At 43.6% G+C, this 55,516-nt stretch carries 54 protein-coding genes and 2 tRNA genes; 40 read left to right on the top strand and 16 right to left on the bottom strand.

Annotated elements, in window-relative coordinates; translation table 11 throughout:
• Positions 1-339: 339 nt before the first annotated feature.
• The 3 genes from PseudUWO310_RS13070 to PseudUWO310_RS13060 all read right to left on the bottom strand — a co-directional run bounded on the left by PseudUWO310_RS13070 (position 340) and on the right by PseudUWO310_RS13060 (position 3,712).
• Positions 340-672, bottom strand: coding sequence for a tetratricopeptide repeat protein (locus PseudUWO310_RS13070; RefSeq protein ID WP_142601923.1), 333 nt, complete (start codon positions 670-672; stop codon positions 340-342).
• A gap of 174 nt (positions 673-846) precedes the next feature.
• Complete coding sequence (locus PseudUWO310_RS13065; RefSeq protein ID WP_190316012.1) at positions 847-1,905, bottom strand: S-layer homology domain-containing protein; 1,059 nt, start codon at positions 1,903-1,905, stop codon at positions 847-849.
• Positions 1,906-1,918: 13 nt separating this feature from the next.
• Positions 1,919-3,712, bottom strand: coding sequence for a cation:proton antiporter (locus tag PseudUWO310_RS13060; protein WP_142601918.1), 1,794 nt, complete (start codon positions 3,710-3,712; stop codon positions 1,919-1,921).
• Between the two features lie 208 nt (positions 3,713-3,920).
• Here PseudUWO310_RS13060 and PseudUWO310_RS13055 point away from each other — a divergent pair.
• Positions 3,921-3,994 (top strand) — tRNA-Arg (locus tag PseudUWO310_RS13055).
• A gap of 286 nt (positions 3,995-4,280) precedes the next feature.
• Here PseudUWO310_RS13055 and PseudUWO310_RS13050 read toward each other — a convergent pair.
• Positions 4,281-5,366, bottom strand: a complete 1,086-nt coding sequence (locus PseudUWO310_RS13050; protein WP_223805650.1) for an LCP family protein — start codon at positions 5,364-5,366, stop codon at positions 4,281-4,283.
• Positions 5,367-5,426: 60 nt separating this feature from the next.
• Here PseudUWO310_RS13050 and PseudUWO310_RS13045 point away from each other — a divergent pair, with 60 nt between their 5' ends.
• A complete protein-coding gene (locus tag PseudUWO310_RS13045; RefSeq protein ID WP_142601914.1) occupies positions 5,427-6,383 on the top strand; it encodes a sugar phosphate nucleotidyltransferase in 957 nt (318 codons plus the stop codon).
• A gap of 282 nt (positions 6,384-6,665) precedes the next feature.
• Here PseudUWO310_RS13045 and PseudUWO310_RS13040 read toward each other — a convergent pair whose 3' ends face one another.
• Both PseudUWO310_RS13040 and PseudUWO310_RS13035 read right to left on the bottom strand, forming a co-directional pair.
• Complete coding sequence (locus PseudUWO310_RS13040) at positions 6,666-8,255, bottom strand: mechanosensitive ion channel (protein ID WP_142601912.1); 1,590 nt, start codon at positions 8,253-8,255, stop codon at positions 6,666-6,668.
• 346 nt (positions 8,256-8,601) lie between these two features.
• Positions 8,602-9,801, bottom strand: a complete 1,200-nt coding sequence (locus PseudUWO310_RS13035; protein WP_142601909.1) for a class I SAM-dependent rRNA methyltransferase — start codon at positions 9,799-9,801, stop codon at positions 8,602-8,604.
• Positions 9,802-9,929: 128 nt separating this feature from the next.
• Here PseudUWO310_RS13035 and PseudUWO310_RS13030 point away from each other — a divergent pair, with 128 nt between their 5' ends.
• Positions 9,930-10,391: a Fur family transcriptional regulator gene (locus tag PseudUWO310_RS13030; protein WP_009628386.1), complete on the top strand. Its 462-nt coding sequence runs from the start codon at positions 9,930-9,932 to the stop codon at positions 10,389-10,391.
• A gap of 345 nt (positions 10,392-10,736) precedes the next feature.
• Here the strand turns inward: PseudUWO310_RS13030 and PseudUWO310_RS13025 are convergent, their stop codons facing one another.
• Positions 10,737-11,189 carry an SRPBCC family protein gene (locus tag PseudUWO310_RS13025; protein WP_142601907.1) on the bottom strand — a complete coding sequence of 151 codons (453 nt, stop codon included), beginning with the start codon at positions 11,187-11,189 and terminating at the stop codon, positions 10,737-10,739.
• A 396-nt stretch (positions 11,190-11,585) separates the two neighbouring features.
• On the opposite strand from PseudUWO310_RS13025, the gene PseudUWO310_RS13020 reads away from it, so the two are divergent.
• From PseudUWO310_RS13020 to rpe, 5 genes are all read left to right on the top strand, one after another.
• Positions 11,586-12,611 carry a rod shape-determining protein gene (locus tag PseudUWO310_RS13020; RefSeq protein WP_072143637.1) on the top strand — a complete coding sequence of 342 codons (1,026 nt, stop codon included), beginning with the start codon at positions 11,586-11,588 and terminating at the stop codon, positions 12,609-12,611.
• A gap of 12 nt (positions 12,612-12,623) precedes the next feature.
• Complete coding sequence (gene mreC / locus PseudUWO310_RS13015; protein ID WP_142601905.1) at positions 12,624-13,370, top strand: rod shape-determining protein MreC; 747 nt, start codon at positions 12,624-12,626, stop codon at positions 13,368-13,370.
• Positions 13,371-13,435: 65 nt separating this feature from the next.
• The gene (gene mreD, locus PseudUWO310_RS13010; protein ID WP_142601903.1) at positions 13,436-13,984 is read left to right on the top strand and encodes a rod shape-determining protein MreD; all 549 of its coding nucleotides are present in this window, start codon (positions 13,436-13,438) and stop codon (positions 13,982-13,984) included.
• 48 nt (positions 13,985-14,032) lie between these two features.
• On the top strand, positions 14,033-15,502 hold the full coding sequence (locus PseudUWO310_RS13005) for an inorganic phosphate transporter (RefSeq protein ID WP_142601901.1): 1,470 nt from the start codon (positions 14,033-14,035) through the stop codon (positions 15,500-15,502).
• Between the two features lie 538 nt (positions 15,503-16,040).
• Complete coding sequence (gene rpe / locus PseudUWO310_RS13000) at positions 16,041-16,730, top strand: ribulose-phosphate 3-epimerase (protein WP_009628392.1); 690 nt, start codon at positions 16,041-16,043, stop codon at positions 16,728-16,730.
• Positions 16,731-17,008: 278 nt separating this feature from the next.
• On the opposite strand, the gene PseudUWO310_RS12995 is transcribed toward rpe, so the two are convergent.
• The gene (locus PseudUWO310_RS12995) at positions 17,009-17,824 is read right to left on the bottom strand and encodes a mechanosensitive ion channel family protein (protein WP_142601898.1); all 816 of its coding nucleotides are present in this window, start codon (positions 17,822-17,824) and stop codon (positions 17,009-17,011) included.
• Positions 17,825-18,273: 449 nt separating this feature from the next.
• Here PseudUWO310_RS12995 and PseudUWO310_RS12990 point away from each other — a divergent pair, with 449 nt between their 5' ends.
• The 7 genes from PseudUWO310_RS12990 (at position 18,274) to PseudUWO310_RS12960 (ending at position 26,426) form a co-directional block, all read left to right on the top strand.
• Positions 18,274-18,666 carry a hypothetical protein gene (locus PseudUWO310_RS12990; RefSeq protein WP_142601896.1) on the top strand — a complete coding sequence of 131 codons (393 nt, stop codon included), beginning with the start codon at positions 18,274-18,276 and terminating at the stop codon, positions 18,664-18,666.
• Positions 18,667-19,044: 378 nt separating this feature from the next.
• The gene (gene mscL / locus PseudUWO310_RS12985; RefSeq protein WP_142601894.1) at positions 19,045-19,467 is read left to right on the top strand and encodes a large conductance mechanosensitive channel protein MscL; all 423 of its coding nucleotides are present in this window, start codon (positions 19,045-19,047) and stop codon (positions 19,465-19,467) included.
• A gap of 283 nt (positions 19,468-19,750) precedes the next feature.
• On the top strand, positions 19,751-20,767 hold the full coding sequence (locus PseudUWO310_RS12980) for a hypothetical protein (RefSeq protein WP_142601892.1): 1,017 nt from the start codon (positions 19,751-19,753) through the stop codon (positions 20,765-20,767).
• Between the two features lie 66 nt (positions 20,768-20,833).
• The gene (locus PseudUWO310_RS12975) at positions 20,834-22,081 is read left to right on the top strand and encodes a dihydroorotase (RefSeq protein ID WP_142601889.1); all 1,248 of its coding nucleotides are present in this window, start codon (positions 20,834-20,836) and stop codon (positions 22,079-22,081) included.
• 19 nt (positions 22,082-22,100) lie between these two features.
• A complete protein-coding gene (locus PseudUWO310_RS12970; RefSeq protein WP_142601887.1) occupies positions 22,101-23,603 on the top strand; it encodes an FAD-dependent oxidoreductase in 1,503 nt (500 codons plus the stop codon).
• Positions 23,604-23,659: 56 nt separating this feature from the next.
• The gene (locus tag PseudUWO310_RS12965; protein ID WP_142601885.1) at positions 23,660-24,388 is read left to right on the top strand and encodes a winged helix-turn-helix domain-containing protein; all 729 of its coding nucleotides are present in this window, start codon (positions 23,660-23,662) and stop codon (positions 24,386-24,388) included.
• A gap of 949 nt (positions 24,389-25,337) precedes the next feature.
• Positions 25,338-26,426 carry a late competence development ComFB family protein gene (locus PseudUWO310_RS12960; RefSeq protein WP_142601883.1) on the top strand — a complete coding sequence of 363 codons (1,089 nt, stop codon included), beginning with the start codon at positions 25,338-25,340 and terminating at the stop codon, positions 26,424-26,426.
• Between the two features lie 74 nt (positions 26,427-26,500).
• On the opposite strand, the gene yidD is transcribed toward PseudUWO310_RS12960, so the two are convergent.
• A complete protein-coding gene (gene yidD, locus PseudUWO310_RS12955; protein ID WP_142601880.1) occupies positions 26,501-26,740 on the bottom strand; it encodes a membrane protein insertion efficiency factor YidD in 240 nt (79 codons plus the stop codon).
• A 74-nt stretch (positions 26,741-26,814) separates the two neighbouring features.
• On the opposite strand from yidD, the gene aguB reads away from it, so the two are divergent.
• Complete coding sequence (gene aguB / locus PseudUWO310_RS12950) at positions 26,815-27,669, top strand: N-carbamoylputrescine amidase (protein WP_142601878.1); 855 nt, start codon at positions 26,815-26,817, stop codon at positions 27,667-27,669.
• Between the two features lie 60 nt (positions 27,670-27,729).
• On the opposite strand, the gene PseudUWO310_RS12945 is transcribed toward aguB, so the two are convergent.
• A complete protein-coding gene (locus PseudUWO310_RS12945; protein WP_142601876.1) occupies positions 27,730-28,503 on the bottom strand; it encodes a metallophosphoesterase family protein in 774 nt (257 codons plus the stop codon).
• A gap of 409 nt (positions 28,504-28,912) precedes the next feature.
• On the opposite strand from PseudUWO310_RS12945, the gene truB reads away from it, so the two are divergent.
• The gene (gene truB, locus PseudUWO310_RS12940) at positions 28,913-29,818 is read left to right on the top strand and encodes a tRNA pseudouridine(55) synthase TruB (protein ID WP_223805649.1); all 906 of its coding nucleotides are present in this window, start codon (positions 28,913-28,915) and stop codon (positions 29,816-29,818) included.
• A gap of 131 nt (positions 29,819-29,949) precedes the next feature.
• On the opposite strand, the gene htpG is transcribed toward truB, so the two are convergent.
• A complete protein-coding gene (htpG, locus tag PseudUWO310_RS12935; RefSeq protein WP_142601871.1) occupies positions 29,950-31,845 on the bottom strand; it encodes a molecular chaperone HtpG in 1,896 nt (631 codons plus the stop codon).
• A 624-nt stretch (positions 31,846-32,469) separates the two neighbouring features.
• On the opposite strand from htpG, the gene PseudUWO310_RS12930 reads away from it, so the two are divergent.
• From PseudUWO310_RS12930 to secG, 6 genes are all read left to right on the top strand, one after another.
• Positions 32,470-32,718, top strand: coding sequence for a hypothetical protein (locus tag PseudUWO310_RS12930; protein WP_142601869.1), 249 nt, complete (start codon positions 32,470-32,472; stop codon positions 32,716-32,718).
• A 24-nt stretch (positions 32,719-32,742) separates the two neighbouring features.
• Positions 32,743-33,555: a cell division protein FtsQ/DivIB gene (locus PseudUWO310_RS12925; RefSeq protein ID WP_142601867.1), complete on the top strand. Its 813-nt coding sequence runs from the start codon at positions 32,743-32,745 to the stop codon at positions 33,553-33,555.
• A 139-nt stretch (positions 33,556-33,694) separates the two neighbouring features.
• On the top strand, positions 33,695-34,975 hold the full coding sequence (ftsZ, locus tag PseudUWO310_RS12920; RefSeq protein ID WP_142601865.1) for a cell division protein FtsZ: 1,281 nt from the start codon (positions 33,695-33,697) through the stop codon (positions 34,973-34,975).
• 154 nt (positions 34,976-35,129) lie between these two features.
• Entirely contained in the window at positions 35,130-36,128 is a 999-nt protein-coding gene (locus tag PseudUWO310_RS12915) for a ribose-phosphate pyrophosphokinase (protein WP_142601862.1), read from the top strand.
• Positions 36,129-36,675: 547 nt separating this feature from the next.
• Entirely contained in the window at positions 36,676-37,302 is a 627-nt protein-coding gene (gene ntcA / locus PseudUWO310_RS12910) for a global nitrogen regulator NtcA (protein ID WP_052017741.1), read from the top strand.
• 261 nt (positions 37,303-37,563) lie between these two features.
• The gene (secG, locus tag PseudUWO310_RS12905) at positions 37,564-37,896 is read left to right on the top strand and encodes a preprotein translocase subunit SecG (protein WP_055077671.1); all 333 of its coding nucleotides are present in this window, start codon (positions 37,564-37,566) and stop codon (positions 37,894-37,896) included.
• Between the two features lie 190 nt (positions 37,897-38,086).
• Here the strand turns inward: secG and coaE are convergent, their stop codons facing one another.
• Complete coding sequence (coaE, locus tag PseudUWO310_RS12900; RefSeq protein ID WP_142601859.1) at positions 38,087-38,698, bottom strand: dephospho-CoA kinase; 612 nt, start codon at positions 38,696-38,698, stop codon at positions 38,087-38,089.
• A 70-nt stretch (positions 38,699-38,768) separates the two neighbouring features.
• Between coaE and PseudUWO310_RS12895 the strand changes: the two genes are divergently transcribed.
• Together PseudUWO310_RS12895 and PseudUWO310_RS12890 are read left to right on the top strand one after the other, a co-directional pair.
• On the top strand, positions 38,769-39,023 hold the full coding sequence (locus PseudUWO310_RS12895; protein WP_055077237.1) for a SemiSWEET transporter: 255 nt from the start codon (positions 38,769-38,771) through the stop codon (positions 39,021-39,023).
• A gap of 59 nt (positions 39,024-39,082) precedes the next feature.
• The gene (locus PseudUWO310_RS12890; RefSeq protein WP_263363434.1) at positions 39,083-39,832 is read left to right on the top strand and encodes an NnrU family protein; all 750 of its coding nucleotides are present in this window, start codon (positions 39,083-39,085) and stop codon (positions 39,830-39,832) included.
• A gap of 306 nt (positions 39,833-40,138) precedes the next feature.
• Here the strand turns inward: PseudUWO310_RS12890 and PseudUWO310_RS12885 are convergent, their stop codons facing one another.
• A complete protein-coding gene (locus tag PseudUWO310_RS12885; protein WP_142601857.1) occupies positions 40,139-41,251 on the bottom strand; it encodes a histidine kinase in 1,113 nt (370 codons plus the stop codon).
• Between the two features lie 59 nt (positions 41,252-41,310).
• Here PseudUWO310_RS12885 and PseudUWO310_RS12880 point away from each other — a divergent pair, with 59 nt between their 5' ends.
• A complete protein-coding gene (locus tag PseudUWO310_RS12880; RefSeq protein ID WP_142601854.1) occupies positions 41,311-43,719 on the top strand; it encodes a single-stranded-DNA-specific exonuclease RecJ in 2,409 nt (802 codons plus the stop codon).
• Between the two features lie 324 nt (positions 43,720-44,043).
• Positions 44,044-44,679, top strand: a complete 636-nt coding sequence (locus tag PseudUWO310_RS12875; RefSeq protein ID WP_142601851.1) for a hypothetical protein — start codon at positions 44,044-44,046, stop codon at positions 44,677-44,679.
• Positions 44,680-44,863: 184 nt separating this feature from the next.
• Here the strand turns inward: PseudUWO310_RS12875 and dnaK are convergent, their stop codons facing one another.
• Both dnaK and PseudUWO310_RS12865 read right to left on the bottom strand, forming a co-directional pair.
• Positions 44,864-46,765, bottom strand: a complete 1,902-nt coding sequence (gene dnaK / locus PseudUWO310_RS12870) for a molecular chaperone DnaK (protein WP_055075671.1) — start codon at positions 46,763-46,765, stop codon at positions 44,864-44,866.
• A gap of 154 nt (positions 46,766-46,919) precedes the next feature.
• Positions 46,920-47,627 (bottom strand): J domain-containing protein, encoded by a 708-nt coding sequence (locus PseudUWO310_RS12865; RefSeq protein ID WP_142601849.1) that lies wholly within the window; start codon positions 47,625-47,627, stop codon positions 46,920-46,922.
• A gap of 393 nt (positions 47,628-48,020) precedes the next feature.
• Between PseudUWO310_RS12865 and PseudUWO310_RS12860 the strand changes: the two genes are divergently transcribed.
• The 11 genes from PseudUWO310_RS12860 to PseudUWO310_RS23940 all read left to right on the top strand — a co-directional run bounded on the left by PseudUWO310_RS12860 (position 48,021) and on the right by PseudUWO310_RS23940 (position 54,311).
• Positions 48,021-48,093: transfer RNA gene (locus PseudUWO310_RS12860), tRNA-Thr, on the top strand.
• A 551-nt stretch (positions 48,094-48,644) separates the two neighbouring features.
• Complete coding sequence (locus tag PseudUWO310_RS12855) at positions 48,645-49,070, top strand: DUF29 family protein (RefSeq protein WP_142601847.1); 426 nt, start codon at positions 48,645-48,647, stop codon at positions 49,068-49,070.
• A 37-nt stretch (positions 49,071-49,107) separates the two neighbouring features.
• On the top strand, positions 49,108-49,602 hold the full coding sequence (locus PseudUWO310_RS12850) for a hypothetical protein (protein WP_142601845.1): 495 nt from the start codon (positions 49,108-49,110) through the stop codon (positions 49,600-49,602).
• 9 nt (positions 49,603-49,611) lie between these two features.
• A complete protein-coding gene (locus PseudUWO310_RS12845; RefSeq protein WP_190316011.1) occupies positions 49,612-49,803 on the top strand; it encodes a hypothetical protein in 192 nt (63 codons plus the stop codon).
• Between the two features lie 2 nt (positions 49,804-49,805).
• The gene (locus PseudUWO310_RS12840) at positions 49,806-50,072 is read left to right on the top strand and encodes a type II toxin-antitoxin system RelE family toxin (RefSeq protein WP_142601842.1); all 267 of its coding nucleotides are present in this window, start codon (positions 49,806-49,808) and stop codon (positions 50,070-50,072) included.
• 17 nt (positions 50,073-50,089) lie between these two features.
• The gene (locus PseudUWO310_RS12835; RefSeq protein ID WP_223805648.1) at positions 50,090-52,420 is read left to right on the top strand and encodes a tetratricopeptide repeat protein; all 2,331 of its coding nucleotides are present in this window, start codon (positions 50,090-50,092) and stop codon (positions 52,418-52,420) included.
• Positions 52,421-52,443: 23 nt separating this feature from the next.
• Positions 52,444-52,914 carry a GNAT family N-acetyltransferase gene (locus PseudUWO310_RS12830; RefSeq protein WP_190316010.1) on the top strand — a complete coding sequence of 157 codons (471 nt, stop codon included), beginning with the start codon at positions 52,444-52,446 and terminating at the stop codon, positions 52,912-52,914.
• Between the two features lie 12 nt (positions 52,915-52,926).
• Positions 52,927-53,340 (top strand): element excision factor XisH family protein, encoded by a 414-nt coding sequence (locus PseudUWO310_RS12825; protein WP_142601838.1) that lies wholly within the window; start codon positions 52,927-52,929, stop codon positions 53,338-53,340.
• Complete coding sequence (locus PseudUWO310_RS12820; RefSeq protein ID WP_142601836.1) at positions 53,328-53,672, top strand: XisI protein; 345 nt, start codon at positions 53,328-53,330, stop codon at positions 53,670-53,672. Before PseudUWO310_RS12825 ends, PseudUWO310_RS12820 begins: the two co-directional genes overlap by 13 nt.
• A 133-nt stretch (positions 53,673-53,805) precedes the next feature.
• A complete protein-coding gene (locus tag PseudUWO310_RS12815; RefSeq protein ID WP_142601834.1) occupies positions 53,806-54,057 on the top strand; it encodes a type II toxin-antitoxin system Phd/YefM family antitoxin in 252 nt (83 codons plus the stop codon).
• A 41-nt stretch (positions 54,058-54,098) separates the two neighbouring features.
• Complete coding sequence (locus PseudUWO310_RS23940; protein WP_223805651.1) at positions 54,099-54,311, top strand: type II toxin-antitoxin system mRNA interferase toxin, RelE/StbE family; 213 nt, start codon at positions 54,099-54,101, stop codon at positions 54,309-54,311.
• 64 nt (positions 54,312-54,375) lie between these two features.
• On the opposite strand, the gene PseudUWO310_RS12805 is transcribed toward PseudUWO310_RS23940, so the two are convergent.
• A complete protein-coding gene (locus tag PseudUWO310_RS12805; protein ID WP_223805647.1) occupies positions 54,376-54,615 on the bottom strand; it encodes a DUF433 domain-containing protein in 240 nt (79 codons plus the stop codon).
• Between the two features lie 175 nt (positions 54,616-54,790).
• Between PseudUWO310_RS12805 and PseudUWO310_RS12800 the strand changes: the two genes are divergently transcribed.
• Both PseudUWO310_RS12800 and PseudUWO310_RS12795 read left to right on the top strand, forming a co-directional pair.
• The gene (locus PseudUWO310_RS12800) at positions 54,791-55,000 is read left to right on the top strand and encodes a DUF2281 domain-containing protein (protein WP_142601832.1); all 210 of its coding nucleotides are present in this window, start codon (positions 54,791-54,793) and stop codon (positions 54,998-55,000) included.
• A complete protein-coding gene (locus PseudUWO310_RS12795; RefSeq protein WP_142601830.1) occupies positions 54,997-55,251 on the top strand; it encodes a type II toxin-antitoxin system RelE family toxin in 255 nt (84 codons plus the stop codon). The genes PseudUWO310_RS12800 and PseudUWO310_RS12795 overlap by 4 nt, the downstream gene beginning before the upstream one ends.
• Positions 55,252-55,516: the final 265 nt, after the last annotated feature.

The raw sequence follows: 55,516 nt of genomic DNA, 5'->3' as shown, positions 1-55,516 counted from the left end.
GGTAAGGATGGGCGACGCTTCGCGTCGCCCATCCTTACCTATTTAAATCTTTTCCTTTTTAGCATTACCAAATGGCGTTGCCATTTTGGGAATTGGTATTACTATTAGTGAGCCATATGCTTAAAGTTGTAAGGAAAATTAAAGGGGTTGTAATGTAAACTCTCTAATACCAATTCACGAAAGAGTGACAACACTTTTGTGAATTAAAAACCAAACCCAGTAAGGGTTTTTAAAGCTAAAAATGGCGTAGCCATTTTTAGCTTTGGTATAATTTGAAAATTCCCAAAAAATCAACTCCGAAAAATCAACCCCGAAAAATCAACCCCGAAAAATCAACACTTATTTTCCAGCCAAGCGTTTCTCGGTATTTTGAATTGCTTTAACTGCATAGACATTGTTGGGGCGCAGCTCTAAAGCACTTTTAAAATTGCTCAAGGCTGTTTTGTAATCTTTTTTGTTATAGGCTGCATAGCCAGCTTTCATAAATGCATCGTATTTAATAGTGTTTGGACTCTTAGTGGCAGTTCCTTTAGTCTTATCAACAATCAGATCCTTGTTAGTGACTGAGACTTCGTTCGAGGGATAGGATGCGTTCTGGGGCTGAGCCGCATGAGACAGATCAGAAATCAAAAATGAACTGCTGGCAAGGGCAAATATTAGTAGTTTTTTCATAGGGAGTTTTTCCTTTATTTCCAGAAATTTCGATACTTCAAAGACTTTGATAACGACTTTAATTATGTAGCAGCAGTTCCCATTATGAAACTAAATTGTTTTTTGCTGCTGCGATCGCGATCGCCCAAATAACCAGAGCTATAAATACAATAAATTGGTTAATTAAATCAAGATCTATCGTTCCGATTCTAAAGATTTCGCAACGGAGATACCATCGGTAGCTGTGCCAAAATACCAGAGTGAGGCAGCAGCTTCCGCACGGGTTACGGGCTTTTGAGGTTGCAATAATGTGGTAAAGCCGAAACTACGCCGAATATTAGAAATATCTCGCAGTTGCGCATCGGCGAAAATTGCACTCAAGGCATTTTCACTAATACGATCGCTATCCTTAAATCCCCAAGCTTGGCTGACATTCTCTAATGTGGCATTAGGGAGAGGTTGCCTGAGATCGAGGGGAATTTTCCATTGTACTAGTTCTTCCCGTAATAGGGGATCGTTGGGGCGAAAGCGATCGCCAGTACCGCCAATCAGCCCCGCATTAGCTAGCCCTTGGATGATCGTAAAGTCTGGATGACTGCTGGGAATATCGGGAAAACTCGCCAGATCCGATGGTTGCGCAAACCGAATTTGGCGACTGGGCTGATTTTTATAGAGGCGATTATTGGTTTGTATTAGCCATCGGGCATATTCTCTACGGGAAATTAATGTATTGGGGCGAAATTCCCGATCGACTTTAGGAGTAATCGTTCCTAGTTTATTTAAATCCTTAATCCAATCCCTCAGGGAGGAGGGCAAGGTTTCAAGATCACTAAATTCTCCACTTTTAGGGGAAGGATTGCCAAAACCTATATAAAATATCGACTTGAGAGAATTTTGTTCGTTTTTTGGTGTGATTAATCCTGACAAGGCAATCTGGGACATTCGCATTGCCGAAGCAGCCGTCAGAGGAACAGAGCCGCGATCAGGCTTGTTTGTGATGTCTTGGGAAGGTGGCTCGGTAATAGCATCTGAATTGCCCGCAGTCTTGACAGGACTGGGCTTGGGTTCGGGCGTTGGACTTGTAGTCGGCTCTAGCGCCTTCTGCTCGGAGCCCACATCCGATGAGGGCGAACTAGCAGGAGCGATCGCATTTTCTAAGGAATTCCCAAGATTCGATCCTTGGCAAGCAACCAAGGAAACCGCTAGCGCTCCGACTAGTGAAAAATGAAAGATTTGACGAAATTTGACGATCATAACCACGTTCTTACTAAGCCTTGCCATCAATCTCAACCAGATCGCTGCTAGGCGGCAATAGAGGTGGGATCACTGGCAATACACAGGCAATCTCAGGACGGAAATTCGCATAGCGGCTGCGTCGTACAGCATTAATTTCTGATTGAATATCCTGTGACTTTTCACCTAGACAGATCAACAGGTGCGTTGACAACTCTAAACTAGCCTCAAAGGTCGGATGGACTACCTCCTTTGCCCCAAGTTGATAGAGCGTATCGATATCAGCATCTTTATCTGCTCTTGCCACGATATCTATCGCGGGTGACATCCCCACAGCTCGCTGCACCGCCAGTCTAGTGGCGATCGGGTCGGAAATAGCAATGAGCATCGATCGCGCATGGTCGATTTCCGCTTTTTCTAGTACCAAAGGGCTAGCGCAGTTACCATACAGGTAAGGGATATTTTGCGCTCTTAAAATCTGTACCTTAGATTCCGCTTCCTCAATCACCAATACGGAATAGCCCTTCGATTGCAGTAAGGTCACAATGCCCTGTCCGATCCTTCCGTAGCCACAGACCACCACATGATCCTTGAGTACGGCATTCACAGAAATTTCCTGTGGCATATCCAACTTGTTCATCCAAGTTTTGAGAAATGGGACTTTTTCTAATAGCAATAGGATCTGCGGTGTCGCCTTGAGCAAGAAAGGGGTAACCATCAGCGTTACAGCCGTTGTTCCTAAAATCAGCAAATAGACCCGCCGCGAAACTAAACCTAACTTCTGCCCCTCACTGGCTAACACAAAGGAAAATTCACCAATCTGGGCTAGCCCCAGTCCCGCAAAGATGGCAACTCGCAGGGGATAGCGAAAAAAGCTCACCAAGGGAACCACGATTAGAAATTTGCCGATCATCACGATCGCCACAAGGCTGAGGATTAACTCCCAGTTTTGAATTAAAAACAAGGGATCGATCAGCATCCCGATCGCCGCAAAAAACAATGTAGCAAATACATCGCGCAGCGGCTCCACGTAGGTGAGAGCCTGATCGGCATATTCCACCTCCGAGATCATCAAACCCGCCACAAAGGCTCCCATTTCAATCGACAAGCCTAAATGTTCGGTCAAAAGGGCAATCCCCAAACAAAGCACGATCACACTTAATAAAAATAATTCGCGGCTCTCGGTACTCGCAACCCAGCGTAAAAAGGGCGGGATCAACCAAATGCCTGCGGCGATCGCTCCACCAGCAAATAAAGCAGTTACGGACAAAGCCTTTACCACTTCGACACCAACCGTTTCAGGATGATCTAAGGCAGGTAGCACCGCCAACATCAAACCCAGAGCCAAATCTTGAATGATTAACATCCCCAAAGTTACCTGTCCCTGTGCAGACTCGGTTTCATTGGTTTCCATCAAACTTCTGAGCACTACCGCCGTAGACGATAGCGACAGGATCCCGCCCAGAAAAACACCTTGAACGGGGGTATCGACCCATCCCACGAATACCGATAGGACTGTAGTTAAGGCGATTGTGAGCAAAATCTGTAATGTACCGCCCCCAAGGGCGATCGCTCTCACCTTGTTTAATTGCTTCAGGGAAAACTCCACTCCGAGCGCAAATAACAAGAAGGCAACACCAAACTGGGCGAGGGTCTCCACCTGAATCAATTCTTTGATCAGCCCTAAACCCGTTGGGCCAACGATAATGCCACCAAAGATGTAACCCAATAAAACTGGTAATCGCAGGGCCGCCGCTAGTAATCCACCAAAGGAGGCTGCCGCAAGAACAGTTACTAAATCCACAATTAACCGAAAATCTTCTTGCACAGAAATCAACTTAAGAACATTGCCATCTCTACTTTAGCTTGGATTTAGAACCCCTAAAGCAAAAGAAGCGGCTTCGATATTCATTAGTCTCATCCCCCATAGCAAGGCTAAAGCATTGTTCCGTAGGGTTTTCACGGACGCAGACAAAAAAATAATTTTTTTGCTTGTCAATACTGCAAAGTATGTTATTATAAGATTCGCGAGTTAAGGGCTTGTAGCTCAGTGGACTAGAGCACGTGGCTACGGACCACGGTGTCGGGGGTTCGAATCCCTCCTGGCCCGTCCTAATAAACAAAAAAATCAGAAAGAAGCAGCACTTAATGCTGCTTCTTTCTGATTTTTTTGTGCTACTCCCTTCCCGCTATAAAATTAGACATTAAAAACCAAGAATTAGACGTTGCGGCGCTTCGCGCCGCAACGTCTAATTCTTTACTGGGAAGGGAGTAGCAACAAAAGAGTTACTTAAGCCGTAAACCCCAAGAGGAGAAGGTTAGCGCGAAGCGCTAACCTTCTCCTCTTGGGGTTTGATTTTGTCCGATCGCGAGGAGCAATAGCTATGCTAGCAATTCTATTTAGTTGTGTTGTTTTCATTAGTTTTGAATTTACCTGCGATCGCCATCTCCACATCATCAGAGTTCACAATCCAATAACTATAGCGAAACTCATTGGGTTCGCTAGGTCTACCCTTTAAACTGTTAGCTTTAATGCGATCGGGTTTAACCGTAAGACTAAAAGTGGAAATCGCCATCATCTCGTCAAAACTGAGATTAGAGTCCACATGCTTCTTCATGATGTTAATCAGGTCGGGCAGATGAATAACGATTGAAGGATGAGCGATTTTGGCTTTTAGGGCCTTCAACACGATCTGCTGCCGTTGAATCCTGCCAAGGTCTCCATCTTCATCATGACGGAATCTGGCATAACCCTCAGCCTGTTCGCCGTTGAGAGTTTGTACCCCTGGATAGAGATTGATGTTTAACTTTTGAGTTTTATCGACGTACTTCATCCGCTTAGGGACATTGACTTCAATTCCACCAAGGGCATCGACTAGAGCCGATAGCCCAGAGGTATCTAACCTGACATAGCGATCGATTTCCACGTCATTGAGCTTTTCAGAAACGATTTCTTGGGCAAGCGCTGCACCACCGTAAACATTAGCGGCATTGATTTTCGTCACACCATACCCCGGAATTGGTACCTGTGTATCGCGAGGAATTGACAGAATATCCACCGAACGGGTGTTTGGATCAAACCGAATCAGCAACATGCTATCGCTTCGACCGTTAAAGGATTCAGGCGAACCAAGCGGTGCTTCGAGAACGCGATCTACTCCCAAGACCAAAATTTGATAGGGACGTTCTAATTTGCGCCCCAAGCTCTCCATTAACACCTCTTCAGGCTTTCTTCCAGACAATAAACCGCCCCAATCTATGGCATTAATCGGAATAACCCGACCCAGTAAAGTCCCCGCACCGATGGATAGTAATAAAGACAGGGAAAACCCAATTTTAGCGAAGGGTATGCGTTTTTGCTTATTTTTGGGCACGGCTGGCTTTGAGATTTGCTTTGATTCTGAGGAAATAACTGGCAAATCAGCACGATTGGTGGGATCGGCTGACCGAATTTTGGATGCGGTAATCGGTCTATTGCTCACACACCACTCCGTACTTCTATAATGCTCAACAAACAACATATACCGCAAGTCAACAACTCTATGCAAGCTGTAATTATTGCTGGTGGGAAAGGAACGCGCCTCAGACCCTTGACCTATGGATGTCCTAAGCCGATGCTACCTCTGATCGATCGCCCTTTTTTAGAATGGATGGTTAATCGTTGTCGTGAAGCTAATGTGTGCGACATTTTGCTCAACGTGCAGTATCAATCGCGACAAGTCATCGATTATTTTGGTGATGGCGATCGCTTTGGAGTCAAAATCCGCTATATCGAAGAGTCAACTCCCCTCGATACCGCAGGGGCAATTAAGCTTGCAGAGCCATATTTCACGGGGGAATCATTGATTGTATTCAATGCGGATGTCCTCACTAATTTAGACTTAATAGCCCTAATAAAGTTTCACCAAGAAACTTCAGCCGATGCAACTCTAACCTTAACGAGAGTTCCCGATATCACTCCTTTTGGCTTAGTAGAAATTAACGCGCAAAATCAAGTCCAAGCCTTTCGCGAAAAACCCAATGCCGACCAAGCTTTACAATTTCTCGCCCAAGGCATTAATACCATTAATGCGGGAACCTACGTTTTAGAACCAAAGATTTTTGATAGTTATCCCGTAGGAGAGCCCTTAAGCTTTGAACGGAAAGTCTTCCCTAATGTCCTAGAAAATGGATTGAAGATGATGGGATTTGTTTGGGATGGATATTGGATGGATATGGGAACTCCAGAAAAGTATTACCAAGCACAAGTGGATGTTTTACAAGAGAATGTTCCCTTTGATTTTGGCGATCGCGCTGAGCAAATCCATAAAGGAATTTGGATCGCTAAAACAGCCAAGGTAGATGAGGGGGCTGTTTTAGAGGCTCCTTGTTATATTGGCGAATATGCTTCCATTGGGAAAGATGCGCATATTCCATCCCAAACCTTAATCGGGGCAAATTCCCTAGTTAATAAGGCGATCGCTTCTGGAATATACAGTGCTGGCTCTATGTTTGTTTAGATTTATACCGATTTCCAAAATGGCGTTGCCATTTTGGAAACCTCAAAACCTTACTGGGTTTGGTTTTTAATTCACAAAAGTGTTGTCACACTTTCTCACAGCCCAAAAATAAAAGCCTTGCGTAGCAAGGCTTTTATTTTTGGGCTTTTAAAATTTGCCAGATTAACCCGAACTGACGTTATCAAGATTCGTTTAGATAGGAAATCATCTTTAAGGGATTCCAAGCTATAAAAAGAGATTCGCTAAGAGAATCTCTTTATTGCCATAATTTGCATATAACTCTTAATCGTTACGCTTGAAAGAATCTAACCATTCACGTAACTGTTGTGAAGCGATATCTTTACCGCCAAGTCCAAAGGCAACCGCGATCGCTACGGCAATCGCACCAGTCAATAAACCAAAGGCGAGATCGACAATATTACTAGCTATACCCATCTGTTTTAGAGCCATCGCGGTAATCAGCGCCACTATCGAAATCCGCGCAGCATGACCGAGGATTCTTGATTGTCTGCCACCAGTACTAGAAATTAAGTTAAAGGCAAGATTGGCAAGGTATAGCCCGATCGCAAAAATAACGACCCCGCTTAGTACTTGCCCTGCCACTAGCAAGACTCCAAATACAATTCGCGTCAGTGCATTAATCTGTAAAACATCAGTAGCCGTAGCGATCGCTACTAACATGATCGCCAAGAATACAATGATGCCAACGATTTGCGAAGGAGTTTGGGAAGGGAGCGAGGTTGGCGTAGCGGTAGATTCATGATCTTCACCGATCGCTGTATCGACGGGTGAAGAGGAAGCGAGCGCAGGAAATCCCAACCATTGCAAAATATTGTTAAAACCTAAGCCTGCGAGAATTCCCGAAATAATATCTCTGGCAAATTGTCCGAGGAAATAGGCAACCGTAAGAATTACACTTGCCACAAAGACTTGAGGTAAGAAGCGCAAAACTTGATCGAGCATTGCCGTCGCTGGACGAGAAATCGCGCCAACTTCTAACGCCTCTAAGGTTGAGATTGCTGTGGGAATTAGAATTAATACATAGATAAAATTCCCAACTACTTGCGAAAGCGTATACTCCGTTTGATTGGGAGTCCAGCGTTGCAGAAAGCGATCCGCTCCACTAGTAGCTAGCAGGTTAGTAACAATTCGTTTCACAGCTTGAGCAATTAACCAACCAATCCCACCAATCATCGCTGCTTTCAGGATTTTGGGAAGAGCGCTTAAAATCTGATTAACCAGATTTTGTAAAGGCTGAAGTGCTTGTACTAAGCCTAATGTGTCAAGCACTAGGGGTAAAAACAGTAACAGAATGAACCAATATAGTGCAGAAGATAACGTCTCACTTAGAGGCATTGCCTCAGTGGTAGAGTCCCCAACGCTCTCATTGACTTTATTATCGATCTGAGCCGATCGCAAAAAGCGGGCAACGATCGCTTTACAAATAGTAGCCAAAACCCATGCAATCCCAGCCAAAATTGCGGCTCCACCAAGTTTTGGCAGAAATGCAGCAATTTGCGCCAGCAAACTATTTAGGGGAGTTGCCACAGCATCTAATCGGAGATATTGAAAAAATCCGACTAAAGTAAAAAGAATAATAATCCAAAAAACTGTAGTGCCTGCCCATTTTTCAATTGGCAAACTATTACTACGAGAACCTGTTAACCAATTCGCCAGTTTATTATCAATATCTGTACGTTTTAGTAAACCTTCGGTCATGGAGGAGAAAAATATCGCAATTACCCAACCACCAACTAAAATGGCGATCGCAAAAACCAGTTGAAATACTAATCCATCGGGCTTGAGTAGATCCTCAATGCCAGAACTTTTCGCCGTTGTTTGAGCCAACAGGAAATAAGTAAAGTCTCGCATATTGCACCTTTAACTTAACAATTAAGGAATTATCCTCTCCCGTATATTAAGTGCATTTATATACAAAAAACAGCAATTAATAGTTAAGCTTTAACTAAAGCCTCAAGAATATCGCTCTAGCTCAATACATCCCCTATTTTTAAAGTTTTGTTATGACAATTGACAGCAGACATAAGTACCACAACATAATTAAAATCCAGAGCTAAAACCTGCGGCGCACGCTGTGCGTGCGCCGCAGGTTTTAGGTTTTTATAATGAGTTGTGAGAGGCTTCACATACAAAAACAAGAATTAGCATTGCGGCGCGAAGCGCCGCAACATCTAATTCTTCACTGGGAAGGGAGTAGCTACTGAACGCTTAAAACTAAACCCTTAAGATAAGCTCCTTCAGGATGAAAAATGCTCGTCGGATGATCGGCAGGATGGGTCAGATGATGCAAAACGCGAATGGTGCGACCAGACTCGATCGCTGCGGCCGTAACTGCTCCCGTAAAATTCTCTACATTCACCACCTGCGAACAGGAAAAAGTAAATAATAAACCACCACTTTTTAGATTAGAGAGAGCCTGTGCATTCAAGCGTTTGTAGGCTTGCATCGCGGAATGCCGCGCCGATAGACTTTTGGCAAAGGCAGGCGGATCGAGCACGATCGCTTCATAATCGCGATCGCATTGTTTTAGAAAGTCAAATACATCCCCTGTAAAAGAAGTATGTCTGGACTGACGCTCAGCATCGAAATTGGCAGCAATATTGCGATCCGTCCATTCCATAGCTTTGACCGAACTATCGATCGAATGCACTTCTCGCGCCCCTGAGGCAACGGCATATACCGAGAATCCACCCGAATAACAAAAGGTATTTAAGACCTTTTTCCCCGTTGCATACTTGCCAAATAACCATCGATTTTCCCTTTGATCCAAGAAAAATCCTGTTTTCTGTCCCCTCTCCCAATCCACAATAAAGCGATGTCCGTATTCTAAGACTTCGGCATTATCAAGGGATTTTTCACCAATTAATAGCCCATCCTGCGATTGCGCCTGCGATTTGCGCGAAAGGGTCGCCGCACTTTTGTCGTAAACTGCTTTCAGGCGATCGCCATAGATCTCCATCAATATTTCGGCAATATCCTGACGATAGCGATATGTCCCCAACGAATGGCACTGTAAAACGGCTGTATCGCCGTAAATATCAATAATTAAGCCAGCCAGACTATCCCCTTCAGAACTCACCAAGCGATAACAATTAGTTTCTAAGTTATCAATTAAACCCAACTGTTGCCTGAGGGTAAATGCTTGCTTTAAGTTCTCCTTTAACAATTGTCGCATCGATTCGACTGGTTGAAACGATAGCACTTTGATCGCAATGCTCCCCATCCCCCACAGCCCGATCGCTAAAAATTTACCATCCTCGCTGTAAGCTTCTACCAAGTCACCATCACGGACTTCGCCCGACATTTTGGCGATCGCCCCCGAAAAAATCCAAGGATGAAAACGCTGCACCGCATCAACTTTTTTACGATGAATAATCGCGCGCGGCAACGTTAACATAATTAATAACTATGAAGTGACATAGGTGAGGTGACATAGGTTGCTAAACATAACACAAAAAGTCGAACAACGCTGAGACCATTTGCACTATATGCTATTCTCAAGAAGCTATCGTTATTGATAATGCCATGACTTCTGCGGAGACCACCTATTCACCTGAATCCCTAAAGGCTGAACTCAACTCAAAAGGTTGTCGCATGACACCCCAACGTGAGGTGATTTTGAGCACATTTCAGACCCTCCCTGAAGGAGAGCATCTCAGTGCTGAAGATCTCTACGAACGTCTCAAAATCCAAGGTGAAAATATTAGTCTTTCAACAATTTATCGGACAGTCAAGATGATGGCGCGGATGGGGATTTTGCGAGAATTAGAACTCACCGAAGATCATAAACATTACGAAATCAATCAACCAAAACCTCATCACCATCACCATCTAGTCTGCGTAAAAACTAATCGCGTCATTGAATTCAAAAACGATCAAATCCTCACGATTAGTAAAAAAGTTGCCGATAAATATGGATTTTCTGTTCTAGACTGCCAGCTTACTATTATTGGGGTTAGCCCTGAAGGTCAACGCTCAATATTCTAGTTAAGAATGGTCTGAGCTAAGCTCAGACCATTCTTAACTAGAATATTGAAAAGCCTGTGGCTTATACCACAGGCTTTTGGGCTTTAAGGATTAATTAATACCAATTCACGAAAGTGTGACAACACTTTTGTGAATTGAAAACTAAACCCAGTAAGGGTTTTTAAATCACAAAATGGCGTAGCCATTTTGTGATTTGGTATAACGTGAGTTCGGGATAATTTGAAACGTTTTTTGAGAAAGGGTTTGCGGAGCAAACCCTTTCTCAAAAAAGAGTAAAACCCTTGCTAAGCAAGGGTTTTACTTTGAGCTGTGAAAATTTGACAGCTTAACCCGAACTGACGTTAATTATGCAGATCTTGAATTAGTAAAGTCTTCTTGAGCGTAAATCTTGAATCTATCTAAATCTGCTTGCAAAGTAGATTCGACTACTTGTCCCAAAAATAAATTATCCATCAGTTGACCGATCGCGGGAATCGCGTAGGCAATACTCAACTTCACAATGGTTAGGTTATTAGGACGACCATAAAACCTCACAGCACCTCGATTGGGCAAACCACCAATTGACTCCCATTGAATTATTTGATTGGGAATTTGTTTCAAAATGCGAGACTTCCAAGTAAAGGTCAAACCATTTGTACCAAGCTTCCAAGCTGAAACCTCAGGATCGTCCGTAACAATCACAGAATCAATCCACTTCATCCAACGGGGCATAGCCTGTAAGTCTGACCACAACGACCAAGCGTATTCCACGGGAATAGCGACTTCGGTTTGGACGGTATGTTCTAGCCAATCACTCATTGGATAATCGTTAGTTATTACAAAGTTTTACTGAATATTCATCATAATATAGCGTTTCTTTGACTGGTGTTTGCCCCGCAAAGAGTGCGCCTCGGCTTTGGGGATTCTATATCTACTCCCTTACCGCCAAAGAAATAGACATCAAAAACCAATAATTAGCGTTGCGGTGCGAAGCGCCGCAACCTCTAATTCTGCACTGAGAAGGGAGTAATCATATTTAGCCGCTTAATTTTTTCGGCGCGAAGCGCCGCAACGTCTAATTCTTCACTGAGAAGGAAGTAATCATATTTAGCCGCTTAATTTTTTCGGAATAGTTAAGAAGACTAGACTAAGTGACAACAATCGTAATAAAATGTTAAATTAATATAGCTAGTTTGACCACTGGAAGAGTTGACTGTGGGTTTATTACGCCATTTCACGAAAGACATAGGCATTGACCTCGGTACCGCCAACACACTTATTTATGTGTCTGGGGAAGGTATTGTTTTGCAAGAGCCCTCCGTTGTCGCGATCGATCAACGAGATAAGACTGCCTACGCAGTTGGAAACGAAGCCAATAAGATGATCGGTCGCACACCAGGTGACATCATTGCGGTGCGTCCCCTTAAGGATGGTGTAATTGCGGACTTTGACTCTGCTGAGTTAATGCTGCGTTCGTTCATTCAGAAAGTTAAAAAAGGCGTTTTTAATCCTCGTATTGCGATCGGTATACCAAGTGGGGTAACGGGGGTAGAATGGCGTGCTGTAATGGATGCCGCCCGTCGTGCTGGCGCTAGTGAAGTCTACCCAATCGATGAGCCAATCGCAGCAGCGATCGGTGCAGGGCTCCCTGTAACCGAAGCAACTGGCAATATGATCATCGATATTGGTGGTGGTACAACTGAAGTCGCAGTTATGAGTTTGCAAGGTATCGTTTTGAGCGAGTCAGTGCGGGTTGCTGGCGACGAACTCAGCGAAGCCATCATGAAGTATATGAAGACCGTGCATAACCTTGTTGTTGGGGAGCGGACTTCTGAAGAAATCAAAATCAAAATTGGTTCAGCCTATCCGATCAAAGAAGAAACTTCGATGGAGGTCAGAGGGCTACACCTATTATCTGGTCTACCTCGTACCGTGACCGTCAAGTCTTCGGAAATCCGCGAAAGTATGAGCGAACCGCTCTCGGTAATCATCGAAGCAGTAAAACGCACCCTTGAGCGTACTCCTCCTGAATTAGCTGCCGATATCATCGATCGCGGTATTATGCTGGCAGGTGGTGGCGCAATGCTGAATGGAATTGATACTTTGATCAGCCACGAGACAGGAATTGTTACACATATTGCTCCCGCACCTTTAGATTGCGTGGTGATTGGTGCTGGTCGGGTACTGGAAGATTACAAAAATCTTGGTCGTGTACTTACTAGTCGCTTGAAAAGTTTATAGGTAAAATTTTTCATGGAGTCAATCCGTAGTTGGTGGCAACGCTATAGTTTTCAAACTGCTGTTGTTACCGTTGGCATAGGTGTGGCTTGGGTTATCCGCCAAACACAAGGGGTAGCAATCATGGAAACCTACCAGTTTCTCAGTCGTCCCTTTCAAGCAACGGTATCTAAGCAAGAACTCTTACAAGATGCGCAGGTTCGCGAACTGCGCTATCGCCTAACTGAGCTAGAGTCCCAAAACCAACGGATGAAAGAAATCCTAAAGGTCAAGGTCAGTCCTACGGATACTGGTATTTGGGCTACAGTCATCGGTCGTGGGGCTGATTCATGGTGGAATCAAGTTTTAATCGGTAAAGGCAGTAATGATGGCATCAAGCCTAATTCTGTAGTTGTCGCTCCTGGTGGATTGGTCGGACGGGTAACCCATGTTTCTCCCAATAGTAGCCAAATTCTCTTAGTCAGCGACCCTAATAGCCAAGTTGGGGTTGTCGTCAGCCGCAGTCGCTTTAGTGGAATGCTCAAGGGGCAGAGCCAAAATACGGCTATTTTGGAGTTTTTCGAGCGCGATCCTGATGTTAAGGTCGGCGATATTGTCACTACTTCGCAGTTCACGACATTATTTCCTGAAAGTATTCCCGTCGGTCGGATTAAATCGATCAATCTAGATAAACAACCCTCTCCCGAAGCGATCGTCGAATTTTCTACTCCATTAGGACTACTCGACTACGTAAAAGTCTACCCATTTCAAGAAAAAATATAAACTCACAAATATAGGCGTTGCTTTTCACCGTCTATATTTGTTTTAGCTTGCCTAAATCCTTACCCATGCTCGATCGCAAAACCTCTATATCCAAGAAGTTTTTAAATGGGATTGTCACCATTGGTTCTTTGCTGGCATGTATTCTCGCCATGTATACCAGAATGCCCGGCATGACCCTGATGGGAATTGCTCCCAATTGGTTGCTGATTTGGCTAGTTGCATGGAGTGTTAACCGTCCCGTGTTTTTAACGGTGATGACGGGTATAGCCTTAGGTATGGTTCAGGATGGGATGACCACGGTTACCGATCTAAATATTTCCCCAACCCATACCTTGGGACTAGCGATCGCTGGGGGATTAACATCACTGTTACAAAAGCAGCGCTATATCCAAGAAGATTTTATTTCGATCGCTTTGATCGTGTTTGGGATGGCAGTGATCGTCGAAACAATGCACGCTGTCCAACTGACCTTTATGGGCGCGGGGATCGATAATGTCTGGTCTTTGCAACAGAGAATTGCCCTTAGTTCGGCAATTTTGAGCAGCTTATGGTCTCCAGCGATTTACTTTCCGCTTAGTCGCTGGTGGCGCTCTCTCGGCACAAAAGATGATTAATGGCAAAATTTAGCCCGCTGTGGCGCTGAAGTTGGATTGATATTTTTTATGGAATATTTATTCTTAGGTTTAGCCATCGCTTTGGTTCTTGGCTTTGAGTTTGTGAATGGATTTCATGACACCGCCAATGCCGTCGCGACCGTGATTTATACCAATACCCTCAAACCAGTTTATGCCGTCGTCTGGTCGGGAATTTGGAATCTATTAGGAGTACTCACCTCTAGTGGAACCGTTGCCTTTGCGATCGTTTCCCTCCTGCCTGCGGACTTAATGGTTAACGATGCTTCTGATTCCAGTCTAGTCATGGTTCTAGCCCTATTAATTTCGGCAATTATTTGGAATTTGGGAACTTGGTATTTAGGACTGCCCGTATCAAGTACCCATAGCTTGATCGGAGCCATTACGGGGATCGCGATCGCCCATTCATTACTATCCCTAGAAAGAAATTGGTGGGATGGCATCAATGCAAGCAAAATGCTGGAAGTGTTGGTTTCGTTACTAGTTTCGCCATTGTTAGGATTTTGTGGTGCAGTAATTCTATTTCTAATTAGTAAAGCGCTCTTTCAACGGGAGGATCTCTATAGCCCGCCCAGCGAAAAGGAGCCTCCCCTATGGATTAGAGCTGTGCTCGTCTTGACCTGCACAGGAGTAAGCTTTGCCCATGGCTCTAATGATGGTCAGAAAGGAGTGGGCTTAATGATGCTGATCTTAATCGTCTTTTTGCCAAGCCTCTTCGCTTTGAACCTCGATACAAGTCCACAAGCGATCGCCAGATTAGTGGCGACATCTAACTCAGTCATCCCCATCTTCGAGTCACAAATTAGTGGGACGATCATAGAGGCATCCTCGGACGAATTGATTGCTACTAGTCGAGCCGAACTTACAAAATTTTTACAGCCTGAAGGACAATTAAATGAAAATATCTGGCGATCGCTCATCTCCGAAAGTCAGAGCGTTAATGAGTATTTGAGCCAAAGTGATAATTTACGAGACATTGCTATCGGCGATCGCCGCCAAGTTAGAAACGATCTTTATTTAATGTCAATGGCGATCGGCAAAATTGGCAAACTAGAAACACCCACAAAATTGGCAAATCTCCCAAATCAAGATGTAATCATTGACTTTAAAAATCAGTTAGATCGCATTCTCAAGTTTATCCCCTACTGGGTGAAGGTCGCGATCGCGATCGCGCTCGGACTAGGCACGATGATCGGCTGGCAAAGAGTTGTCGTCACCGTAGGCGAAAAAATTGGTACAGAACATCTTAACTATGCCCAAGGCGCAACTTCCGAAATGGTCACCATGACGGCGATCGCCACGGCAAATTACTTTGGGCTACCCGTTAGTACGACCCATATTCTTTCTTCAGGCATTGCAGGAACGATGGTAGCAAATCGGGCGGGTTTGCAGATAGATACGGTCAAAAAATTGTTACTAGCTTGGGGATTAACTTTGCCAAGTTGTATTTTTCTGGGATTTATTACCTATGCAATCGGCTTATTTGTAATTCACCACTAAGTAGCTACGCAATTAAATATAAAACCCCAAGCCCTATAGCGCACGCTGCGCGTGCGCTATAGGGCTTGGGGTTTTATACCAATTCACGAAATTGTTGCAACAATTTCGTGAATTAAAAACCAAACCTAGTAATACCAAATCACAAAATGGCTACGCCATTTTGTGATTTTAAAACCCTTACTGGGTTTGGTTTTCAATTCCCAAAAGTGTTGCTACACTTTTGGGAATTGGTATAAGGGTTTTCAAAGCTCAAAATGGCTTAGCCATTTTGAGCTTTAGCATTAATTATGCTCAGTGGCGGTGCTTCGCACCGCCACTCTTCCTCTGGAAGTCTTTAGGAAGTCTTTAGAAAGCCTTTAGGAAGCCTTTAGAAAGAGCAAGAATCATCTAAAACTTATGACATTGAAAAGCGCGACAATTATGTTTTTTACGTTCAAAGCTGCTAAATTTAATTAATAATTAAGATAAGACTGTAGTTAAAATTACCTTTATCTGCTGTTTTTTAGACACTTGTTAAGCTAAGCCCACCGTAAATCATATGCCTAAAAAGTCCACAGTTATTTCCCCCTCGATCCTGTCTGCTGACTTTAGCCGTTTAGGTGACGACATTCGTGCAGTTGATGCGGCGGGTGCAGACTGGATTCACGTTGATGTGATGGATGGTCGCTTTGTCCCCAATATTACGATTGGACCATTGGTTGTTTCGGCAATCCGCCCCGTCACCACTAAGATTCTTGATGTGCATTTGATGATCGCCGAGCCTGAAAGATATGTAGCTGACTTCGCTAAAGCTGGTGCTGATATCATCACCGTCCACGCCGAGCACACCGCTTGCCCTCACCTGCACCGCAATCTTTCGCAAATTAAAGAACTCGGTAAACTCGCTGGTGTATCTCTCAACCCTTCAACCCCTTTGAGTTTCATTGAGTATGTGCTCGATCTCTGCGACTTGGTACTGATCATGAGCGTTAATCCTGGCTTTGGCGGTCAGAGCTTTATTCCTAATGTAATTCCTAAGATCGCGAAGTTGCGTCAAATGTGTGACGATCGCGGACTCGATCCTTGGATTGAAGTAGATGGCGGTCTGAAGGCAAATAACACTTGGCAAGTTCTAGAAGCTGGTGCTAACGCGATTGTGGCTGGCTCCGCAGTATTCAATGCTCCAGACTATGCTAAGGCAATTAATGACATTCGCAATAGCAAACGACCTGAATTAGTAACTGCTTAAAAGAAGAAACCCTCGCATTGCGAGGGTTTCTTCTTTTAGGAGGAATTTGGTATAACGTTATACCAATTCGCTAAAGTGTTGTCACATTTTCGTGAATTATAGCTGCCGCTAACTGGATCAGGACATAAAAACCGAAAGAGAGTTGCCGCGCGGAGCGCGGCAACTCTCTTTCGGTTTTTGATTTTGTCCTAACAAAACTGGCGGCAGCTATAAAAACCAAACCCAATAAGGTTTTGAGATTCCCAAAATGGCAACGCCATTTTGGGAATTGGCATTGGCTAGGATTGGCGAATTTGAAAATGTTGCTGAGGAACGGGGAAGCCCGACTCACTAAAACTTTCACGAATAACTCGATTGGTATCAAAGTAAACTTGCCAATAGTGTGTGTTATTGCAGAAAGGACGAACGGCTAGGACAGGTCCGAGAGCCGTGAACTCAAGAATTTCCAGTTGAGGAGCGGGGTTACTAATTACATTGGGGATATTGCTAATCCTTTCCCTGAGAACGCGGATTGCCTCACCATGATTAACGGAATGATCGAGCTGGGCATGGATATCAACGCGGCGATAGGCATTAGTGGAAAAGTTTTGAATATTGTCGGAGAAGAGTTTGTTGTTACCGACAAAAGTACGGACATTATCGGGGGTGTCAATGGTTGTCACAAACAGCCCTATTTCCACCACAGTGCCCGTAATCCCCCCTGCCGAGATAAAATCACCAACTTGGAATGGGCGTAAAACAATCAAAAAAGCACCTGCGGCAAAGTTAGCGAGTAAACCGCTCCATGCCGCACCGATCGCTACTCCAGCCGCCGCTAAAAGTGCGGCAAAAGATGTGGTCTCAACACCAAAGTAGCCAAGAATAGCGACAACTAAAATGATATTTAGTAAAACTGTGAGACTGGAAACCAGATAACCGATCAGAGTTGGATCGATGCGTTGTTTTTTAAGGGTATGGGATGTAATACCCGTTGAAATATCGATAAGTTTGCGACCGATAAACCAAAGAACGATCGCCGCAATCACCTTAAATGCTGCACCCGTGAGCAGGTTTAAATTAGTTGACAGAACATTTTGAATTGTTGCTGTATCCATTACAGTTATTTTTCCTTCAAATAGACAAATAGATCAATAAACAATATGGCTCGCCAAAGCATTGCTAAGCTGCCGTCAACTGGATCAAGGTAAGTAGGCTAGGCATAAGTAAACTTAAAACCTAGAAGAGCGTACCGCCCGCTACGCGGGCGGTACGCTCTCTGGTTTTGGTTTTTAATTATGCCTAGCTACTTATAAAGCCCAAAATAGTGTTGCCGTGCGGAGCGCGGCAACACTATTTTGGGTTTTATTTTTGTCCTAACAAAACTGGTGGCAGCTATATAAGTCATAAATTTTGACTTATGCTAATGGCAATTATATGGAACCGATGAGTTTATTAACAGTCCTTGGATTGCCATGAATTTTTCATGAGTCTATTTTTCATGAGTCTATTTTTCATGAGTCTATGTGGATAGCTCCAAAATTTTAAAGGAAGCATAGGTCAAGTTATGAGTCGTTATTCTCAACGCGATCGCCGAATTGAAACTCCAGAAAATATTTCGCGAGATGCCCCTAAAGAGCGCATTGAAATGTTTTTGTGTTTAATGCCCGTATTTGGTTTAATTCCTGCCACGATCGCTTTGATAAAGCAGCGTAGTAGCCGTAAAGTGCGCGATGTCAGTCAAGTGGCGATCGCCATGATGCTGACTTGGGCGATCGCCTATGGTGCGATGGGAGGCATACCCACGGAGGGGGAGTCCTTACAAGTTACCACCGAGTTAATCAAGGCAAGTATTAGTTCGGGCTATTTTCTGTTCTGTATGTATCTGATGTATCGGCTATACCGACATCAACCGATTTCCTTGCCTTCGTTAAAAACAAAAGATAAAAACAGAGGATGAACGAGCAGAATCGCGATCGCGTTTGCATGATCGCGATCGCGATTTGTAAACCCCAAATTATGGCTGGGGCGCAATTAAATATAAAACCCTCAAACCAATAGCGCACGCTGCGCGTGCGCTATTGGTTTGAGTTCTGTTTTTTTAATTATGACCAGCTACTTATTATCGGCAAAACAATCTATAGTAACTCTCAACGAATTGTGACAGCGATCGATCTCGCAATTATTCCATAATAGCGATTCACGAAAGTGTGACAACACTTTTGGGAATTAAACACCAACCCCAGTAAGGTTTTGAGATTCCCAAAATGGCGTTGCCATTTATGGGAATTGGTATAAAGGCAAAAAAGCTAAAAACACAGTTTAAGGAGAATTATTCATGGCTTTACAGAATGGCAAACGGGCAGCAGGAGGTTTTATCAAAGACTTCCAAACATTTATCATGAAAGGTAATGTGATTGATTTGGCTGTTGCCGTGGTCATTGGCGGTGCATTCGGCAAAATTGTCACTTCTTTAATCGAAGATATCATTACGCCCCTGCTGCTCAATCCCGCTCTAAAAGCAGCTAGTGTTGAAGACCTCGCAAAATTGCAGATCAATGGTATTAAATATGGTGTATTTCTTGCTTCGGTGATTAATTTTATCGTCATTGCCCTTGTCATCTTTTCGATCATTCGTTCGTTTGAGGCAATGAAGCGCAAGGAGAAACGTGAGGAAGCTGTCGCGGAAGCAAAACCCGATCCTCAAGAACGTCTGACCTTGGCGGTCGAACGCTTAGCAGAAGTTATGGAATCCAAATAAAATATAACCACCTAATACCAATTCACGAAGGTGTGACAACACTTTTATGAATTAAAAACTCAACCTAGAAGGGTTTTTAAGTTAAAAAATGGCGTAGCCATTTTTTAACTTGGTATTATACCAATTTCCAAAAGTGTGGCTACACTTTCGGGAGTTGAAAACCAAACCCAGTAAGGTTTTGAGATTCCCAAAATGGCGTAGCCATTTTTCAACTTGGTATTACTCATCTGCTTTGCATATACTTAGATTTTTGAGAAAGCTACTCCTAGACTGCTCGCATATTATGCCATTTAGACAATTCAGAGCCAAAATTTATCGTTCCCTATGCCTATTATGTATAACTTTAGGAATTGCGATTGGTTTAAATGCTTGTATTAGCCCCAGTAATGACAAAAAGACTGAAGAAGCCAAAAGCCCCGTACCTATTTTCCTATTCCTTCAAGCTTCTCCCGATGGTAAGACAATTGAGGGCATAGTTCCTTCCGATCTAGTAGAACAGTTTGGTAGTCTGGATCGCGTAATTCAGTCGATTCCTGCGGGTAGTAAATTTTCCTTGATGCAGTTCGGCAAGCCTCTGGGCACATTTCAAGTAAGTGCCATACGTGGCTCCGATGCCTTTGGCGCGATCGCTAGTTTTAAAGTGCAAGCCCCAGATAGTAATGACAAAAGTCAATCGGGCAAAAGCTTAGCCCCTGAGGTACTGCGCCAGCCCAATTTAACGATTGTGGCTAGCGATCGCATTAACACCAGCGATCGCAATTATTTTTTTAACTGTCCTAACAAAATCCAGCCCTTAGTATTGGAAAAGTCACGGAATTTATTTGTGAAACTAGGCGCAAGTCCAGCCGCCACCGCCCAAGTATCGATCGCCTCACTAGTCTGTGCTGATATCAATGGGGACAATCAGCCTGAAATTATCGCAGGGCTTAGACTCGACAACCCATTGCGTCCTGCGGGATTATCGGCTCAAGCATGGAAAGAGTTCCTATCGCTCCCGGCCACTCAACGTCAGGAATATAGCATGTTAGTCATGTTGAGTAAGGGAGCCAATGATGATTGGATTTCTGAACCAATTTTGACCCATACCAGAGCGCTTTCCTACGTTAATGATAGTGTGAGTAGCTATGCCCTCTATGGTATTCAAGAGGTAAATGGCGATCGCTATCCCGAAATCATCGTTCAAGAAATTGGTTTAAATTCTCTCGATGTGCGAGTATTTACGCCCAGCTTAAATGCTCAGGGCAAATGGCAATGGCGTAGTTATTATCAAAATCAGCGATCGCTAAATATCGTTCAATAGGTAGCTAAGTTTTTCCTAGAGAGAAAAGCCCATCCCGCTATAAAGTAAAAAGAAAATTGTTTTGTTATGCCTTTAGAAAATTCCCTTGCGTATCCCACCCTCTTCAAGCAGGTACGCATACTTGATGCGGACTCGATCATAAGTAATTCTGCAACATTAAACGATGTATTGATTGATCGCGATCGCCAAATTCATCTTGATGTCAGGCAGGATCAAATTCCTGAAAATACCCATATAGATGAGCGTTCGGGATTGATTTTAGGAACTGGAGCGATCGATCTTTACAGCACGAGTTGCGAACCAGGACATGAATCCAGAGAAACCATTGCCGACTTAGTATCTGCTGCGAAGAATGGCGGTTTTAGCAACGTCGGGATTTTGCCCAATACCCAACCCGCGATCGATGATATTGCCGCCTTGGAATTTTGGCGCAATATCCAGCATAAATATGGTCATATTCTGCAACCTTGGGGCGCTATCACCAAAGGATTGGAAGGCAAACAACTTACGGACATGGCAGAGCTTGCCGAATCCGTAATTGGCTTTACCGATAGCAAACCCCTAGGCAATCTCCTGTTAGTGCGCCGCGCGATGGAATATGTGAAGCCCCTAGGCAAGCCGATCGCCCTATTCCCTCAAAATCCCGAATTAGCAGGAAGCGGCGTAATCCGCGAAGGGAAATGGGCTTTGCAATATGGCATGACAGGCTATCCCGCCGCCGCTGAAACTTCCTCGCTCGCCGCGCTCATTGAGCTAGTCCGCCTCACTAAAGCACCCACCCACTTCATGCGGATCTCGACGGCTCAAGGGGTAGCCTTGCTCTCTCAAGCGAAAAATGATGGCTTACCCATAACGGCAAGTACGAGTTGGTTGCATCTCTGTCATTGCGATCGCGATTTAGAAAATTACGATCCCAACCTGCGCCTCATGCCTCCCCTCGGCAGTGAAGGCGATCGCTTAGCTCTGGTGGCTGGGATCAAATCAGGGGCAATTGATGCGATCGCCATCGACCATACCCCCTGCGCCTATGAGGAAAAAGTAGTTCCCTTTGAAGTTGCTCCTGTCGGTGCGATCGGCTTGGAATTTGCCATTCCCGTTCTTTGGCAAAACCTCGTCACGACGGGATTCTTAACTGCTAGTGAACTATGGCAAGCCCTGAGCATTAATCCTGCCAAAATTTTCGGAATCACGCAGCCACCACTCTCAACCCTTTTCGATCCAAATTTGGCATGGTTAGCCAGCGAACAAGCGATCGCCTCGCCATCGAAAAACAGTAGTTATATCGGGCGATCGCTCGTTGGTAAAGTAATCTAAAAAGAACCAAAAGACAAAAATGATAGACAAACCCAAAGTAATTGTAGTTGGTGCAGGTTGGGCGGGATTGGGGGCAACCTATCAACTCGCCAAGCAAGGCTATGACGTAACCTTGCTGGAAGCAGGATCTCAGGCAGGAGGACTAGTCGCAGGTTGGAAGACCGCAGAGGGACGCGCCATCGAAGCAGGCATTCATGGCTTTTGGTATCCCTATCGGAATATTTTTTCCCTCGTCAAAGAATTAGAACTAGATCCTTTCACGCCTTGGACAAGATCAGCGCAATATTCACCCGCAGGCTTAGAAGTCGAATCACCAATTTTTCAGGACTTGCCAAGGTTACCTTCACCTCTAGGGACTTTTGCCTATACGCAGTTTAAAAGATTGCCCCTCAGCGATCGCTTAACAGCCTTACCTCTGATGTATGCCGTCATTGATTTTGACAACTCCGAGGCTGCATGGAAGCAATATGACGGGATGACCGCCCGCGAGCTATTTCGGCAATATGGTGTGTCCGATCGCCTCTATCGCGAATCCTTTGAACCCATGCTGCTAGTTGGTCTATTTGCCCCAGGAGAACAATGCTCGGCAGCAGCCGCGATCGGAATGCTCTATTACTTTATCTTGGCGCATCAAGCGGACTTTGATGTGGTTTGGTGTCGGGGCACGGTTGGCGAGAAGATCTTTAAACCTTGGTGCGATCGCATTACCGAGCTGGGCGGCAAAATCTTGACCGATCGCCGTGTCAGCGACATCAGAACGGATGATACGGGCAAAGTAACGGCGGTAATCTGCGGCAATGAGAGCTTTGAATCCGATGCGGTAATTTTTTCCGTTGGCATTGCAGGAATGCAAAAAATCGTGGCAAATAGTCCAGCTTTGCAAAAGCGGCAAGAATTTCGGAACTTGATGAATTTAGGGGCGATCGATGTGTTAGCCGTCAGATTATGGTTCGATCGCCTTATTAACATTCCCCGTCCATCCAATGCCTGTTTTGGGTTTGAGGCCACTACGGGCTGGACATTTTTCGATCTGAATGCCCTTCATGATGAGTATGCCGACGCTACTGGCTCCGTTGTAGAAGTGGACTTTTATCACGCCAACCAATTCTTGCCCCTTGACGATGCGGAAATCATCGCGATCGTGCGGAAATATCTCGCCTCTTGCCTACCAGAATTCAACCAAGCCCAAGTTATCGATCGCAGTGTGGTTCGTCTCCCCCGTGCCGTTAGCCATTTCGCCCCTGGCAGTTATCAGCATCTATTAAAAGCCATCACCAGTTTCCCCAACTTATATATGAGTGGCGATTGGGTAATTACCAATCACGGCTCTTGGTCGCAGGAAAAAGCCTATGTCACAGGACTAGAAGCAGCTAATCTCGTCATCCAACAATTTAGTCAGGGGAACTTGACCCAAATCCTCCCGATCGAATCCGATGAACCACATATCCAGCTAGCCAGATCGCTTAACCAAAACTTAAAGGACTTAGCAAAGTCAATCTTTCTTAACTTCCGATCTACATAATTAGATCCTGATTAATGTAAGATCAGATACGGTTAGACCAACCTAAGACAAAAATTATGCTCTTAACAGAACAGGCTTCGTCGACTTCTAAAGGTACTGTCAGTTGTGTCTTAGTTGTAGAAGATGAAGAGATCATTCAAGATGCGATCGCCTTGGCTCTAAGGGAAGAGGGATATACAGTTTTTCTGGCGGAGGATGGTTACAATGCGCTCCAAATCGCTAAAACCGTTGCAAGACTGGATTTGGTAGTTTTGGATGTCATGTTACCTTCTATTAATGGGTTAGATTTCTGCCGCATTTTGCGTCACGAGGGCAACAATGTCCCTGTTTTGATGATTAGTGCGAGAGGAAATGAATCCGATCGCATCGTGGGGCTAGAAGTTGGAGCCGATGACTATCTGAGCAAACCTTTTGGAATGCGCGAGCTAGTGGCTCGCTGTCGAGCTTTACTACGTCGTAGCCGTCGGGACTTTGTCGCCACCAATGCTACGGTTTATAAGTTTGGCGATGTCACCATGTATCCCGATGAATGTCGCGTGACGATCAACGATGCAGAAATAAATCTATCCCCAAAAGAATTTCGTTTATTAGACTTATTTATGAGTCATCCCCGTCGTGTCTGGTCGAGAGAGCAGCTTCTCGAAAAAGTATGGGGAGTCGATTTTGTCGGTGATAGCAAAACCGTAGATGTTCATATTCGCTGGCTGCGGGAAAAAATTGAAGCCGACCCCAGCGATCCTAAACATATTGTCACTGTCAGAGGCTTTGGCTATCGGTTGGGATAGGCAAAATCCGCTCCTTTAGGCAAGCTTTTTAGCTAACAAAAAAAGAAGATAATGGCGGCGCTTTGCGCCGCAATTATCTTCTTTTTTTGGATATTAGAAACTATTTAAGAATTCACTAGATCCCCCCCAGCCTCCCTTAAAAAGGGGGGAGAATTTAATTCTTCCCCCTTTTTAAGGGGGATTGAGGGGGATCTCTTAGAACTTTTGACCGCAGAAAGTAATTCTTAAATGGTTTCTTAAGTAGCTAGGCGCAATTAAATATAAAATCTCAAAACCTGTAGCGCACGCGCAGCGTGCGCTACAGGTTTTGAGATTTTAATTATGCCCAACTACTTAGCAGTTCCAAACCAAATAAGAGAATGGCGGTGCTTTGCACCGCCATTCTCTTATTTGGTTTATGTACTAATAACACTTGGTGAAATTTATATATCACTTATATCAAATTCTTTATTTTTTAATTTTAGTTTTTAATTTTATTTTTTTGAGTTTATTTTTTGATTTTCAAGGGGCTTCACGCCCTAGATTTACGACATTTGCACAGTTCATTTTTTGGTAATTCTTGATAGTTTAGACCAAGGTAAAGAGTCTAACAAAAGGTTTTTCTGAGACATAAATCAGCCTATTTAACTATAACGAAATAATTAAATGCGACCTGAATTAACAAAGAATAAAAAAAGAATAAAAATCGGACAAAAATCGGGGATTTACTTGTAATTATCACCAGCTATATATCCTTTAAACAGGTTTATATAATTTTAGATAGTAGCAAGTAGATAAGGGAATGCTTATATTTATGTTAATTATAAATACATGAATTTTTGATCGATCGCCGTATATATACCTATATATTGATTCTCCAAGAATTTGTTAGTTAATAAAATTTAGACTTTTTTTACCTGTCGAAAAGCGATCGAATTATTCGGTCTAATGCTCGTCAAGGTGTAAAACGATGCTTGGATTTGTTAATGTTTTAGAGGAAATTCTGGTTAGAGAAACTTACATTCAAATTGAAGAACTTCCTCCCGAAAAACAACCTAAGGTCAAAGTCGCTGAGGTAGTAGCCTACGCACTCAATCGCCTACCTCCATTATTCGCTACATCTATAAATGGATGGCAGTATCAATATGCCTATGCCGTGAATGAATTGAGCCCACAGATTTCCCAATCGGTCAAACATGGGATCAAAACCGTTCTATTTGGCGATCCACTCCACGATCTAACCCCGTTACCTAACCATCTATTTACTAACAGCTCAGGCGTACTATATCAATTAAGCCAAATTCTAGGGCGCAGACATTTACGGTGGCGAGATGTCCCAGCCTTAGTTGAATCAGTAATTACCCGATCTCAATATGTCAGCAAAAATAGAGGTCAAACGATCATCCAATCTGACGAAGCAACTGTCGTGCAAGATATCAGTCATTTAAGTCGCCAGCAAAAAGCATTAATTTCTAGTTCGCGACGTTTCATGGAAAAACAATTAATCCAAAAACAACAGGAACTCAGGCAAAGAGAATTAAACCAACATAGCTACGAAGCCCAATGGCAAATGTATGGCAATTCTTGGGCTTGGGAAAAAAAGATCAAGGATGCCGCCGAAATGGAATATCGAGCGCTCCAGTCCTATACTTTGCAGGCTCAATTGGGGTTGGTTAATGTTTTAGAGCATCTCATCTTTAGGGCGATCGAGCAGGTGACAAAACCAGAGCTATTCGCAAGAATCAATCATTCTGAAGTAGCAGCCTATGCCCTCAATCGATTGCCTCCCATGTACGCTACTAGCGATCGCGGATTTAAGTATTTAAGACAACGGGCAATTAACGAATTTGCTCGCGAGTTAGTGGGAGCCGTGCGGACAGGGATAATGAGAGTCTTACAGGTTTCCTATGCTGATATTCCCCCGATCTATGCCTATCAGTTTGAGCAAGAATATATCCAATCTATGCAGCAATTAAACTACCTTTTCAAACGCAATGACATCTCACTCCATAATATTGTAGCGATCGTACAGGATTTACTGGAACGCAAATCCGCATGAAGAGAATGGCGGCGCGAAGCGCCGCCATTCTCTTCATGTCTTAGCTACAGTTGTCGCACTTTCGTGAATTGGTATTACAATGCCTCATCTTGCTGAAGCGGAGATTCAGGCACAGGATCGTAACCACCTATATGCCAAGGATGACAACTACAAATTCGTTTAACGGCTAGTCCTCCTCCCTGCCATAGCCCAAAGCGATCGATCGCTGTTAGCGCATATTGCGAGCAGGTGGGTTGAAATCTACACCTCGGCGCAAACAATGGAGAAATAAACAATCGATAAAACTGAATCAGTAAAATGACAAGTTTTTTCATGGATCTTTTCGTGACTGCGGTAGGCTAAAGATAACGCTATAGCCACATATTAACGTCTCAATCCTATCCCGCTAATGTCATCTCCTAGAACTGTTACGATCGCTGTTATTCAGACCACTCTGAATGCTGATGTTACGACTAATGTCACGAAGATATCTGAATTAGTAAGTAAAGCGGCTCATCAAGGAGCGCAGATAATCTTGCCACCAGAATTATTTGAAGGTCCCTATTTTTGTCGGGAAGAGCAAGATCGCTTTTTTGCTTGGGCTCAACCCGTTGAAAATCATCCCACGATCGCCCATTTTCAACATCTTGCCAAAGAACTTAATGTCGTGATTCCCATATCATTTTTTGAGCGATCGGGGCAGGTCTATTACAACAGTCTTGCCATGATCGATGCTGATGGCTCGTTGTTGGGAGTCTATCGTAAAAGTCACATTCCCGACGGTCCCGGATACGAAGAAAAGTTTTATTTCCGAGAGGGAGACACAGGATTTAAAGTGTGGGATACGGCTTTTGGCAAGATCGGTGTCGGTATCTGTTGGGATCAGTGGTTTCCTGAATGTGCTAGAGCCATGGTGCTGATGGGAGCGGAAATTCTGCTGTACCCCACCGCAATCGGTTCCGAACCCGAAGAGCCAGATCTCAATACCAAAGACCCTTGGCAGAGAGCGATGATCGGTCATGCTGTGAGTAATGTCATTCCCGTGGCGGCGGCAAATCGGATCGGACTAGAAGGCAATCAAACTTTTTACGGTCATTCTTTTATTGCCAATCATCGAGGCGATAAGGTTGCCGAATTGAGCGATCGCGACGAAGGGGTGATTTTAGCTAGTTTCGATCTCAATCAAGTAAGGTTAAATCGAGCCTCGTTTGGCTTTTTCCGCGATCGCCGCCCCGATTTGTATCAGGTTTTATTAAGTCCCTAAAATAAAGCCCCAGATAAGAATGGTGGCGCTTCGCGCCACCATTCTTATCTGGGGAATTGTTTAAACCCAAGACCAGCGACGTTTTGGCGTACTAGTCCTGCCGACTTCTTGCCTTTGCGATCGCGTTGGCATTGGTTCGATTACCGTCGTAATATCGGATAGTGGGTTTACCCTCAATTCATTGGTAAAGGTATTACATTGATAAACCGTGGCTGTATCTAGATCCAAAGCTGATAACCAACCACTTTTGGGATGATAACCACCAGTATCAATATCTAACCATCCCTTACCCAATACTAAATTTCCAGGTTTTACCCCCGGAAAAACAAAGGTAATCGTATGCCCAGTAATAATTATCTTGTCTTCAAAGAAAGGCTCGGTCGCACTATGGAACTCTTCGCGAATCCAGCAAAACTCTGCCGCACCCTGCAATTCGAGAGGTAAGTTAGGGTTTAGCCCCGCATGGACTAGCCATGCATCGCCTAGATCAACATAGAGCGGCAATTGCTGCATCCATTCGAGATGGGACGCTGGCAGCTTTTCTTTACCATAGCTCTCTAAGGTGTTAGATCCACCATTTAACAGCCATCCTTTCCAGACCAAAGAACTTTCATTATTATTAAAAGCATCGAGACACATCTGCTCATGATTGCCTCTCAGGCAGGTGTGCCCGTTCGCTATCACCCAACTGACAACATCGCAACTGCGATTACCGCGATCAATTAAGTCGCCTAAAAAGAACAATTTGTCACTAGGACCACAATTAATAAAGTCGATTAACTTCATTAACCCGTCATATTGACCATGAATATCGCCAAATACAAATCGAGTCAACTTATCTCACCCCATAACAAATGGTGACGGAAAAACATCAAGTATTCAAATCTAACGACGGGTATCAAGATGGACATCAATTAAGGTGTAGTGGTCTAGAGGATGGAGCAAGACTGATACAACTTTTTTTAAGAAACTATTTCGATCTACGCTCTCTATCTTATGACAATTTTTTCTGACTTTCGCCCTATTTTTGTTACCTTTGATGATAGGTGATACTGTCCTTTTACTTTAAATAGAAACTAAGATTACCCTAGATTTCCAACAATCTAACTACTAAATATTTACTGAAATATTTACTGAAATATTTACTGAGATCGATACTCCCTCGTTTCTCCATCAAGAATTGGTGTTTTGGCACAAAATATCAAAACACTAGTTCTTCGCCAATTCTTCATTGATGTTTTATATGTTTAATGGATTTATTAGTATCGATAAGCCCCCAGAAATTACCGCCCATGATTGTGTGAGTAAATTAAGAAAGCTTTTGAAACAAAAAAAAATTGGTCATGGTGGTACGCTCGATCCGATGGCTACGGGGGTTTTACCGATCGCCGTTGGCAATGCCACCAGACTGCTGCGGTTTTTACCTGATGGCAAAGCTTACGACGCAAAAATTCGTTTTGGCATAGTTACCAATACCGATGACATTACGGGTGAGGTGATTAGCGCTCGCCCCTGCCCCCATTTAACCCTTGCCGAAGTCGAACAGGCTCTAGTTTGCTTTCAAGGCACAATTATTCAGCGACCACCTGCGTTTAGTGCAATTCAAGTCAATGGTAAACGACTGTACGATTTAGCGCGTAGGGGAGAAATTACGGAGTCTGATATTCCTACGCGATCGGTGGAAATCACGGAAATTCGCTTACTCGGATGGACGATGGGAGATTATCCAGAACTAGATGTGGCGATCGCCTGTGGCGGCGGCACATATATCCGCTCTATTGCTCGAGACTTAGGAGAAAAGCTGGGCTGTGGGGCAACGCTATCGGCATTGAGACGGACGCTTAGCAATGGGTTTGATTTGAATTCTAGTTTGTCCTTTGAGCAGGTCGATGCACTATTGCGATCGCATAGCCTTGAAGTTCTCGCGCCCGATAGGGGCTTACATTTTTTGCCCAAGGTCATACTGAAGGAAGAAGATAGTAAACGCTGGCGCATGGGACAAACTGTCTCAAGGCAATCCCCTCTCCACAACGAAGACATCCCCCTAGGCTATGTCAGGATATGCGATGCCGAGCAGAATTTTTTGGGTATTAGTGAGGCTAATGGCAATGGCTTCCAACCCATAGTTGTTTTATATCCCATAAATTAGGGTAATGCCAATTCACGAAAGTGTGACAACACTTTTGTGAATTAAAGCCCAAAAGAGGGTTGCCGCGCGGAGCGCGGCAACCCTCTTTTGGGCTTTGATTTTTCCTAACAAGACTGACAACAGCTATAGATTTAGATTTTGCTAGTCAATTTAGTCAGCAATTGGTTAGAACGTTGCAGAAAACCCTTCATGCTGTCAGCATCAAAACTCTTCTGAGCCATCAGCGCAAGGTCGTAGACATGGGTACAAATCAAGTTAGCCAAGTCTGCCGATTCAGACTTGACACCGCCAATAATCTGGCTGCTATCAAGCTCGATCAGTTTTTCCATAAGAGGATGGGCTGTATTGACCAACAGGACATGATCCTCAGGGAAGCTGACCGTGCCCTGTTGCATGAGAGCCATCATTTCCTGCATCCGACGAGCAGATTCTGGTAACAGGATAATTGCGGGTGGAGCCGAAGCAGCATCCTCAGCCTTAATCGCCTCAGTGCGAATCACCAATTTGGGCTTATTCAAAGCATCGCGGAAAATGTCTTGAAGATGGTCGCTCTTGGTTTTATTAGTTTTGGGATCAACAACTTCAGTTTTGGAATCCTTATCAACGAGGCGATCATCGATCTCCGCATCGACACGGGCAAACTTGATGTCTTTAAATTCCCGTTCGAGGAAGTTGATGAAGTGACTATCGATAAATGCGTCAAAGGTGAGTACTTCTAAACCTTGATTTTTATGTAGTTCGACATAGGTACCTTGGGCGATCGGATCGGAGGTATAAAACACTTGATTTTCGTGTTTTTCCTTATTGCGCTCTAGATAGGCTTGCAAAGTCGTATAGTTACCACTTTCGCTCTTGACGGCTTCATCTTCGCTAGTGGTCGCATATACCAAGATTTCCTTAACTTGCTGATAAAACTTATCGCTGTTCATGGAGCCAAATTTCATGAAGATGCTGATATCTTGCCAGCACTTCAAAAATTCTTCGCGAGACTCGCTATAGAGGGAGGTCAAGCGATCGCCTACTTTTTTAGCAATAAATTCTTGAATCTTCCGAACCTTGGGATCTCCCTGTAAAAAGCTTCGAGAGACATTTAGAGGAATATCTGTACTATCGATCGCTCCGCGCAATGGCATCAAAAACTTGGGGATCACATCATCGCAATTGTCACTGACGAAAACGTGATTGCAAAATAGCTTGATCTGTCCACGATTAGGATCGATGTCAGCCTTCATCTTGGGGAAATACAGAATTCCTTTAATCACAAAGGGATAATCGGTATTGAGATGAATCCAGAACAGAGGATCGTCTTGGTAAGGATAGAGATAGCGATAGAATTCTAAATATTCGTCCTTAGTGACGGACTTGGGTGATTTATCCCATAAAGCCGTCTGCTTATTAATAACCTCATCATTTAACTTGATGGGTACGGGCATAAAGTCGCAATAGTTGCGGATCATGCGCTTGATCGAGGCTTCTTCGAGATATTCCTCAGCGTCTTCTTGCAAAGTTAAAGTAATCGTCGTGCCGACGGTTGCGCGATCGCTATCATCGAGGGTAAAGGTGGTCGAGCCATCACAAGCCCAATGCACAGCCTCAGCCCCATCCTTGTAGGAACGAGTATCAATCTCGACGTTACTCGCCACCATAAACGACGAGTAGAAGCCCAAACCGAAATTACCAATGATCTGTTGATCGCCCGTGCCGCTACTCGCATACTTAGTGGCAAACTCCTGAGCGCTAGAAAAGGCAACTTGGTTAATATATTTTTTAACTTCATCGGCGGTCATACCAATCCCTGTATCGGCGATCGCTAAGGTCTTTTTATCCTTGTCAATCGTCACCGTAATTTCAGGCTCGGCTGAATGACTTGTTTCGCCAGCGTAAGACACCATCTTGAGCTTGCTAATGGCATCTACGGCATTAGAAATCAATTCCCGCAAGAAGATATCGCGTTCTGAATATAAAGCCTTCTTGATAATGGGAAAGATATTCTCGGTATGAATGCTGATCGTTCCCTGCTCTTGCATATCGCGCAAAGCTCCTTAATGCTACTAAATGTTACTTACTCTTAAGTCAAGCCTGATTATACCGAACCAATCGCAATACCCATGCGTCCGATGTTGTCGCGTTCTCCGTACCTACCCATAAATTTGCGATAATTTGCGATCGATGTGAGTTCGGGATAATTTGAAACGGGCTTTGAGAAAGGGATGGCTACGCCATCCCTCTCTCAAAGCCCAAAAGTAAAAGCCTTGCTTAGCAAGGCTTTTACTTTTGGGCTTTGAAAATTTGCCAGCATAAACCGAACTGACGTTAGCTACAGTCCCTTGACTTAGGACAAATCAAACTCCAAGAATTGACTGGCGGCGCGAAGTGCCGCCAGTCAATTCTTGGAGTCTTGCTCCTAGTACAGGGGACAGATATAGCTATTCAGCAATGTTAGGACAAAAATCAAACCCAATAGAGAGTTGCGGCGCTTCGCGCCGCAACTCTCTATTGGGTTTGATAGCCTAACTTAAGTGAATATAGCTATATATGAAGGTTTGCAAAGCAAATCTATACATTTTTGTAACTCTTGTTGAAAAACCTGATTTGCTCATCTATTGTGATATCAATACTTCGGATTTAAACACAATTCAAACACAAGAGATATGGTGATCGCAGCAATTATCTACGTATCAATATCTGTACTTTTAGTCATCAGTGCAGGTATATTTTTCGTTAAAGCGATCCAGTCTTTAATGAATAAGCAACAAACATCGAATAAGTATAAAAACACCGATCGCGTCCTGTTTTTACCTGAAAATGCTAAGGATCCCTTGGCTATTTCAAACCGACGGGCAGAAATCATTGCTATGCTGGAACGACAATTTGCTAGTAGCCCATCATCTGACTCCTAGCACTATGAACAGGTAGGAGCAAAGATGACGGTTGAATTCCCTATCTCCACAGGAGAGGCAGACTATGTGGCCCGCCGCAAACAACTGCGAAAACAACGCCGCCTTCGCATCTTTCAACGTATTTGGCAGTTAACATTTATCACTGGAATCACGGGTGGGATGCTGTGGGTTGCGATGCTTCCTGAATGGCAGCTACGGAGCCCCAGCCAGATCGAAATTGAAGGTAACAAACTTCTGTCTAAGGAAACCATTAGGAAATCCCTCGCACTCCAATATCCCCAATCGATATTTCAAATTCAACCGCAAGAACTCGCCAATCAGCTCGAAGCCAATGCCCCTGTATCAAAGGTTTTAGTATCCCGCACAATATTTCCCTCAAAACTCACTATTCAGGTTCAAGAACGATTGCCGATCGCCAACGCTACACGTAAAGGTCAGCAGGGGTTCTTAGATGCAGAGGGAATATGGATGCCCGCTAAAGCCTATCCATCGAATATCACCAAGCCCAACCTTGTCGTCCTAGAACCGAATAATCGAGCGATCGCTCAGTGGTCAACTCTTTATCGTCAAGTCAGTCAGAGTCAAGTTAAAATTTCGCAAGTAGATGCTCGGGACGACTCAAATTTGATTTTGACTACCGAGCTGGGCTTGGTTTATTTTGGTACGTACAAACCAGCAATTTTTAACACCCAACTAGAAACCCTTGATCGACTGAGAAATCTGCCCGAAAAATTTACATCAAAAAGCTTTAAATATATTGATGTAAGTCAACCAAGCGACCCGATTTTAGAAATAAACAGGTCACCAAAAGATAAATCTTCAGAAACAAAATCCTAAATTGTCGTTTTAAGGCTATTATTATTTTTTTCTGGTAGGTTTAAACTGTTACTCGGACTTCTGACTCGAATGGGGTTTAAGCTTAGCAAAATCTAGAGAGCATCAGTACAACGATTCTATTTATGACATCCCCCGATAAATGACATCTCAAAACGACTGGTCAGGTTTGAACTCAAATGGTTCGGAAAACGGAGAAGTAGACGTGCAAATGGATGAACTTTCTGAGTTTTCAAATAACTCTAGACTACACCTAAGTCACTCTCACAATCGTATGAAGCAGCAGTTAGGCGTTGATGCAAAAGCGGATAATATCATGTTGGGCAGTGTTGCAAAAATTAAGGTAATTGGTGTTGGCGGTGGCGGTGGCAACGCTGTAAATCGCATGATCGCCAGTGATGTGGTTGGTGTAGAGTTTTGGTCGTTTAATACAGACGCTCAAGCATTACTGCAATCCTCCGCTTCTAAGCGATTTCAAATGGGTCAGAAGCTGACCAGAGGTTTGGGAGCAGGTGGTAATCCTGCGATCGGCCAGAAAGCTGCCGAAGAGTCCCGTGATGATATCGCAGCAGCCGTCGAAGGAGCCGACTTAGTATTTATTACCGCAGGCATGGGTGGCGGCACTGGTACTGGAGCCGCACCCATCATTGCGGAGGTCGCCAAGGAAGCGGGAGCGCTCACGGTCGGTATCGTCACAAGACCCTTTACCTTTGAAGGTAGGCGACGAGGTCAGCAGGCTGAAGAAGGAATTGCAGGTTTACAAAGTCGGGTTGACACTCTAATTGTGATCCCCAACGATAAGCTGCTTTCAGTAATATCCGAGCAAACTCCTGTACAGGAAGCCTTTAGAGTTGCTGACGACATTCTGCGTCAAGGCGTGCAGGGCATTTCCGATATCATCATGATCCCTGGGCTCGTAAACGTAGACTTTGCCGATATTCGCGCCGTTATGGCGGATGCTGGTTCGGCAATGATGGGTATCGGTATTGGTTCTGGCAAGTCTAGAGCAAGAGAAGCCGCAATGACAGCCATTTCTTCGCCTCTGTTAGAAACTTCCGTCGAAGGAGCCAGCGGTGTTGTCTTTAATATCACTGGTGGTGAAGATATGACTCTCCATGAGGTCAATGCCGCCGCCGAGACCATTTATGAAGTAGTCGATCAAAATGCCAATATTATTTTTGGCGCAGTCATCGATCCCAAACTAGATGGCGAAATTCGGATCACGGTAATTGCCACAGGGTTCGCACCCAAGTCCCATCCAGCGATCCCGCCCCAAATTGTGAAAAAGGTACAACCTTTACCACCTACGCCCACCACAAGGACATCGACCTCTACAACGCCTACATCACAAACAGAAATCAAGCTGAGTAAGCCAGGACTAGATATCCCCGATTTCCTCCAACGCCGCCGTCCCCCCAAATAAAAAGCCATAGATTTTAGGAGCCATGCTTCTAAATTTGTGGCTTTTATGTCATTCTGGCTAAAAAAATATCTAATTTAATCGTAAACAGATGACGCGAATAGCGAATTAAGCCTGACAATAGAAATACGGCTATGTTACCTCCTGATAAATTGCAGTGACACACTTAACGACTACTAGGCATGGACTTCACAGACTACCTTCTTTAAATAGTGGTGAAGATCGACTAAGGCTATTTGCTGGCTCGGCAAATTTGCCACTTGCCCAAGAGATTTCCCGTTATTTAGGTATCGAATTAGGGCCTATGGTGCGAAAAAATTTCGCTGACGGGGAAGTCTATGTGCAGGTGCAGGAATCGATTCGGGGTTGTGATGTTTATCTGATCCAACCAACCTGTCGCCCTGTTAACGACCATTTGACTGAATTATTGATTATGATTGATGCCTGTCGTCGGGCTTCGGCAAGGCAAATTACTGCGGTCATGCCCTATTACGGCTACGCGCGAGCCGATCGCAAAACCGCAGGACGCGAGTCAATCACTGCAAAATTAGTTGCCAACTTAATTGTGCAGTCTGGAGCCGATCGCGTGATTGCCATGGACTTACATTCGGCACAAATTCAAGGATATTTTGATATACCTTGCGATCATGTCTATGGCTCCCCAGTTTTATTTGACTATCTCAATGAGAAGAAACTCCCCGACTTGGTGGTAGTTTCGCCAGATGTGGGGGGAGTTGCGCGGGCGCGGGCTTTCGCCAAAAAACTAAACGATGCACCTTTAGCGATTATCGATAAACGTCGCCAAAGCCATAACGTGGCTGAGGTGATGAATGTCATCGGTGATGTCTCAGGTAAAACTGCTGTCCTTGTCGATGACATGATCGATACTGCTGGGACAATTTATGAAGCGGCAAAGCTCCTGAGAAAGGAAGGTGCGCGTCAAGTTTATGCCTGTGCCACCCATGCTATTTTTTCGCCGCCAGCGATCGAACGTTTGTCCAGTGGCGTGTTTGAAGAGGTCATCGTAACTAATTCCACCCCAGTCAGACAAGAAAATTATTTTGATCAATTACGGGTACTATCGGTTGCCGACTTGTTAGGTGAAACAATCTGGCGGGTTCATGAAGATACCTCGGTCAGTAGTATGTTCAGGTAGCGATCGCCCCTCGTTATTTTGTCTAGCCCCATCTTTTGTCGGGTAAGGGCTTTCCCAATCTCGATTAGTTGCAAAAAATGTACATTCTGATACAAATTGCAATTATGTAGTAAGTTTAAGTGAGAATAATCGTATCTACTTCTAGATTAACTTTCTAAGATGTCACCTGCCTTTACCAGTTCACGAAGGTTTGCTCCATCTTCAAAGAGTTAATTGTTTGAAGGATATATACATATTTAGAGCTGTTTGTATCTTCATTTTGTATATTAGATGAAAGCTAACATAAACTACTCCAATTGATTGTGTGCTGGCATACTTTCCGAAGATCTAGCATTTCAAGTTACAAAAAAATAGTAAAGCTATTTTTGTAACTTGAAATAATCATGAAATTTAGGTTTTAATTCACTAAAGCCTTGGCAGACTTTAGTGAGTTGATATAATTCCTATCTTTGAGATTTGGTTGTGAGGATTGCAGCGTTTTATTTTTGGTTAAAAAAGAGGGTGTATAAGATTGGTAGACCGTGCTCTTGTTGAAGTCTTTCGCGAAATGAATGGGGGAATGTTCCCCCCCATGACAGAAACGTTTGAACGCGGTAAGACGATTTTTTTTCCTGGCGATCCTGCGGAACGTTTTTACTTTTTGGTAAAGGGAGCGGTAAAACTTTCTAGAGTTTACGAGGCAGGTGAAGAAATTACAGTTGCGCTATTACGCGAAAATAGTGTTTTCGGTGTGTTGTCTTTAATTACTGGCAATCGCTCCGATCGCTTTTATCACGCTGTAGCATTTACCCCAGTGGAGTTGCTTTCAGTACCCATCGATCAGGTGGAGAAAGCGCTGAAAGAAGATCCCGAATTACCGATGGTATTGTTACGTGGCTTATCGTCACGGATTCTGCAAACGGAAATGATGATTGAGACGCTTGCCCATCGCGATATGGGATCACGGTTAGTCAGCTTTTTATTGATTCTTTGCCGCGATTTTGGAACGCCCTCGACCGATGGCGTGACGATCGACTTAAAATTATCCCATCAGGCGATCGCCGAAGCGATCGGTTCGACAAGGGTCACGGTGACAAGATTACTTGGTGACTTAAGAAAGCAAAAGATGATCGCCATTTCCAAAAAGCGAATCACAGTTCATAACCCCATTGAGTTAGGTCAGCAATTTGCTTAGAGATATTTGCCCTAGAGATATTTGCCCTAGAAATATTTGCATAGAGAGATTAAGTAACTGCGCGAAATTACATCTAAAACCCAATGTCAAAACCAAAACCTGTGGCGTACGCACCGCTTGTGCCACAGGTTTCTAATCTGGATTTTAATTATGCCCAGCTACTGAGAAACTATAGGAATTGCAATAACATATCTAGTTTCTAATCTAATTGTTGATGCGTTAAGCTGTTTATAGAAAACATATAAAGAAAAATATCTAAAAATGTACGGAACTTTAAAGATAGTCTGGTCTGTTATCGCTATTTGTTTAGTGATCCTAATCTTATTACATAGTCCAAAAAGTGATGGTCTGGGCGGCTTTAGCGGTCAAGCCCAATTGTTTTCAAGTACCAAGAGTGCGGAAACAGCTTTAAATCGAGTAACTTGGTTCCTAACCGCAGCTTTTTTGGGATTAACTGTAGTTCTCAGCGGTGGGTGGTTTAATCCCCCCACTGTGGCAGCTCCCGCAACAACTCAAGTTGCCCCTGCGCCTAAGACTGCTCCTGCACAGTCAATCCCCTTAAATTTGCCTGCGGCGACTCCCGATAAACCTTAATATTCGCTTTATCAAGAGCAGACCTTGTCCACTCTTGAGGACAAAAACAAACCTAATAAGAGAATGGCTGTGCTTTGCACAGCCATTCTCTTAGGGTTACGCTGATATATAGCTATCACCAAATGTACTAGGACATAAACCCCAAGAATTGACTGGCGGCGCGAAGCGCCGCCAGTCAATTCTTGGGGTTTTAGACTTGGCGATAGCTATATATACCCATTGGTGAGTTAAGCAAGGCGAGATCGACCTGTAAAAATAGATCCTCAGGATTAGCGGAATTTGTAATTACCACATCGGCAAGTTCAATTTTTTCAGACTGAGACATTTGACTGGCGATTCTTTGAATTGCTTCAGTTTCTGATAAATGACTGCGGCTCATGAGTCGCTGCAATTGTTGCTGGGGATCGCAAGCGATCGCCCAAGTCTCTGTTACCAGAGTTTCCATATGGGCTTCAAATAACAGAGGGATTACCATTACGACCGTAGATGGTTCTCGACTTTTGGCTTCAGAAATTAAGCATTCCCTTACGTAGGGATGGATTAAGCCTTCGAGCCATTGCAACTCGCTAGCGCTATCAAAAACGATCGCGCCTAACTTACGGCGATCGATATTGCCCTGATCGTCGAAGATTAATTTTCCATAGCGTTCCTGTAACTTTCGTAAGCGATCGCCAACTAAAGCGCTACGAGCATAGAGATCGGCATCCAGAATTGGTAATCCATAGGTATCGCGCAAATAATCGGAAACCGTAGTCTTGCCCGTAGCAATACCTCCTGTGATGCCGATAATTCGCTGTTGCATATGTTTTAATTCTGTTGGGCAATGTCTAGGCTATCCCAAGCATCCCTAAATTATCCTACTTCTAGAAACTATGCACTTCACCAATCTCCTTGGATTTATGGCTGCATCCCTGACGACCTTTGCCTTTTTGCCCCAAGTCGTCCAAGTTTGGCGATCGCGCTCGACTAAAGATATTTCTTTGCCAATGCTGGTTACTTTTATTTTGGGTATCACCCTCTGGCTGATCTATGGATTATTGGTCGAGGCTGCACCCATCTATATGGCTAATGGCATCACACTTTTGTTAAATCTGATCATTTTACGATTCAAGCTCAAGTATGGATAAACTAGGGAAGAGATTACTGCTCCTCATTAGCAATCCTCCTCCAATTCATTAGTTTTAATATGACCTCTCTTAATGTCTTCTTCTCCAGCTATTTATCACCCTTTTTCTCTCAATATTTTTCCCACTTTGTCATGTTGGGCTTGATTTTACTTTTTGCGATCGCCCATAGCGGCTTAGCAGCTTTACGCATTAGGGCAGAAGAACGCATAGGAGCGAGGTTGTATCGGGTACTATTTGCGCTGACTAGCATTCCTTTGGCGGTGGTACTGTTCATTTTTTATTTCAACCATCGTTATGATGGGTTGCAGTTATGGGATTTTCGGGGAATTACGGGGCTGCATGAATTCGTGCTGGCGCTTTCAGCGATCGCTTTTATTTTTCTCTATCCTGCCACCTTTAATTTGGGAGAAGTTGCCGCGATTCAAAAACCCCAAGTCCATCTATTTGAAACAGGGATTACCCGTATCAGCCGTCATCCGCAACTCATTGGTATGACACTTTGGTGTATTGCCCATACGCTTTGGCTGGGAACATCCTTTGCCCTGACGACAGCGATCGCCCTAGTAAGCTATCACTTGTTCGCAGTTTGGCATGGAGATCGACGTTTATTTAAGCGCTATGGGGATGAATTTCTAGCCCTCAAAGAACGTACTTCGGTCATGCCATTCCTCGCGATCGCTCAAGGTCGCCAGCAACTAGTCCTTAAGGAATTTATCCGTCCTGCCTATATGGGAGTCGCAATTACGGTTGTACTATTTCGATGGCTGCATCCAATCGTGATTAATGCTTCGGCAAATATAAATTGGTAAAAGCTAAAGAGCATAACGCCCGCTAAGCGAGCGTTATGCTCTTTAGCTTATTAACATGAGTTCGGGATAATTTGAAACGGGCTTAGAGAAAGGGTTTGCGTAGCAAACCCTTTCTCTAAGCCCAAAAGTAAAAGCCTTGCGTAGCAAGGCTTTTACTTTTGGGCTTTTAAAATTTGCCAGTTTAAACCGAACTGAAGTTTTATACCAATTCCCAAAAGTGTGGCTACACTTTTGGGAATTGAAAACTAAACCCAGTAAGGGTTTTAAAATTACAAAATGGCGTAGCCATTTTGTAATTTGGTATTATTAGTAAACTGGCAAAGTAAACCGAAAACAACTTCCTTTTTTGCCGATCGCATCGTCAACCCAGATCCGACCATAATGCGCCGTGATAATCCGACGACAGAGGGAGAGCCCGATACCATAGCCGTCAGCCTCATCATCCCGTTCTAAGCGATAGCGCTCCTCAAATACGCGATCGCGCATTTCCGCAGGAATTCCAGGACCATTGTCCGTAATACTAACCTCAATTTTTTGTGAGGTACGGTGCATCACGGTAAGCTCGATTTTTCCACCTTCAGGAGTATATTTCGTAGCGTTTCCCAATAGGTTGATTAAAACTTGACGAATTTTTTCTTGATCGATATATACGGGCGGTAAATCGGTAGGGATATCTTTTACCAATTTTTGCATTTTCCCTTCCAAGCATTTGTGGAAGTAAAAATCACTGACGACACTATGACAAAGCTGATCGAGTTGAATCTTTTGCCTTTGGGTGCGAAATTGGGCATTTGCCCCCCTTCCCGCTTCGAGAATATCCGTAATCATATTGTCGGCATCACGGGCTTTATTTCTCGCGTGCTTGAGGAGGCGAGAGATCATTTGCGGGTCGATTTTGTCACCACTTTTTTCGATCGTATCGATCGCTAATAAAATGGCGGTTAAGGGATTTCTCAAGTCATGGGCTAGCATTCCCAGCACCCGATCTTTAAACCGAATTTGTTCCTCAATCTCGGCTTTTTCCTGAGATAACCGAAACACATCATCGGCAAGATGTGCAACCTCGCTCATATAGTCGATATTTTGGGCAAGTTCGGGAGGATGATTCGTGGTTTGGTCGAGTACCTGTTGTTTCCAAGTATCCCAACAATTCCCCAGTTGCTTGAGAATATTTTTCCCTGCGATCGTTTGGCGTGGTAAAGGTGATAACTTCAGCAAGGCGGGAGACATTACCACTTTAAAGAGCTCGGCAAGTTGAGGCTGACTGGCGACATTGATAATTTGCAACTCGGATCGACAATCGCGCTCGCTATGCAAAAATTCCTCCACTTCCTTGACTAAATCTTTTGCCTTAGGGCGATCGTCAATAAATAGTAGGAGTTGCAATGTTGATTCAGGTAATGTTGAAACAGTCCTCATTTACTTTCGGACTCGCAACGAATTTTTAAGATATTCTTAATAATTATATTATTGTTCTCATGCATTTACCTCAACAACGATGGCAGATTTTCTCACCTCAAACCGATTTAGCGATCGCAATTGCCAACGCCACAGGACTTTCTCCCATAATCGCGCAGGTTTTGCTAAATAGAGGCATTAATACCCCTGAAACTGCCAAAGTTTTTCTCGATCCCGAACTTGCCAATTTGCCCGACCCCAAGCAAGAATTTCCCGATTTAATTGCCAGCATTGATCGCATCGAGTATGCGATTAAAAACGGTGAACGCATCACAATTTGTGGCGATTATGACGTAGATGGCATGACTAGTACGGCTTTATTGATCCGTACCCTCAAATTGTTAGGGGCGATGGTGGAATACGAAATTCCCAGTCGCATGACGGAAGGCTATGGGATAAATATGCGGATTGTCCGCGATTGTCACGATCGCGATGGGAAATTAATTATCACCGTGGACAATGGGATTGCCGCCTATGAGGCGATCGCCCTTGCAGAATCCTTAAATATTTCTGTAATTGTTACCGACCACCATGAAGTGCCCGAAGATCCTAGCAAAATCCCCCCCGCAACCGCCATACTCAATCCTAAATATCAAGTCGATCCGCATTCTCCCTATGCGGCGATCGCTGGTGTTGGAGTCGCCTATATTTTAGCGCTGGAATTGAGCGATCGCTTTGGTAAACGTGCCGAGTTAGAAAATCCATTGCTGGAACTATTTACCCTAGGGACGATCGCTGATTTGGCATCTTTAACGGGAATCAATCGCCGACTTGTCAAAAAGGGCTTGCGCTTGCTGTCCCAATCTAAGGTAATTGGCATTATTGCCCTGATTAATGAAACGGGAATTGCCAAAGATAAACAAACGGGGATGAAGCCCGAAGCGATCGGGTTTGGTTTGGGACCCCGCATTAATGCGATCGGCAGGATTGGCAATCCTCAAGTCATTATCGACCTCTTAACCTGCGAAGAAATGGGACAGGCGATCGCCCTTGCCCAAGAATGCGAAGCAACTAATAAAAAACGCCAAGATCTCTGTAAAGAGATCGAGGAACAAGCGATCCGCTATATCAACCAAAAACGGGCTGAAGGTTTTGACATCACCCAAGAACGGGTTTTGGTAATCGTAGATCGTGATGTCCAAGCCGACTTACCCATTGCCAAACAGACGGGCTGGCATCACGGGGTAATTGGCATTGTTGCCTCGCGCTTAGTAGAACGGTACGGTGCGCCTGTCTTTATCGGCAGTTATGAAGATAGTCACGACATGGAGGATCAAGAGAAGGAAGTATCGCCAAATCCGCAAGAAGCGCCAAACCATCAAGGGGACACAGTACGTTTCTCCGTAAGAGGCATTCCCGAATTTCATGTTTTCCATTCCCTCGAATATATCGCTCCCATTCGGAATAAGGGTGGCGGACATAAGGCGGCAGGAGGGTTTACCATTCCTGCGGAGAATATGGAAAAGTTACGCCTAGGGCTGCGGGAATTTGTCGATCGCGAAAATATTTTGCCCAGTCATATCATGCCCTTCATTCAGGTGGACGTACTCGCCGAACTGAGCGATATTTCGATGTCCCTGCTGCAAACCTGCGATCGCCTGCAACCCTGTGGGCTCGGCAATCCCGATCCCGTGTTTTATAGCCAAAATGTTCGCGTTATCTCTCAACAAACTCGCGGAAGGGATAAAGTTAAACATCTCTCTTTAGAGCTGGATACGGGCAACGGTAAAATTAAGGCGATCGCTTGGCGCTGGGGAGAATATTGCCCTATCCCCAATCGTGTGGATATCGCCTATAAGCTAAGGGCTAATCAGTGGCAAGATACTACTTCCGTAGAATTAGAAATCGTAGGTATTCGTGAAGTGGGCAATGGAGATAATTCTCAAATTGTGCTTAAACAAATTCCATTACTCTATAAACCCGCACCGATAATTACCAAGTTTCCCCAATGGGAAAATCTCAGCGAAGCGCCAAGACCTTTACCTCGTCCATTATTACTATATGGTTGCGATCGCCCAGCCGATAAGTTTCAAGGTGATGTCGATTGCGATCGCCCCTCGCGCAATAAAAAGTACGCAGCAGTTGTTCTATGGACTTTACCGCCATCATTCACCCATCTCCAATGGCTAATCGCTACCGCTAAACCCGATTATATCTATCTCGGTTCCCATATTCCTTCAGTACCTTCCATCGATCAATTTCGCCATCAAATTCAGTCCCTCAATTTAGAGAATATCAATATTCTCAATCTCCTAGATTTAGCCCAGCAATGGTGGATTTCGCCCAGTGCGATCGTCTCGGCTCTGCGCGAACTTGGCTATATCTGCGAATTTCCACCGACATTACCCCTTGATGGCGAACTCCTCAGAATGCAGAAATGGTATAGCATTGCGATTAATAAAATTGCAGCGTTATTTGTACAAAATTAGTCGCGTTGGATAAAGAGAAATTTTATAGTAGTACAGTATACGCGATGTGCAAATATTCTTGAGCTATTGCTCTGAGGTTGTTTAAGCTACCGAAAATTTAAACTACTCATTAATGTAGTACGAGAAATCACGGCTTTCAGACTTTTAGTTGCACATCGCGTACCATTATATGTATACGTTACTATTTTACAAAATATATTTGGTTTGTTTGTTCATGACAAAATAAGTGAAAATGCCAATTAGCCATAGTAAAAGCTACAATATAATTTGTAAAATGTTTGACATGCGTCGATACTTCTGAATTTATTTTACTTGGTAAAAACGATGGTAGCTATTAGTGAAATCGTCAAAAATGGAATTGTATTTGACATGAAAAATTGGGGTAATGATCGGTCAGGAATTAGTGGCTTATCAGAAAATATTGATCGCTTATTTACACTTTTACAAGAACGCGAGATCAATTATTTACTCGTTGGTGGTGTTGCCTTACTGAGTTATATTGATGGGCGCAACACACAGGATATCGATCTGATACTCTCTCAAAAAGATCTCATCGCACTTCCTGAGTTAACAGTTGCCGATCAAAATCAAAACTTTGTTAGAGCAACTTTTGATAATCTTCAAGTAGACCTTTTACTGACTCAAAATACACTCTTCAAATACATCGCCAAGAAATGTACCACCTCAAGGCAATTTGGCGATTTGAATGTGCGCTGTGTCACTGTAGAAGGTCTCCTAATTCTCAAACTTTATGCATTGCCTTCTCTTTACCGACAAAATAAATTCGATCGAGCCAGCATTTACGAAAATGATATTCTTTTGCTACTTCTCAAATATCCTACAGAATTAAAACCAATTTGGAAGTTATTGCAAAAACATTTACTGCCCAGTGACATCAACGAAATTCAAGAAATTACTACTGATATCCAAAAACGTATTCAGCGCTTTCGATCTAGATAAGTCAAGCAATCTTATAGCTGCCGCCAGTTTTGTTAGAACAAAATCAAAACGCCAAAGAGAGTTGCCGCGCTCCGCACGGCAACTCTCTTTGGCGTTTTATGTCCTGATACAGTTGGCGGCAGCTATATCTCACAGAATAAAAGAGAGGGTGGGCGCTACGCGCCCACCCTCTCTTTTTTGTTAACTATTTCGATTCTGTGAAGTCAGCATCGATAACATCGTCATCGCCACTAGCAGCATCCTTAGTACCATCTTGAGGTGCAGCACCTTCAGGAGCTTCCGCACCACCTTGCTGATAAACCGAGGAACTGAGAGCGTACAACGCTTGCTTCAATTCTTCAGTTTGAGCAGAGATCGCTTCATGGTCATCCTTAGCGATCACTTCGCGTAGAGACTTGACCAAACCTTCAATCTTGGTCTTCTCAGCATCAGGAACCTTGTCTCCAAGATCCTTAAGTTGCTTCTCAGCTTGGTAAGCAAGAGAATCGGCTTGGTTTTTAGCTTCAATGCGATCGCGCTTTTCCTTGTCAGCGGATGCATTACGCTCAGCTTCATTCACCATGCGCTCGACTTCATCCTTAGGCAAGGTGGAAGCACCAGAGATAGAGATGGTTTGCACCTTACCTGTTCCCTTATCCTTAGCAGTTACTGACAATAGCCCGTTAGCATCAATGTCAAAGATAACTTCGATTTGAGGTACGCCACGAGGAGCGGGAGGAATACCATCGAGACGGAAAGTTCCGAGACTCTTGTTATCGTTGGACATTTCCCGCTCACCTTGGAGAACGTGAATTTCCACATTACTTTGTCCGTCAACGGCAGTCGAGAAGACTTCCGATTTCTTAGTAGGAACAGTGGTATTTCTTGGGATAATCTTGGTCATTACGCCACCCAAGGTTTCCACTCCAAGGGATAGAGGTGTAACGTCAAGCAACAAGATGTCCTTAACTTCACCAGCCAATACGCCAGCTTGGACGGCTGCGCCGATCGCCACAACTTCATCGGGGTTAACGCTTTGGTTGGGTTCCTTGCCCAGAATCTTCTTAACCACATCCTGAACCGCAGGAATACGGGTAGATCCACCCACAAGAACAACTTCATCAATCTTGGACTTGTCGATCTTGGCATCGCGGACGGCTTGCTCAACGGGAATGCGGCAGCGATCGATTAGATCTGAGCAGAGTTCTTCAAACTTAGCGCGGGTCAAGGTGGTATCTAAGTGCTTAGGACCATCTTGGGTAGCAGTGATAAAGGGAAGATTGATTTCAGTTTGAGTGACACTAGAAAGTTCGATCTTTGCCTTTTCAGCCGCTTCAGTCAAGCGTTGTAAAGCTTGCTTATCTTTGCGAAGGTCGATACCTTCAGCAGCTTGGAATTGGCTCGCCAAGAAATCTACGATCTTCTTGTCAAAGTCGTCACCACCAAGGTGAGTGTCACCACTGGTAGACATTACTTCAAATACGCCATCGCCCACTTCCAAGATCGATACGTCAAAAGTACCGCCACCAAGGTCAAATACGAGGATGGTTTCGTTAGTCTTGCTATCTAGTCCATAGGCTAAAGCTGCGGCGGTAGGTTCGTTGATGATGCGGAGAACTTCCACACCAGCAATCTTACCCGCGTCCTTGGTTGCTTGACGCTGAGAATCGTTGAAATATGCGGGAACGGTGATAACGGCTTGGGTAACGGTTTCGCCCAAATATTTGCTAGCGTCATCGACCAGCTTACGCAATACCTGCGCGGAAATTTCTTCGGGTGCAAATTGTTTGCTAGCGGCTGGAGCGTCAATCTTGACGTTTTCGCCCACCTTCATAACTTTGTAAGCGACTTGCTTGGATTCGCCGCTAACTTCGTCATAACGTCTACCGATAAAACGCTTTACAGAATAAAAGGTGTTATCAGTATTCATAACTGCTTGGCGTTTGGCAATTTGACCAACCAAGCGATCGCCATTTTTAGCATAGGCAACTACGGATGGTGTGGTACGGAAGCCTTCGGCGTTTGCAATCACCGTTGGCTTGCCCCCTTCCATGACGGCGACGACTGAGTTTGTCGTACCTAAGTCGATTCCAACTACTTTAGCCATGAGGCTTCCAACTCCTAAGTTTTGTTAATCTTTTATCTCATACAAGATTAGCTACTTTTCCCGATTAGCACATCAGGGGGACTCTACCTAATCTGGTAGGGTTTCCCGTACAAAGGGCTTAGCTGTTGGTTGTTAGCTGTGGCTTCCACCAGTTTTAACCTGACTGCAAATTTTGCATGGCTCTCTGCGCGTAGTAGCGCATTTCTTCAGCCCTCCGCCATAGCTCTTGTCCAGTATGTAAATGGCGATCGTCAAAATTTAAAGTGAAATAATTTAACTCCTCAATGCCATCACTAATGGCATTGAGACAGTGGTAGAGATAGCTGGCTATGCCTGCGGCGGATGCGGGGTTAGGAATAGATCTAAAGAAAATCTGGGCCTTAGCATAGGAGCCTCGACATTCATCAATGTAGTCCTCAAAGTCTTCCATGAGTCCATCGTCATAGGGATCGTCGGCAAGGGCATCGATCTGTTCGTCAAGACTATCGATGATCCCCTCTAGCAGATCGACGATCGGTTCGTAGACTTGTTTGCTCCAACGATCAATTTTTTGATCTTCATTAAGATGGGTTTCTCGCTTGGTCGGTGACTTTTGGGATCCCTGCGAGGAACCACTAGGATTGTGTTTAATACCAAGGCTACGATCGTAATGGGCGCGAGATTGAGGATTGCCGAGAACTTCATAGGCGAGGTTAATCGAGGCGATATCATCGTGATTATCGAGATGATGATTGCAATCAGGGTGAAATTCTTTAACCAATCCACGATAGGCAGATTTGACCTCGGCAGGAGCAGCATTGTAGGCAATTCTCAGTGTTTTGTAATGATTTACTTGTTGGGTGCGATCGCTTGTCCTTGCCATGTCCTTCTGATTTGTCTGCGAATATAGTAATTTGCTGATGCTTTTATGCTGAGATGCTGAATCTTCAAGGATTCTGATTTTTTTGAACCGTTATTTTGAAGCAGAGCAAAAATTTTCTACTAAGCACCTATTAAGCATTTTGTAGGGATATTTAGCGATCGTCAACCACTTGACAGGTAAACCTACTCCTTTCCCAGTCAAGAAATAGCGGTGCGGGGCTTTGCCCCGCACCGCTATTTCTTGGTTTTATATGTCTATTTCTTTAGTGGGAAGGGAGTAGCTGTCAATCCTTGCTTTATAGTCAAGTAATTAGAGTTACGCTATAGCTTTATTTTTGAGATAACTATTGCTAAAGTGATCGCGCATCTGGTAATATTGCAAAGGATTAAATTCGCTGGTGTAGCTCAGTTGGTAGAGCAACTGATTTGTAATCAGTAGGTCACGAGTTCGAGTCTCGTCCCCAGCTTACTTTTCATGTCTAAAAAAACCTAAAAAGCCTTGCATCGCAAGGCTTTTTAGGTTTTGAAAAATAAATAATAGTACCTAATACTAACCAATCGACGCTGTTTTTTAGTCATAATTTTAGTCTAGGCAAATATGAGCATCGAAATTGGCGGGAAGATCGCCCAAGCGAACAGGAACTAAAGAAAGGCGATTGCGAATATAGCGATCGCCCTCTTTGTATAGATTAGGCTACGAAGCTAGAGGGTGAACTACCAGACGCTGATGCTCCGAATACAGCACTGGCTTCCTGATTCACTAGGATGAGCTTTCTATATCGAAATATAGCGAGTCTTATCGTCCCTCCACAGGCAGAAGTCCTAGTTCCTAAGACCTATATTTTCCTTGCAACACGTCCCTTTAGTTTGGTTTTTACTTTGGGAGTTAGTGGTCAAGATATGCTTATTTTATCATGGATTCGCTAGCGCTCAATTTATTTTCTGGTTCGTTTTCATCCCGTCACCCATCCTGTAAACGGATAGGGTGCGGGACTTCCCACTCACATTAGTTAAAAGTATGGAAGAGTTATTAGAACTGAAGGGATTTTTACTAAATGGCAATATCTCCGATGCGTTGCTGTTGGTGGAGGAGATGACAGAGATGAGCAAGGATGACAAGCTGAACAAGATTTATAGCTTTGGCAAAATCTTGCTACTCAATCTGATCAAACAACGTGCCGAAAATCGCACTACGCGATCGTGGGATCTTTCAATTAAAAATTCGGTACAAGAAATTCAGCGTACTAACCAACGGCGTAAGGCTAAAGGAAATTATTGCGAACCTTCTGAACTGCGCGAGGCTTTGGAAGATGCCTATGACATTGCGTTAGATGCTGCCGCGGGTGAGGCGTTTGGTGGACATTATGAATCGGCTGAGTTGGGTGCGATGGTCGATCGCGATCGCATAATTCAAGAGGCGATCACATTAGTTTCTGGTAGCTAAGATAAAATCAAAATATTGGTAGAACGTTGGTGTAAATATGGAGCCAGTTTCTTCTCTAATTGTGGGTTTGTTGCTAATTGTTGGCACTGGTTCTCTAACTAAAGTTGGTGAAAATATTACCGATGAGACATTGAAATTAGCGCGATCGCTTTGGTCAGTCCTCAGTCATAAAGCTCCAAATACGCAGACGGTAAAAGCGATTAGTGCGGGTGAAGATTTTGATGCTCGACAAGCGGTAATTGATGTAGAGGCGATCGCGGATGATCCTGAAGTAACGAAGTTATTGGAGCAGGTGCGATCGCTATTATCCAGCAATCAAGAACTAGCGGCTAAGGTTGAGGATCTGGCAGCACAGGTTAAATCTGAAAATATTCAGGTAGTGGCTAGGGACTTTGAGGCGGATGCATTGGAGGCTGAGGTCGAGCAGAAAATATCGTCAACTGAGTCTAAGGCTGTTAATCAACAAACTGGTTTTGATAATGTGAAGATTAAAGGTAAGGCTACGATCAAACTCAATCAGCAAATTAATTAGGTGATTACTATGCTCGAAGCTCAAGATTTACGACCTTTGCTCAAAGAGTTATTGCGTGAAATGTTTACTCAGGAGCGTGATCTGTTGGCTGAGTTGATTTATGAGGTGATGGAAGATGTGGCGATGGCTAGGGCGATCGCTGAGGGCAAGGATAGCGAAAATGTTGATCGAGATGAAATTTTTGCATTACTAGAAGGCTAAGTATGCAGGTTGAGTTTCGTAAGACTTTTAAGCAGGATTTGCGTGATATTAAGGATCAGAAGGTGTTAGCACGGATTCGTGCTGCGATCGAAGAGGTGGAGACTGCTAATAGTTTGCTTGCTATTGCAAATGTAAAAGCTATTCAAGGTCATGTTGGCTATTATCGTATCTGTATCGGTGATTTTCGGCTTGGGTTGTATTTAGATAAGGGTGTTGTGGCATTCGTGCGTGTTTTGCATCGCAAAGAAATGTATCGTTATTTCCCCTAAAAAAACTCCTTGAACTTATGAGCGATAAATATACTCAATCTGGAATTAGTGATTCGACTTTTGGCGATAACGCTCGAATTGAGATTAAGCAGGAAATTAACACGCCACACCAAAATCAAGCAATTCCTAGCAATGTGCGGCAGGGTTCCAAAAACTTTGTGGGACGAGAGGAAGAACTTGCGGAAATTCATGCAAAACTGCAAGAGGGTCAGGGCGTAATCGTCTGTGCGGTTGAAGGTATGGGCGGCGTGGGTAAGACTGAGATTGCGCTGCAATATGCGACTCGCTATCAACAGGAATATGTGGCGCGGTATTGGTTATCCTTGCGAGGTGGAGATCTAGCGCAAGAGGTGGTGAAATTGGCTAGTCCTTATCTCGACTTACCCGAAGCGATGCAAGCGGCTAGTCTAGACGAACAAGCAGCATGGTATTGGCAAAACTGGTTGCCTGAGACTGGCAAGTTATTGGTGATTCTCGATGATGTGCCAAAAGCGGAGAGCATTCCCGATCTGGCGATGCCGATCGATCCGCGTGTGCGGGTATTGGTAACAACGAGAGAACGGGAATTGAATGTGGGATTTGAGTCTGTGCCTCTGGATGTGCTGTCAGAGGAGAAAGCGCTGGAACTGTTAAGAAAAATAGTTGGCGCGGCAAAGGTAGATAAAGAACTTGTCACGGTCAAGGAGATTTGCAATACTCTGGGTTATTTGCCCTTGGGCATAGAGTTAATCGGTGAATATCTGAGCAAAAATCGCTTTCTGACTTTTTCCAAGTTACAAGCAAAGTTAAACCTAGCCGATGAATCGATTGGGCGAGAACGCAAGAATAAGTTATATGGCTATCGTGGTGTGGAAGCAGCAATCCAACTTAGTTGGGATGATATCAGTGTTGGCTCTCAGAGAGTGGCGATGTTGTTGGGGCTGTTTGCACCTGTTGAGATTTTGTGGGAGTTAGTGGCAGCAATTGGAGCAAAAGCCGAAATTACGGAAGCGGAACTCAATGAGGCAAGAGGGCAGTTAGACAGTTTGCATTTGATTCAACCAGTTGATGAAGAATGCAACTTTTATAAAATTCATACGCTAGTGCGCGAATTCTTTTGTGCCAAGCTATTAAAAGCTGAAGAAAATCATCAGTTTCGGCAAGCATTTGTAACTAGTTTGATTGGTATAGCTAAACAAATACCTCAATCGCCAACACAAGATCTAATTGCAAAGATAACTCCAGCTATTCCTCATTTAGATTTGTTGAGTCGCGAAATGCTGGGTGATATTCTCAATCTTGAAGAGGATTTGGTGTGGGCGTTCTTAGGAATTGCTTTTTACTATAATGGTCAAGGGCTATATGATTTGGCAATTCCACATCTAGAAAACTGCCTCAAATCTACGGAGTCATTATTAGGTGTCACTCATAGAGATGTTGCACTTACCATGAGCAACTTAGCCGCAAACTACATAAAAACAAGGCAATATCAAAGGTCAGAGACTCTCCTTCTGCGATGTATAGAGATTTATCAAAATACATCAAGAGAAGATGATCCTGAACTAGCACCAGTTTTTAACAACTTAGCCGCACTGCAAAAACAAAAGGGTAATTGGAACTGGGCTTTATATTATTATCAAAAGTCTCTTGTACTTATTGAGAAAAAGTGGGGAAATCAGCATATAAAGGTAGCCACTATCTACAACAATGTTGGAGGAGTTTATGAATCGCTATGTGATTATGAACAAGCTGAGACGTTTTTTGTGCTGTCGCTCAAAATAAGGGAAAGTTTTCTGGGTGCAGATCATCCAGATGTAGCACAAAGTCTTTGTAATCTTGCAGGAATTTACAGATTACAAAATAAACGTATCGAATCAGAAAACCTCTACATCCAATCAATTAAGATAAGAGAAAGTAAGCTAGGAATAGATCATGTTGATGTTGCTATTACCCTCAATAACCTTGCACTACTTTATTATGATTGGCAGAGATATTCTGAGGCAGAGTTTCTATTAAAAAAATCTCTTTTTATTAGGGAACGTCAAGTAGGAGCAGACCATCTTGATGTCGCCCAAAGTCTTAATAATCTTGCTTCACTGTACTACTTTCAAAAGAATTATAACGAAGCCGAACCGCTCTATCTGCGATCGCTTTCCATTAGGGAACGTCAACTAGGAGAAGACCATCCCGATGTCGCCACTAGTCTGGACAATCTCGCAAGTTTGTACGAGTTGCAAGGAAGATATGAGGAAGCAGAGCCACTCTATGTAAAAGCATTAGAAATTCTGGAAGTTTCGATAGGAATGGAACATCCAATTACACAAAAGTGTCGCGATAATCTTCAGTCTCTACGCGATCTACAAAACTAATGAATATGACTCCTAAAAGTATTGTGACTATTTATGATAAGCAAGGGCGTGATTACCAAATTGAAGTTAATGAGCAAGAGTCCATTCTTTCTCTCGAAGTTTATCGGTCGCTGCATGGACTGAGGGATATGGTCGGTCATATCAAGTGCAATTTTCAGTCTCCTAATGAAATGTTTCTAGCAGATATTCACTTTGAAGACAACATAGTCCGTACCCCACTAGGACGTATTTATGCATTTTTTCACCAAGAACCGAAAAGCTACCGCAAACTGGGACTAGGAACTGCCACGCTAAAATTTCTTATCAAATATATTAAGGAGAAAGGAATCAAAAAGCTTCATGGGTCAATAACTCAACGCGATCTTAATGCTAACCCGAAGCTAATCAAATGGTATCAAGACAATGGTTTTACAGTAGAAGCTCCAACGGCTGAAGAAATAGATAATAGTGTAGCCAGAATCTGTCTTTATCCTCAAAATCAAGGAAAAAGTTAAAAGGAAAAAGAAATGGCAAAAGATTTATTTCATGATGCAGTCAGAAATGCCCTAATCAAAGATGGTTGGCAGATTACAGAAGATCCATTATTTTTGAAAATAGGAGGCGTTGAACTTTATATCGATCTTGGAGCCGAAAAATTAATTGCCGCCGAACGAAACAACGAAAAGATTGCCGTAGAAATTAAAAGTTTCATCAATCCCTCATCACTCACGGACTTTCATCTTGCGATGGGACAATTTTTAAACTATCGAGTAGCATTAAAAGTAGGAGATCCAGAACGAAAACTATTTCTAGCTGTGCCAGATACCGCCTATCGCACATTTTTTCAAAAAGAATTTGCGCGTATGGTCATTGCCGAATATCAACCTGAAATCTTAGTTTACGATATTGAAAATGAGGTGATTGTCACATGGAAAATCTAGAGAAAATTGACAAATATCGCGCTATTATCAAACAAATCCTCAGCCAATACGCATCCTACAAACCCTCCTATGGCGATATTGAGATCCAAACCCTATTTGATACAGAACAGGATCATTATCAAGTTCTAGGCGTTGGTTGGAACAAAAAGGAAAGGATCTACGGTTGTTCCATGCATTTAGATATTAAAAATGGCAAAATTTGGATTCAAATCAACAATACCGAACTCGATATCGGTCAAGCCCTCGTCGAAAAAGGTGTACCAAAAGAAGATATCGTCATTGGTTTTCAGCCCGTTTATATCCGTCAAGTGTCAGGCTATGCGATCGCCTAATCACCACAAAAAACATCCGTAATTTTTAAAGCAGCCAAGCGATCGCGAATGTATTTTGGTATTAATTTAGGCGATCTTCTCCTGATGATATAATGCAGCTACTCAAAGAAAGTATCTTAGGCAAATAAAATATATGTATCAAGTTACAGTTGATTATGCCAAAAAGAACCTTGATGAACTATGCGATCGGGCTACAAAAGAATCTGAAGGTGTCGCAATAGTTAATGAAAACCGTAGCTATATTTTGATTGCTCAAGAAGAATGGGAATCACTCATGGAAACAGCGATGATTATGCAAACTCCTAATATTCTGCAACAAATCGAAATAGCAAGACAAGAATATTTGACAGGAGAAACTGTAAGCATGGAGCAGATCTTTGGATGAAAACCTACAGAATTGTTTTCTCTAAATAAGCCCAAAAAGACATAGACGAACTCACTCCTAAGCAGAAAAACAAGCTGAAAGAGATATTAGAAAACATCATTTCACCTAATCCTTATGTCGGCAAAGCTCTAAAAGGTGAATTAAAAGGCTTATATTCCTATCGTTTAAATCTTAAAGATCGACTTGTGTATGAAATCTACAATGAAGATTTAGTCATTTTAGTGATTCGTGCAAGAACTCATTATGGAGAATAGAAATAGGAAGACTCTCAAGAAAATGAGTTGTCACAACTTGAATCGCCTCCGCGATCGCCTCACGCTAAACCCTTCCCCGAAAACCAAGCACAATATTTTCAACATTCTCACCCTTAGCTAATCGCTCCATCACACCCGCAATCTCAATCCGAGTGTACTTAAAAGTTGGGCGATCGCCACAAACCCCCATAGCCCGAACAACATACTGCCCTAGCGGATAGTAGCTATAGGATTCGCCATTAATTATTTCAGTGACAAGCGATCGCATATAAACTTTTTCATCCAAAGATTTTAAAACAGTCATCTGTCAAACCAATACTAAACTTTCTTCTTGCCAATACCAAAGCCATATCTTTGCAATTATATCACGGCAAAATCGCGCCCAATCCAACATCATCCATCACGCCTCAGTTGGCTTCAATTAATCCAAAAGGCACTGTAAAATCAACTCAGCATCCAATTCATCGAGTAAGCCGACCATGACCATCAAAGAACAACTCCTTCAAGAAGTAGAAGCATTCCCTGATGCACTCCTAGCTGAAGCCCTCGACTTTGTGCTATTTCTCAAAACCCGTTACATCGATACCGAAATTACCGCCGAAGAACAAGAAGCGATCGCCGCATCTCAATCCGCCTATGAACTAGGAGACTATCTCACCCTCGAACAATACGCATCAAAGCAGGCATGAGCTATCAAATTATTATCCCCAAACCAGTTCAAAAACAACTAGATAGATTGCCAAAAACTCAACGCGATCGGGCAATTGCGGCAATGCGATCGCTTACTAATGAGCCACGACCAACTGGAGTCAAAAAACTCAAGGGCTATGATGAAACTTATCGCATTAGATTCGGCGATTATCGCGTCATTTATAAAGTTCAAGACAAAGAACTCATCATTCTGTTGCTAAGCGTTAGTCATCGCAAAGATGCTTACTAAATGTACGATAGATTTTCCGTACATCCGTAATTTTTAAAGCAGCCAAGCGATCGCAAGTGTATTTTGGTTTTGATTTAGGCGATCTCTAAAATATGTCTTGACCACAAGTAACATATAAGTTACTCTAGCACCTAGTATGAATCCCTAGAAAAAGTAAAAACGATATTAAACTAAAAAAACTCATTTTCTGTGATCACAAAAAATAGACATAAAAAATTCATTTTCTGTGATCACAAAAAATGAATTTATAGGGAGCTTACTTTTC

The sequence above is a fragment of the Pseudanabaena sp. UWO310 genome (assembly GCF_006861605.1).
GTDB lineage: Bacteria > Cyanobacteriota > Cyanobacteriia > Pseudanabaenales > Pseudanabaenaceae > Pseudanabaena.
This window is presented reverse-complemented; position numbering and strand designations above follow the sequence as displayed.

Bases quoted from the DNA above. Each gene is read 5' to 3' on its own strand.
- PseudUWO310_RS13070 (WP_142601923.1), bottom strand. From the start codon at position 672: ATGAAAAAACTACTAATATTTGCCCTTGCCAGCAGTTCATTTTTGATT.
- PseudUWO310_RS13065 (WP_190316012.1), bottom strand. From the start codon at position 1,905: ATGATCGTCAAATTTCGTCAAATCTTTCATTTTTCACTAGTCGGAGCG.
- PseudUWO310_RS13045 (WP_142601914.1), top strand. From the start codon at position 5,427: ATGCAAGCTGTAATTATTGCTGGTGGGAAAGGAACGCGCCTCAGACCC.
- PseudUWO310_RS13040 (WP_142601912.1), bottom strand. From the start codon at position 8,255: ATGCGAGACTTTACTTATTTCCTGTTGGCTCAAACAACGGCGAAAAGT.
- PseudUWO310_RS13035 (WP_142601909.1), bottom strand. From the start codon at position 9,801: ATGTTAACGTTGCCGCGCGCGATTATTCATCGTAAAAAAGTTGATGCG.
- PseudUWO310_RS13030 (WP_009628386.1), top strand. From the start codon at position 9,930: ATGACTTCTGCGGAGACCACCTATTCACCTGAATCCCTAAAGGCTGAA.
- PseudUWO310_RS13025 (WP_142601907.1), bottom strand. From the start codon at position 11,189: ATGAGTGATTGGCTAGAACATACCGTCCAAACCGAAGTCGCTATTCCC.
- mreC (WP_142601905.1), top strand. From the start codon at position 12,624: ATGGAGTCAATCCGTAGTTGGTGGCAACGCTATAGTTTTCAAACTGCT.
- mreD (WP_142601903.1), top strand. From the start codon at position 13,436: ATGCTCGATCGCAAAACCTCTATATCCAAGAAGTTTTTAAATGGGATT.
- PseudUWO310_RS13005 (WP_142601901.1), top strand. From the start codon at position 14,033: ATGGAATATTTATTCTTAGGTTTAGCCATCGCTTTGGTTCTTGGCTTT.
- rpe (WP_009628392.1), top strand. From the start codon at position 16,041: ATGCCTAAAAAGTCCACAGTTATTTCCCCCTCGATCCTGTCTGCTGAC.
- PseudUWO310_RS12995 (WP_142601898.1), bottom strand. From the start codon at position 17,824: ATGGATACAGCAACAATTCAAAATGTTCTGTCAACTAATTTAAACCTG.
- PseudUWO310_RS12990 (WP_142601896.1), top strand. From the start codon at position 18,274: ATGAGTCGTTATTCTCAACGCGATCGCCGAATTGAAACTCCAGAAAAT.
- mscL (WP_142601894.1), top strand. From the start codon at position 19,045: ATGGCTTTACAGAATGGCAAACGGGCAGCAGGAGGTTTTATCAAAGAC.
- PseudUWO310_RS12980 (WP_142601892.1), top strand. From the start codon at position 19,751: ATGCCATTTAGACAATTCAGAGCCAAAATTTATCGTTCCCTATGCCTA.
- PseudUWO310_RS12975 (WP_142601889.1), top strand. From the start codon at position 20,834: ATGCCTTTAGAAAATTCCCTTGCGTATCCCACCCTCTTCAAGCAGGTA.
- PseudUWO310_RS12970 (WP_142601887.1), top strand. From the start codon at position 22,101: ATGATAGACAAACCCAAAGTAATTGTAGTTGGTGCAGGTTGGGCGGGA.
- PseudUWO310_RS12965 (WP_142601885.1), top strand. From the start codon at position 23,660: ATGCTCTTAACAGAACAGGCTTCGTCGACTTCTAAAGGTACTGTCAGT.
- PseudUWO310_RS12960 (WP_142601883.1), top strand. From the start codon at position 25,338: ATGCTTGGATTTGTTAATGTTTTAGAGGAAATTCTGGTTAGAGAAACT.
- yidD (WP_142601880.1), bottom strand. From the start codon at position 26,740: ATGAAAAAACTTGTCATTTTACTGATTCAGTTTTATCGATTGTTTATT.
- aguB (WP_142601878.1), top strand. From the start codon at position 26,815: ATGTCATCTCCTAGAACTGTTACGATCGCTGTTATTCAGACCACTCTG.
- truB (WP_223805649.1), top strand. From the start codon at position 28,913: ATGTTTAATGGATTTATTAGTATCGATAAGCCCCCAGAAATTACCGCC.
- htpG (WP_142601871.1), bottom strand. From the start codon at position 31,845: ATGCAAGAGCAGGGAACGATCAGCATTCATACCGAGAATATCTTTCCC.
- PseudUWO310_RS12930 (WP_142601869.1), top strand. From the start codon at position 32,470: ATGGTGATCGCAGCAATTATCTACGTATCAATATCTGTACTTTTAGTC.
- PseudUWO310_RS12925 (WP_142601867.1), top strand. From the start codon at position 32,743: ATGACGGTTGAATTCCCTATCTCCACAGGAGAGGCAGACTATGTGGCC.
- ftsZ (WP_142601865.1), top strand. From the start codon at position 33,695: ATGACATCTCAAAACGACTGGTCAGGTTTGAACTCAAATGGTTCGGAA.
- ntcA (WP_052017741.1), top strand. From the start codon at position 36,676: ATGAATGGGGGAATGTTCCCCCCCATGACAGAAACGTTTGAACGCGGT.
- secG (WP_055077671.1), top strand. From the start codon at position 37,564: ATGTACGGAACTTTAAAGATAGTCTGGTCTGTTATCGCTATTTGTTTA.
- coaE (WP_142601859.1), bottom strand. From the start codon at position 38,698: ATGCAACAGCGAATTATCGGCATCACAGGAGGTATTGCTACGGGCAAG.
- PseudUWO310_RS12895 (WP_055077237.1), top strand. From the start codon at position 38,769: ATGCACTTCACCAATCTCCTTGGATTTATGGCTGCATCCCTGACGACC.
- PseudUWO310_RS12890 (WP_263363434.1), top strand. From the start codon at position 39,083: ATGACCTCTCTTAATGTCTTCTTCTCCAGCTATTTATCACCCTTTTTC.
- PseudUWO310_RS12885 (WP_142601857.1), bottom strand. From the start codon at position 41,251: ATGAGGACTGTTTCAACATTACCTGAATCAACATTGCAACTCCTACTA.
- PseudUWO310_RS12880 (WP_142601854.1), top strand. From the start codon at position 41,311: ATGCATTTACCTCAACAACGATGGCAGATTTTCTCACCTCAAACCGAT.
- PseudUWO310_RS12875 (WP_142601851.1), top strand. From the start codon at position 44,044: ATGGTAGCTATTAGTGAAATCGTCAAAAATGGAATTGTATTTGACATG.
- dnaK (WP_055075671.1), bottom strand. From the start codon at position 46,765: ATGGCTAAAGTAGTTGGAATCGACTTAGGTACGACAAACTCAGTCGTC.
- PseudUWO310_RS12865 (WP_142601849.1), bottom strand. From the start codon at position 47,627: ATGGCAAGGACAAGCGATCGCACCCAACAAGTAAATCATTACAAAACA.
- PseudUWO310_RS12855 (WP_142601847.1), top strand. From the start codon at position 48,645: ATGGAAGAGTTATTAGAACTGAAGGGATTTTTACTAAATGGCAATATC.
- PseudUWO310_RS12850 (WP_142601845.1), top strand. From the start codon at position 49,108: ATGGAGCCAGTTTCTTCTCTAATTGTGGGTTTGTTGCTAATTGTTGGC.
- PseudUWO310_RS12845 (WP_190316011.1), top strand. From the start codon at position 49,612: ATGCTCGAAGCTCAAGATTTACGACCTTTGCTCAAAGAGTTATTGCGT.
- PseudUWO310_RS12840 (WP_142601842.1), top strand. From the start codon at position 49,806: ATGCAGGTTGAGTTTCGTAAGACTTTTAAGCAGGATTTGCGTGATATT.
- PseudUWO310_RS12835 (WP_223805648.1), top strand. From the start codon at position 50,090: ATGAGCGATAAATATACTCAATCTGGAATTAGTGATTCGACTTTTGGC.
- PseudUWO310_RS12825 (WP_142601838.1), top strand. From the start codon at position 52,927: ATGGCAAAAGATTTATTTCATGATGCAGTCAGAAATGCCCTAATCAAA.
- PseudUWO310_RS12820 (WP_142601836.1), top strand. From the start codon at position 53,328: ATGGAAAATCTAGAGAAAATTGACAAATATCGCGCTATTATCAAACAA.
- PseudUWO310_RS12815 (WP_142601834.1), top strand. From the start codon at position 53,806: ATGTATCAAGTTACAGTTGATTATGCCAAAAAGAACCTTGATGAACTA.
- PseudUWO310_RS12805 (WP_223805647.1), bottom strand. From the start codon at position 54,615: ATGACTGTTTTAAAATCTTTGGATGAAAAAGTTTATATGCGATCGCTT.
- PseudUWO310_RS12800 (WP_142601832.1), top strand. From the start codon at position 54,791: ATGACCATCAAAGAACAACTCCTTCAAGAAGTAGAAGCATTCCCTGAT.
- PseudUWO310_RS12795 (WP_142601830.1), top strand. From the start codon at position 54,997: ATGAGCTATCAAATTATTATCCCCAAACCAGTTCAAAAACAACTAGAT.